General features: G+C 42.5%; 70 protein-coding genes, 1 tRNA gene, 1 other RNA gene and 3 pseudogenes (2 of these 75 running past the window's edge). 33 read left to right on the top strand and 42 right to left on the bottom strand.

The window, feature by feature from the left end; genetic code table 11:
- Positions 1-79, bottom strand: the beginning of a protein-coding gene (locus F973_RS02080) for a M48 family metallopeptidase (protein WP_004759706.1). Its footprint begins 698 nt before the window's first position; the window shows 79 of its 777 coding nt (coding positions 1-79); its start codon is at positions 77-79; its stop codon lies beyond the left edge, outside the window.
- Between the two features lie 217 nt (positions 80-296).
- Positions 297-1,004 carry a cAMP-activated global transcriptional regulator CRP gene (gene crp / locus F973_RS02085; protein WP_004759707.1) on the bottom strand — a complete coding sequence of 236 codons (708 nt, stop codon included), beginning with the start codon at positions 1,002-1,004 and terminating at the stop codon, positions 297-299.
- A gap of 147 nt (positions 1,005-1,151) precedes the next feature.
- Here crp and F973_RS02090 point away from each other — a divergent pair, with 147 nt between their 5' ends.
- Positions 1,152-1,574 carry an OsmC family protein gene (locus F973_RS02090; RefSeq protein WP_004759709.1) on the top strand — a complete coding sequence of 141 codons (423 nt, stop codon included), beginning with the start codon at positions 1,152-1,154 and terminating at the stop codon, positions 1,572-1,574.
- Between the two features lie 69 nt (positions 1,575-1,643).
- Here the strand turns inward: F973_RS02090 and F973_RS02095 are convergent.
- Positions 1,644-2,081, bottom strand: a pseudogene (locus tag F973_RS02095) (M23 family metallopeptidase); the annotation flags it as partial.
- Positions 2,082-2,470: 389 nt separating this feature from the next.
- Here F973_RS02095 and clpB point away from each other — a divergent pair.
- Complete coding sequence (clpB, locus tag F973_RS02100) at positions 2,471-5,050, top strand: ATP-dependent chaperone ClpB (protein WP_004759713.1); 2,580 nt, start codon at positions 2,471-2,473, stop codon at positions 5,048-5,050.
- A gap of 171 nt (positions 5,051-5,221) precedes the next feature.
- On the top strand, positions 5,222-5,710 hold the full coding sequence (locus tag F973_RS02105) for a hypothetical protein (protein ID WP_004681042.1): 489 nt from the start codon (positions 5,222-5,224) through the stop codon (positions 5,708-5,710).
- A gap of 113 nt (positions 5,711-5,823) precedes the next feature.
- Here F973_RS02105 and rlmKL read toward each other — a convergent pair whose 3' ends face one another.
- A complete protein-coding gene (rlmKL, locus tag F973_RS02110) occupies positions 5,824-8,028 on the bottom strand; it encodes a bifunctional 23S rRNA (guanine(2069)-N(7))-methyltransferase RlmK/23S rRNA (guanine(2445)-N(2))-methyltransferase RlmL (protein ID WP_004759714.1) in 2,205 nt (734 codons plus the stop codon).
- A 248-nt stretch (positions 8,029-8,276) separates the two neighbouring features.
- On the opposite strand from rlmKL, the gene F973_RS02115 reads away from it, so the two are divergent.
- The 9 genes and pseudogenes from F973_RS02115 to F973_RS02150 all read left to right on the top strand — a co-directional run bounded on the left by F973_RS02115 (position 8,277) and on the right by F973_RS02150 (position 16,978).
- Positions 8,277-8,651, top strand: coding sequence for a hypothetical protein (locus tag F973_RS02115; RefSeq protein WP_004759716.1), 375 nt, complete (start codon positions 8,277-8,279; stop codon positions 8,649-8,651).
- A 119-nt stretch (positions 8,652-8,770) separates the two neighbouring features.
- Positions 8,771-9,787 carry an aspartate carbamoyltransferase catalytic subunit gene (locus tag F973_RS02120; RefSeq protein ID WP_004759718.1) on the top strand — a complete coding sequence of 339 codons (1,017 nt, stop codon included), beginning with the start codon at positions 8,771-8,773 and terminating at the stop codon, positions 9,785-9,787.
- 12 nt (positions 9,788-9,799) lie between these two features.
- Positions 9,800-11,032, top strand: a complete 1,233-nt coding sequence (locus tag F973_RS02125) for a dihydroorotase (protein WP_004759719.1) — start codon at positions 9,800-9,802, stop codon at positions 11,030-11,032.
- Between the two features lie 184 nt (positions 11,033-11,216).
- On the top strand, positions 11,217-11,789 hold the full coding sequence (locus F973_RS02130) for a hypothetical protein (RefSeq protein ID WP_004759721.1): 573 nt from the start codon (positions 11,217-11,219) through the stop codon (positions 11,787-11,789).
- Positions 11,790-12,044: 255 nt separating this feature from the next.
- A complete protein-coding gene (locus F973_RS02135) occupies positions 12,045-13,463 on the top strand; it encodes an OmpA family protein (protein ID WP_004759722.1) in 1,419 nt (472 codons plus the stop codon).
- Positions 13,464-13,646: 183 nt separating this feature from the next.
- Positions 13,647-14,699 (top strand): hypothetical protein, encoded by a 1,053-nt coding sequence (locus tag F973_RS02140; protein ID WP_004759724.1) that lies wholly within the window; start codon positions 13,647-13,649, stop codon positions 14,697-14,699.
- Between the two features lie 128 nt (positions 14,700-14,827).
- Complete coding sequence (locus F973_RS02145) at positions 14,828-15,610, top strand: Rossmann-like and DUF2520 domain-containing protein (protein WP_004759725.1); 783 nt, start codon at positions 14,828-14,830, stop codon at positions 15,608-15,610.
- A gap of 223 nt (positions 15,611-15,833) precedes the next feature.
- Positions 15,834-15,949 (top strand): annotated as a pseudogene (locus F973_RS14965) (formate dehydrogenase accessory sulfurtransferase FdhD); the annotation flags it as partial.
- An 87-nt stretch (positions 15,950-16,036) separates the two neighbouring features.
- The gene (locus F973_RS02150; RefSeq protein WP_004759726.1) at positions 16,037-16,978 is read left to right on the top strand and encodes a Dyp-type peroxidase; all 942 of its coding nucleotides are present in this window, start codon (positions 16,037-16,039) and stop codon (positions 16,976-16,978) included.
- 110 nt (positions 16,979-17,088) lie between these two features.
- On the opposite strand, the gene trmB is transcribed toward F973_RS02150, so the two are convergent.
- Entirely contained in the window at positions 17,089-17,805 is a 717-nt protein-coding gene (gene trmB / locus F973_RS02155; RefSeq protein WP_004758278.1) for a tRNA (guanosine(46)-N7)-methyltransferase TrmB, read from the bottom strand.
- 260 nt (positions 17,806-18,065) lie between these two features.
- Here trmB and F973_RS02160 point away from each other — a divergent pair, with 260 nt between their 5' ends.
- Complete coding sequence (locus F973_RS02160) at positions 18,066-18,677, top strand: glutathione binding-like protein (RefSeq protein ID WP_004759728.1); 612 nt, start codon at positions 18,066-18,068, stop codon at positions 18,675-18,677.
- A gap of 58 nt (positions 18,678-18,735) precedes the next feature.
- On the opposite strand, the gene F973_RS02165 is transcribed toward F973_RS02160, so the two are convergent.
- Together F973_RS02165 and ahpF are read right to left on the bottom strand one after the other, a co-directional pair.
- Complete coding sequence (locus F973_RS02165; protein WP_004677925.1) at positions 18,736-19,080, bottom strand: hypothetical protein; 345 nt, start codon at positions 19,078-19,080, stop codon at positions 18,736-18,738.
- A gap of 158 nt (positions 19,081-19,238) precedes the next feature.
- On the bottom strand, positions 19,239-20,804 hold the full coding sequence (ahpF, locus tag F973_RS02170) for an alkyl hydroperoxide reductase subunit F (protein WP_004759729.1): 1,566 nt from the start codon (positions 20,802-20,804) through the stop codon (positions 19,239-19,241).
- A gap of 230 nt (positions 20,805-21,034) precedes the next feature.
- On the opposite strand from ahpF, the gene F973_RS02175 reads away from it, so the two are divergent.
- Positions 21,035-21,253, top strand: coding sequence for a DUF1653 domain-containing protein (locus F973_RS02175; protein WP_004759731.1), 219 nt, complete (start codon positions 21,035-21,037; stop codon positions 21,251-21,253).
- Here the strand turns inward: F973_RS02175 and F973_RS02180 are convergent.
- Entirely contained in the window at positions 21,250-22,284 is a 1,035-nt protein-coding gene (locus F973_RS02180) for a helix-turn-helix domain-containing protein (RefSeq protein WP_004759732.1), read from the bottom strand. The two genes, F973_RS02175 and F973_RS02180, sit on opposite strands and share 4 nt — an antisense overlap.
- Before the next feature lie 122 nt (positions 22,285-22,406).
- Here F973_RS02180 and F973_RS02185 point away from each other — a divergent pair, with 122 nt between their 5' ends.
- Entirely contained in the window at positions 22,407-23,606 is a 1,200-nt protein-coding gene (locus F973_RS02185; RefSeq protein WP_004759734.1) for an alkane 1-monooxygenase, read from the top strand.
- A 47-nt stretch (positions 23,607-23,653) separates the two neighbouring features.
- On the opposite strand, the pseudogene F973_RS14970 reads toward F973_RS02185, so the two are convergent.
- The 23 genes and pseudogenes from F973_RS14970 to F973_RS02295 form a co-directional block, all read right to left on the bottom strand.
- A pseudogene (locus F973_RS14970) lies at positions 23,654-23,737 on the bottom strand (KTSC domain-containing protein); the annotation flags it as partial.
- 124 nt (positions 23,738-23,861) lie between these two features.
- On the bottom strand, positions 23,862-24,047 hold the full coding sequence (locus F973_RS02190) for a hypothetical protein (protein WP_004759736.1): 186 nt from the start codon (positions 24,045-24,047) through the stop codon (positions 23,862-23,864).
- A 2-nt stretch (positions 24,048-24,049) separates the two neighbouring features.
- Positions 24,050-24,796 carry a gp53-like domain-containing protein gene (locus F973_RS15385; protein WP_004759737.1) on the bottom strand — a complete coding sequence of 249 codons (747 nt, stop codon included), beginning with the start codon at positions 24,794-24,796 and terminating at the stop codon, positions 24,050-24,052.
- Positions 24,796-25,326, bottom strand: a complete 531-nt coding sequence (locus F973_RS02200; protein WP_034432190.1) for a DUF2313 domain-containing protein — start codon at positions 25,324-25,326, stop codon at positions 24,796-24,798. The genes F973_RS15385 and F973_RS02200 overlap by 1 nt, the downstream gene beginning before the upstream one ends.
- On the bottom strand, positions 25,326-26,372 hold the full coding sequence (locus F973_RS02205; RefSeq protein ID WP_004759740.1) for a baseplate J/gp47 family protein: 1,047 nt from the start codon (positions 26,370-26,372) through the stop codon (positions 25,326-25,328). Before F973_RS02205 ends, F973_RS02200 begins: the two co-directional genes overlap by 1 nt.
- Before the next feature lies 1 nt (position 26,373).
- Positions 26,374-26,736 (bottom strand): phage GP46 family protein, encoded by a 363-nt coding sequence (locus F973_RS02210; RefSeq protein WP_004759742.1) that lies wholly within the window; start codon positions 26,734-26,736, stop codon positions 26,374-26,376.
- A 3-nt stretch (positions 26,737-26,739) separates the two neighbouring features.
- On the bottom strand, positions 26,740-27,237 hold the full coding sequence (locus F973_RS02215) for a phage baseplate assembly protein domain-containing protein (RefSeq protein ID WP_004759744.1): 498 nt from the start codon (positions 27,235-27,237) through the stop codon (positions 26,740-26,742).
- Positions 27,234-28,337, bottom strand: coding sequence for a phage baseplate assembly protein (locus F973_RS02220; RefSeq protein ID WP_004759746.1), 1,104 nt, complete (start codon positions 28,335-28,337; stop codon positions 27,234-27,236). The genes F973_RS02215 and F973_RS02220 overlap by 4 nt, the downstream gene beginning before the upstream one ends.
- Positions 28,327-29,574, bottom strand: coding sequence for a DNA circularization N-terminal domain-containing protein (locus tag F973_RS02225; protein WP_004759749.1), 1,248 nt, complete (start codon positions 29,572-29,574; stop codon positions 28,327-28,329). The genes F973_RS02220 and F973_RS02225 overlap by 11 nt, the downstream gene beginning before the upstream one ends.
- A gap of 73 nt (positions 29,575-29,647) precedes the next feature.
- Complete coding sequence (locus F973_RS02230; protein ID WP_004759750.1) at positions 29,648-31,855, bottom strand: phage tail tape measure protein; 2,208 nt, start codon at positions 31,853-31,855, stop codon at positions 29,648-29,650.
- Positions 31,852-32,028 (bottom strand): hypothetical protein, encoded by a 177-nt coding sequence (locus tag F973_RS02235; protein WP_155756448.1) that lies wholly within the window; start codon positions 32,026-32,028, stop codon positions 31,852-31,854. The genes F973_RS02230 and F973_RS02235 overlap by 4 nt, the downstream gene beginning before the upstream one ends.
- A 29-nt stretch (positions 32,029-32,057) precedes the next feature.
- Complete coding sequence (locus F973_RS02240) at positions 32,058-32,384, bottom strand: hypothetical protein (protein ID WP_004759752.1); 327 nt, start codon at positions 32,382-32,384, stop codon at positions 32,058-32,060.
- A 3-nt stretch (positions 32,385-32,387) separates the two neighbouring features.
- Positions 32,388-32,765 (bottom strand): hypothetical protein, encoded by a 378-nt coding sequence (locus F973_RS02245; RefSeq protein ID WP_004759755.1) that lies wholly within the window; start codon positions 32,763-32,765, stop codon positions 32,388-32,390.
- Positions 32,766-32,895: 130 nt separating this feature from the next.
- On the bottom strand, positions 32,896-33,150 hold the full coding sequence (locus F973_RS02250) for a hypothetical protein (protein WP_004759756.1): 255 nt from the start codon (positions 33,148-33,150) through the stop codon (positions 32,896-32,898).
- 18 nt (positions 33,151-33,168) lie between these two features.
- On the bottom strand, positions 33,169-33,969 hold the full coding sequence (locus tag F973_RS02255; protein ID WP_004759759.1) for a phage tail sheath C-terminal domain-containing protein: 801 nt from the start codon (positions 33,967-33,969) through the stop codon (positions 33,169-33,171).
- A 7-nt stretch (positions 33,970-33,976) separates the two neighbouring features.
- Positions 33,977-34,447, bottom strand: a complete 471-nt coding sequence (locus F973_RS02260; protein ID WP_081399892.1) for a leucine-rich repeat domain-containing protein — start codon at positions 34,445-34,447, stop codon at positions 33,977-33,979.
- Between the two features lie 23 nt (positions 34,448-34,470).
- Positions 34,471-34,755, bottom strand: a complete 285-nt coding sequence (locus F973_RS02265; protein WP_004759761.1) for a hypothetical protein — start codon at positions 34,753-34,755, stop codon at positions 34,471-34,473.
- A gap of 3 nt (positions 34,756-34,758) precedes the next feature.
- Complete coding sequence (locus tag F973_RS02270; protein ID WP_004759762.1) at positions 34,759-35,370, bottom strand: phage protein Gp37; 612 nt, start codon at positions 35,368-35,370, stop codon at positions 34,759-34,761.
- Positions 35,364-35,792 carry a gp436 family protein gene (locus F973_RS02275; RefSeq protein WP_004759763.1) on the bottom strand — a complete coding sequence of 143 codons (429 nt, stop codon included), beginning with the start codon at positions 35,790-35,792 and terminating at the stop codon, positions 35,364-35,366. The genes F973_RS02270 and F973_RS02275 overlap by 7 nt, the downstream gene beginning before the upstream one ends.
- 3 nt (positions 35,793-35,795) lie before the next feature.
- Positions 35,796-36,722: a Mu-like prophage major head subunit gpT family protein gene (locus F973_RS02280; RefSeq protein WP_004759766.1), complete on the bottom strand. Its 927-nt coding sequence runs from the start codon at positions 36,720-36,722 to the stop codon at positions 35,796-35,798.
- Between the two features lie 3 nt (positions 36,723-36,725).
- Positions 36,726-37,145, bottom strand: coding sequence for a hypothetical protein (locus tag F973_RS02285; protein WP_004759767.1), 420 nt, complete (start codon positions 37,143-37,145; stop codon positions 36,726-36,728).
- Positions 37,146-37,155: 10 nt separating this feature from the next.
- On the bottom strand, positions 37,156-38,220 hold the full coding sequence (locus tag F973_RS02290) for a phage protease (protein ID WP_004759768.1): 1,065 nt from the start codon (positions 38,218-38,220) through the stop codon (positions 37,156-37,158).
- A 98-nt stretch (positions 38,221-38,318) separates the two neighbouring features.
- Positions 38,319-38,801: a phage virion morphogenesis protein gene (locus tag F973_RS02295; protein WP_004759771.1), complete on the bottom strand. Its 483-nt coding sequence runs from the start codon at positions 38,799-38,801 to the stop codon at positions 38,319-38,321.
- 42 nt (positions 38,802-38,843) lie between these two features.
- Here F973_RS02295 and F973_RS14975 point away from each other — a divergent pair.
- Positions 38,844-38,917: transfer RNA gene (locus tag F973_RS14975), tRNA-Ile, on the top strand.
- Here the strand turns inward: F973_RS14975 and F973_RS02300 are convergent.
- The 11 genes from F973_RS02300 to F973_RS02350 all read right to left on the bottom strand — a co-directional run bounded on the left by F973_RS02300 (position 38,915) and on the right by F973_RS02350 (position 47,465).
- Complete coding sequence (locus tag F973_RS02300) at positions 38,915-40,222, bottom strand: phage head morphogenesis protein (RefSeq protein ID WP_004759773.1); 1,308 nt, start codon at positions 40,220-40,222, stop codon at positions 38,915-38,917. The two genes, F973_RS14975 and F973_RS02300, sit on opposite strands and share 3 nt — an antisense overlap.
- Entirely contained in the window at positions 40,215-41,828 is a 1,614-nt protein-coding gene (locus F973_RS02305) for a DUF935 domain-containing protein (protein WP_004759774.1), read from the bottom strand. Before F973_RS02305 ends, F973_RS02300 begins: the two co-directional genes overlap by 8 nt.
- A gap of 206 nt (positions 41,829-42,034) precedes the next feature.
- The gene (locus F973_RS02310) at positions 42,035-43,591 is read right to left on the bottom strand and encodes a hypothetical protein (protein WP_004759775.1); all 1,557 of its coding nucleotides are present in this window, start codon (positions 43,589-43,591) and stop codon (positions 42,035-42,037) included.
- Entirely contained in the window at positions 43,588-44,136 is a 549-nt protein-coding gene (locus F973_RS02315; protein WP_004759777.1) for a DUF3486 family protein, read from the bottom strand. The genes F973_RS02310 and F973_RS02315 overlap by 4 nt, the downstream gene beginning before the upstream one ends.
- An 8-nt stretch (positions 44,137-44,144) precedes the next feature.
- Complete coding sequence (locus F973_RS02320; protein WP_004759778.1) at positions 44,145-44,456, bottom strand: hypothetical protein; 312 nt, start codon at positions 44,454-44,456, stop codon at positions 44,145-44,147.
- Complete coding sequence (locus F973_RS02325; protein WP_004759780.1) at positions 44,453-44,797, bottom strand: hypothetical protein; 345 nt, start codon at positions 44,795-44,797, stop codon at positions 44,453-44,455. The genes F973_RS02320 and F973_RS02325 overlap by 4 nt, the downstream gene beginning before the upstream one ends.
- A complete protein-coding gene (locus F973_RS02330; protein ID WP_004759781.1) occupies positions 44,794-45,339 on the bottom strand; it encodes a DUF7940 domain-containing protein in 546 nt (181 codons plus the stop codon). The genes F973_RS02325 and F973_RS02330 overlap by 4 nt, the downstream gene beginning before the upstream one ends.
- Positions 45,336-45,836: a glycoside hydrolase family 108 protein gene (locus F973_RS02335; protein WP_004759782.1), complete on the bottom strand. Its 501-nt coding sequence runs from the start codon at positions 45,834-45,836 to the stop codon at positions 45,336-45,338. The genes F973_RS02330 and F973_RS02335 overlap by 4 nt, the downstream gene beginning before the upstream one ends.
- 81 nt (positions 45,837-45,917) lie before the next feature.
- A complete protein-coding gene (locus F973_RS02340; protein ID WP_004759785.1) occupies positions 45,918-46,538 on the bottom strand; it encodes a hypothetical protein in 621 nt (206 codons plus the stop codon).
- 20 nt (positions 46,539-46,558) lie between these two features.
- Positions 46,559-46,978 carry a hypothetical protein gene (locus F973_RS02345; protein WP_004759786.1) on the bottom strand — a complete coding sequence of 140 codons (420 nt, stop codon included), beginning with the start codon at positions 46,976-46,978 and terminating at the stop codon, positions 46,559-46,561.
- Between the two features lie 19 nt (positions 46,979-46,997).
- On the bottom strand, positions 46,998-47,465 hold the full coding sequence (locus F973_RS02350) for a helix-turn-helix domain-containing protein (RefSeq protein ID WP_004759789.1): 468 nt from the start codon (positions 47,463-47,465) through the stop codon (positions 46,998-47,000).
- Positions 47,466-47,579: 114 nt separating this feature from the next.
- Between F973_RS02350 and F973_RS02355 the strand changes: the two genes are divergently transcribed.
- The 17 genes from F973_RS02355 to F973_RS02425 form a co-directional block, all read left to right on the top strand.
- Entirely contained in the window at positions 47,580-47,813 is a 234-nt protein-coding gene (locus F973_RS02355) for a helix-turn-helix domain-containing protein (protein ID WP_004759791.1), read from the top strand.
- Positions 47,814-47,832: 19 nt separating this feature from the next.
- The gene (locus F973_RS15195; RefSeq protein ID WP_004759793.1) at positions 47,833-47,991 is read left to right on the top strand and encodes a hypothetical protein; all 159 of its coding nucleotides are present in this window, start codon (positions 47,833-47,835) and stop codon (positions 47,989-47,991) included.
- On the top strand, positions 47,988-48,182 hold the full coding sequence (locus F973_RS02360) for a hypothetical protein (RefSeq protein ID WP_004759794.1): 195 nt from the start codon (positions 47,988-47,990) through the stop codon (positions 48,180-48,182). Before F973_RS15195 ends, F973_RS02360 begins: the two co-directional genes overlap by 4 nt.
- Positions 48,169-48,453: a hypothetical protein gene (locus tag F973_RS02365; protein ID WP_004759795.1), complete on the top strand. Its 285-nt coding sequence runs from the start codon at positions 48,169-48,171 to the stop codon at positions 48,451-48,453. Before F973_RS02360 ends, F973_RS02365 begins: the two co-directional genes overlap by 14 nt.
- Before the next feature lie 3 nt (positions 48,454-48,456).
- Positions 48,457-48,747, top strand: coding sequence for a helix-turn-helix domain-containing protein (locus F973_RS02370; protein ID WP_004759796.1), 291 nt, complete (start codon positions 48,457-48,459; stop codon positions 48,745-48,747).
- A gap of 11 nt (positions 48,748-48,758) precedes the next feature.
- Complete coding sequence (locus F973_RS02375; protein WP_004759797.1) at positions 48,759-49,625, top strand: DUF3102 domain-containing protein; 867 nt, start codon at positions 48,759-48,761, stop codon at positions 49,623-49,625.
- 3 nt (positions 49,626-49,628) lie between these two features.
- Positions 49,629-51,368, top strand: a complete 1,740-nt coding sequence (locus F973_RS02380; RefSeq protein WP_004759798.1) for a DDE-type integrase/transposase/recombinase — start codon at positions 49,629-49,631, stop codon at positions 51,366-51,368.
- Between the two features lie 2 nt (positions 51,369-51,370).
- On the top strand, positions 51,371-52,552 hold the full coding sequence (locus F973_RS02385) for an ExeA family protein (protein WP_004759799.1): 1,182 nt from the start codon (positions 51,371-51,373) through the stop codon (positions 52,550-52,552).
- 3 nt (positions 52,553-52,555) lie between these two features.
- On the top strand, positions 52,556-52,774 hold the full coding sequence (locus F973_RS02390) for a TraR/DksA C4-type zinc finger protein (protein ID WP_004674817.1): 219 nt from the start codon (positions 52,556-52,558) through the stop codon (positions 52,772-52,774).
- A 77-nt stretch (positions 52,775-52,851) separates the two neighbouring features.
- Positions 52,852-53,034 (top strand): hypothetical protein, encoded by a 183-nt coding sequence (locus tag F973_RS02395; protein ID WP_171062060.1) that lies wholly within the window; start codon positions 52,852-52,854, stop codon positions 53,032-53,034.
- Positions 53,031-53,744 carry a hypothetical protein gene (locus tag F973_RS02400; RefSeq protein WP_004759800.1) on the top strand — a complete coding sequence of 238 codons (714 nt, stop codon included), beginning with the start codon at positions 53,031-53,033 and terminating at the stop codon, positions 53,742-53,744. The genes F973_RS02395 and F973_RS02400 overlap by 4 nt, the downstream gene beginning before the upstream one ends.
- Entirely contained in the window at positions 53,741-54,358 is a 618-nt protein-coding gene (locus F973_RS02405) for a DUF3164 family protein (RefSeq protein WP_004759801.1), read from the top strand. Before F973_RS02400 ends, F973_RS02405 begins: the two co-directional genes overlap by 4 nt.
- A gap of 18 nt (positions 54,359-54,376) precedes the next feature.
- A complete protein-coding gene (locus tag F973_RS02410) occupies positions 54,377-54,649 on the top strand; it encodes an HU family DNA-binding protein (RefSeq protein ID WP_004759802.1) in 273 nt (90 codons plus the stop codon).
- Positions 54,649-54,831, top strand: coding sequence for a hypothetical protein (locus tag F973_RS15650; RefSeq protein ID WP_004759803.1), 183 nt, complete (start codon positions 54,649-54,651; stop codon positions 54,829-54,831). Before F973_RS02410 ends, F973_RS15650 begins: the two co-directional genes overlap by 1 nt.
- Before the next feature lie 29 nt (positions 54,832-54,860).
- Positions 54,861-55,160: an Acb2/Tad1 domain-containing protein gene (locus tag F973_RS02420; RefSeq protein ID WP_004759804.1), complete on the top strand. Its 300-nt coding sequence runs from the start codon at positions 54,861-54,863 to the stop codon at positions 55,158-55,160.
- Positions 55,159-55,227, top strand: an RNA gene (locus F973_RS14370) — hammerhead ribozyme type II. Before F973_RS02420 ends, F973_RS14370 begins: the two co-directional genes overlap by 2 nt.
- A gap of 185 nt (positions 55,228-55,412) precedes the next feature.
- Positions 55,413-56,069: the 5' portion of a DUF2786 domain-containing protein gene (locus F973_RS02425; protein ID WP_004759805.1), read on the top strand. It continues 57 nt past the right edge of the window; the window shows 657 of its 714 coding nt (coding positions 1-657); it begins with the start codon at positions 55,413-55,415; the stop codon falls past the right edge of the window.

Consider the following 56,069-nt stretch of genomic DNA (forward strand, 5'->3'; position numbering starts at 1 on the left):
CTGCCATATCTGCAAATGAGGCACAGCCTGAAATGGTCATTACAGTGGTTGCACAAAGGGTTAGAGCTAACTTTTTCATACTTATTCTCTCCAAATCAGTATCTTATGAATATCATCATGATTAAGGAGGATTATAAAAAATGTTTATAACGCTTTACATTCCAAATGGCTCTATAATCATTGTAATTATGTAATCACTAATTTTTCATGTTACATGGATTTTTCACGTAAATTGATAAAATTAAAGCCAGTGTTTTTGCACTGGCTTTGATCGATGAGACAGAAGTCTGATGAAATCACTCTTCTTCATCAAACTCCTCTTCAGAAAAAGCATTTTCTTCTAAAGATGTATCAAAAATTAAAATTGCCTTACCGTCTGTCTGGATCATGCCCTGATCTTCAAGGGTTTTAAGCACACGGCCCACCATTTCACGTGAACAGCCCACGATACGGCCAATTTCCTGACGGGTAATACGAATCTGACGACCATTTGGTAAAATCATTGCCTCAGGTTGAGCAGATAAATCAATTAAGCAACGAGCAATACGGCCAGATACATCAATGAACGCAAGGTCAGTCATTTTACGTGTGGTGTTCTTGAGACGGCGTACCAACTGGGCAAATACCGCATAGCTGAGGTCTGGATATTGCTTGCTTAACTCATGGAAATTTTCATAAGAAATTTCAGCAATCTCACATACATCACGAGTACGTACTTCTGCGGTACGTTGAGGATTTTTTTCAAAGAGACCCATTTCACCGAAGAAATCGCCTGGGTTTAGGTAGGCGACAACAATTTCGCGTTCATCATCTTCACGTAAGATAATTGACACTGAACCTTTTAAGATTAAATACAGCGATTTTGATTCCGTTCCAGCGTCAACAATCGTGGTGCGTTTAGGGTATCTGTTAATATGAGCACGTTTTAGCAAAGCCTTTACTGACTCAGGCAATTGACCTGGAGACAACGCATCAGTACTAAGTTGTGAAAAATTTGAAGTCATGCTTAAAATTTCCGAATTTGGATGAAACCGATCGCACAGGCTCTATGAGAGCCTTTTCTACACAGAAGAGATGAAATTCCTTATCAACTCATTTTATGTTAATGTACAAGAACTAGGTAAATTTATAACGTTTTTTGGGTAGTTGCAATGCAAACAAGTGTACATTGGTTAGAGAATGTTGCTTTTGAAGCAAAATCAGACAGTGGTCACACTGTGGTGATGGATGGTTCTGCTGAATACGGTGGTGAAAACCGCGGCCCACGTCCTATGGAGCTCATCTTAATGGGACTTGGTGGTTGTGCTTCGTTTGATATTGTGACCATTTTAAAGAAATCCCGTCAAGATGTGACCGATGTCGTGTGTCAGTTAAAAGCTGAACGGGCAGATGCAATCCCAGCCGTGTTTACAAAAATCCATCTACACTTCATTGTGACAGGTAAAGCGGTAAAAGCCAAGCAGGTTGAAAAGGCAGTTGAACTGTCAGCGGAAAAATACTGTTCAGCAAGTAAAATGCTTTCGGATGGTGGGGTGGAAATTACCCATGATTTTGAAATTATTGAAGTGGAATAATGCCTGATTGTTAAATATTTCTAAAAAGTGATCTATTGCCATAGATCACTTTTTTATAAGTTTATCTTTTTATTTTATGAACAGTTGTGGGTCTACCCGAGCATTATTCAGGCTCATCCCCCAATGCAGATGTGCGCCCGTCACACGCCCAGTTTTCCCCACCAGCCCAAGTTGTTCGCCCTGACGAATATGCTGCCCTTTTTCAACATGAATCTTGCTGAGATGGCAGAACATACTGATCAGGCCCTGACCATGATCAACCAGCACAGTATTGCCATTAAAAAAGTAGTTTCCAGTTTGCACCACAATGCCATCCGCAGGGGAAATTACCTTTTGCACAACGGGTGCTGGAATGTCCTGACCAGAGTGGGGTGCACGTTCTTCTCCATTAAATAAACGCTTTTTTCCAAATGAGTTACTGAATTTTCCTGCTGTAGGTCGAATAAATTCTGGAAATGTTGTCCATGTGCTGGGGTTAAATGAACTGTAGATGTCATTCTGCTCCTGCCGTTAAGGGAATGACTGCGATTCCACCTGCGCGCCGTGAATCTTAGCGGAGTTGGGCAAAAGCACTATGCAGTGGGATGAGGCAAGATACCAAAAGGCATATTCTTTTGAGATATATGGTCGTCATATTACATATTGATCGAAACAAAAAGCTAAGCTAAAGCGTTCTATATAAAAGTACAATTAAGGGTTGTGTGCAAATTGGAAAAGACCGAAAATTTATACAAAATATACTTGAAATATATTATTTATAGACCCATATTATTACTGAGTGTTATCCATATTTTGTTTTATAAGATTTTGGAAAAACATATAAATTTTATTTGAAATTCTAAAAACTGTTCCCATCTTAGTGATAAGTTAAAAATTTGTTGTGAGGAATAATAAGAATGCGCTTTGAAAAATTTACAAACCGTCTACAGCAAGCACTCTCAGATGCACAGTCACTGGCAATGGGCAAGGACCATACCGCAATTGCAGGGATTCATATCCTTATGACATTGCTGGAAGAACCTGCTAACCAGAGTCTGTTGCAGCAAGCAGGGGCTGTTTTACCCACCTTAATGCAAAAACTGAATCAGGCATTAAATGATGCCGCAACAATTAGTAACCCAACGGGAGATGTCAACTTAAATCCAGAAGCGGTACGCATTTTAAATTTGGCTGATAGTTATGCCCAAAAGGCAGGGGATGAATTTTTATCCACTGACTGGGTACTGTTGGCATTGGCTGAACAGGGTGAAACTAAAAAAATTATCGAAAGTTCTGGTGCAACTGCACAGAAATTACGAGCAGTCATTGAAAAAATTAGAGGAACAGAAAAAGTGACCACCAATAACCATGAAGATCAACGTGACTCACTCAGTAAATATACCATTGATTTAACCGAGCGTGCTCTGGCAGGCAAGTTAGACCCTGTGATTGGACGTGATGATGAAATTCGCCGTACCATTCAGGTGTTGTCACGCCGTACCAAAAACAATCCTGTGCTGATTGGTGAGCCTGGGGTCGGTAAAACTGCGATTGTAGAAGGTTTGGCACAACGTATTGTCAATGGTGAAGTGCCTGAAAGCTTAAAGAATAAACGTGTGCTTTCACTAGATTTAGGTTCATTGCTGGCAGGTGCAAAATATCGTGGTGAGTTTGAGGAACGCTTAAAAGCGGTGCTGAAAGACCTTGCCAAACATGAAGGCGAAATCATCCTGTTTATTGATGAGCTGCATACCCTTGTAGGCGCGGGTAAGGGCGATGGCGCAATGGACGCAGGTAACATGCTTAAACCTGCGTTGGCGCGTGGTGAATTGCGCTGTGTCGGCGCAACTACGCTGGATGAGTATCGCCAGTACATTGAAAAAGATGCTGCACTTGAACGCCGTTTCCAGAAAGTGTTGGTGGATGAGCCAAGTGTGGAAGATACCATTGCGATTTTGCGTGGTCTTAAAGAGAAATATGCAACCCATCACGGTGTACAAATTTTGGATTCCGCGATTATTGCGGCGGCGAAAATGTCACATCGTTACATCACTGACCGTCAGTTGCCAGATAAAGCGATTGACCTGATTGATGAGGCGGCTTCACGGATTAAGATGGAGATTGATTCCAAACCTGAAGCATTGGATAAGCTTGATCGCCGTCTCATCCAGTTGAAAATGCAGTTGGAGGCGGTGAAGAAAGATGAGGATGCAGGCAGTAAGGCTGAAGTCAATCATCTTGAGCAGCAAATTGCTGAAAAGCAAAAAGAATATAATGATCTAGAGGAAATTTGGAAAGCCGAGAAAACACTGGTTGAAGGTGATAAGAAAGCTCAAGTTGAATTGGATCAAGCACGTGTTGCTTTGGAAAAAGCCAAACGTGAGGGTGATTTGGCGGAAGCAGCACGCCTACAATATGGTGTGATTCCAGAGTTACAAAAGCGTCTGGAACAGGCGGAAGTTGCTGAGGAAAATGAGGAACCTAAACTCATTCGTACCAAAGTGACCGAGAATGAAATTGCTGAGGTGGTGAGTGCAGCAACAGGCATTCCTGTAACCAAAATGTTGCAGGGTGAACGTGAAAAACTGCTCCAGATGGAAGAATTTCTGCATAACCGTGTGGTGGGTCAGGATGAGGCGGTGGTGGCGGTTTCCAATGCGGTACGCCGTTCACGCGCAGGCTTGTCTGACCCGAACCGCCCAAGTGGATCATTCCTGTTCCTTGGCCCGACAGGTGTGGGTAAAACTGAATTGACCAAGGCATTGGCCAACTTCCTGTTTGACAGTGATGATGCCATGATTCGGATTGATATGTCTGAGTTTATGGAAAAGCACTCGGTGAGCCGTTTAGTTGGTGCGCCTCCAGGCTATGTGGGCTATGAAGAGGGTGGTGTTTTAACCGAAGCGGTACGCCGTAAACCATACAGCGTGGTGTTGTTTGACGAGGTGGAGAAAGCGCATCCAGATGTGTTCAATATCTTGCTACAGGTGTTGGATGATGGTCGCTTGACGGATTCACAAGGCCGCGTGGTGGACTTTAAAAACACGGTCATCGTGATGACCTCGAACTTGGGTTCACAAGATGTACGAGAACTGGGTGAGGGGGCCACTGATGATGAGATTCGGGCAGTGGTGATGAATGCGGTTAGCCAGCATTTCCGTCCAGAGTTTATCAACCGTATTGATGAGGTGGTGATTTTCCATCCACTGCAAAAAGACCAGATTCGTGCTATTGCGGATATTCAACTGGAACGTTTACGTTCCCGCCTCAATGAGCGTGATATAGGCTTGACTGTGGATGACACGGCATTTGATCTATTGATTGAGGCTGGCTTTGACCCTGTGTATGGTGCACGTCCGTTAAAACGTGCAATTCAGCAACAGGTGGAAAATACTCTGGCGCAGAAGATTTTATCTGGTGAGTTTCAGCCAGGAGATAATATCCTGATTAAAGGTGAGGATGGTCATCTGGTGTTTGATAAGCTCAAATTGAGTTAAGCAAAAAATTTAACGGCCAATGTGTAAAAAGATGGTGATGCCAATCACCATCTTTTTTTATATGAGTGCAACTGGTCAGATTTTTTGGGGAAAAGTACCAATAACATTGCGGCTTGATGAAAAACTTGATAGTTTCAGAACAAATAAGAAAAAAATTCAGGATGAATTGCAATGGAAAATAAGCAACATCATTACACGGACCGCTGTGTAATTTTGTTTATGATCGCTTTATCTTCAATGGGGCATGCTGCACAACCATTGAATGAAGTAAATCTGGCACTACAAACAGGCGTGCTGAATAACGCATTGCCGAGCATCATTGTAAAAGCCCAGCAGGATGTATTAAAGCCAGAGGAAGAACGCTGGCGTGCACAACGTGTACTAAGCGATCAAAATCTCCGTGATGTACGGATTAAAATTCTATCAGAAAGCGTTTTATCACCTTATCAAGAGCAGAAAAGAAACACTGTTTCGGATGGGCGAGATAAAAAAGCTGCAACCATTAAACCTCATGCAGTCGCTCCAGATCGTTTGATGATTTATGAGTTTAATTCAGATAATGTACACACCTATGAGTTTTCTGATACCTATAATACTGCTGGCAATCAGGTAGATATTGAGGGGCGTGTTACAGGTACCGTGACTTTAAATAAGAAATAATACAATTTATTCGAGAATTTATTTTTTCTGTACATGATATAATACTCAAAATTTTAAACTGATAAGTGAAGCCACCATTCGAGTTAAGACAAAATGGTGGCTTGTTTTCAGTTTCAAAGTTGTTGGTGTTTTATTTTCCAGGCACGATGAATTTTTTGATTACGTTTGAAATCTAGTCCAATGGTTTCAGAGGTAATTTCTTCAACATCGTATAGGGCTTCAAGTTCCTCATCCAATTCGAAACCTCTATAGTTATTTGAAAAATATAGTGTTCCCTCACTGTTTAGACGGTTCATTGCCCGTTTAAGCAGTGAAACATGGTCACGCTGTACATCAAATGTTCCATAGAATTTCTTTGAGTTTGAGAAAGTCGGTGGATCAATAAAGATCAGGTCATATTGCTCATGACCCTCTTTTAACCATTCAAAACAGTCACTGGAAAAAAACATATGCTGTTCATCTGCATGGTCTACCGTTAAGCCATTCAGTACAAAGTTTTCTTTAGACCAACTCAGATAGGTGTTGGATAAGTCAACACTGGTGGTACTGGCTGCGCCACCCAATGCGGCATGCAAGCTTGCAGTTGATGTATAGCTATACAGGTTCAGGAAATGCTTGCCACGCGCTTCCTTGGCGATTCGAAGACGAATCTGGCGATGGTCCAAAAATAGGCCTGTATCTAGGTAATCGGTTAAGTTGACTAAAATTTTGGCATCACCTTCCTGAACGATAAAGCGTTTAGAGGCGGTACTTTGTTTGGTGTATTGATTGGTACCTGTCTGTTTTGCACGGGTTTTAATAAATATGGCATCACGTTGTAAGCCAGTCACAGCACGGATTGCGGCAAGTGCAAGGTTAAAACGTTTTTTGGCTTTTTCAGGATCAATGGTTTTAGGTGGCGCATATTCCTGAACATGCAATCTATCCCCATATAAATCAACGGCAACGTTGAAGTCAGGCAAGTCGGCATCATACAGACGTAGACAGTAGATATTTTCTTTAACTGCCCATTTCTTTAAGGCCTGCATGTTTTTTTGCAAACGGTTGGTAAAGTCCTCAGCACCCTCGATTTTTTCAAATTGTTGTGGTTGCCATGTTGCCAAAAAGGGTTGGGTGACAGTTGCTGGCTTGATGGTGCCAAAACGCACGTAGATTGGTAATTTACCATTCATTAAACGTAAGGTTTGCGGGTCGTTAAATGCCAGTACATCTGCCTGCTCAACCTGTGCGGCAATAATTGCGGCACGCTGGTTTGGAAAATTCTTCTGTAATAAAGCCGATAAACCCAGATATAAAGAACGGTTTGATGCTTTATCTCCCAAACGTTCCCCATAAGGAGGGTTGGTCACAATAAAGGCTTTCTTGCCCTCGGTATGGAAGTCATCCCAGTCCGCTAAGGTACGTTCTTCAATCTGGATCTGGTCAAGCAGTTTTTCAAAACCTGCGGCAATGATATTTTGGCGGGTGGCCTTGACCGCTTCCCAGTCCGCATCGTAGGCATAAAATTTAGGTAAAGCCTGTTCCAAAGCTTTTTCATGGCGTTCTGCTGCTTCAGCCTTAAGTGATAACCAGAGATCACGGTCATGCCCATGCCAGCCATTAAAACCAAAACGTCGGACTAGGCCTGGCGCACGATCTGTTAAAATCATGAGGGCTTCAATAATGAATGTGCCTGAACCGCACATTGGGTCAAGAATAATATCGGGTTGATATTGTGCTAATTGAGCTTTTTGTAGAATTGCCGCTGCCAGATTTTCTTTAATTGGCGCATCGGTCATAAAACGGCGATAGCCACGCTTATGCAGAGAATCACCAGATAAATCCAGACAGTAGGTGTGTTCAGTTTTACCTGCCAACACATAAAGTGTAATTTCAGGCTGCTTGATATCAATACTTGGGCGTTTACCCACTGCTTCCATAAAGGAATCTACAACGCCATCTTTAACCCGTAAGGTGGCAAACTGAGTATTGACCTTAATTTCACGTTCAACATGCAGGCGCACTGCAAAGGTGCTTTGTGGAGCAAAAATTAAAGACCAGTCAAAACTGATTGCACCCTCATAGAGTTCTTCCGCCACATCACGGGCATCATGCGAATGTTCCAACTCATGTCTATGAATGGGCAAAACGACTCGTGAGGCAAGGCGTGACCACATACAGACCCGATACGCCTGTTCCAGTGTGCCCTTAAAAATTAAACGCCCCGCGAAACGTTGAATATCCTGAATGCCAAAGCTTTCCAATTCTTGTTGTAATAAGGTTTCCAGTCCATCCGCACAGGTCACCCAATATTCTGTTAGACGTGGTTTAGCGTTCATTCAATGTTCCAAAGCGGTTTTAGCAATCGGCTATTTTAACTGATTTTTACCTGTTCTGTCGGCGCATATTTGTGTGATCGTCAGCTTTATCATCTATTAAGAGGTTTTTTTAAAGTGATCTGATGTTTGTTTATAATTTCTGCACGTGGGGCAGGGCATTTTTTACTTCATTTTAATAATTGGTACAGATTTTGCATTTCTTTAGATAAATTATCGTTAAATACTTCTCCCAACGATGTGAGGACGTTATGAAAGAAAGCATGAATAATGAAGTGATGGTCAGTGCCGAGGCTTTTGCAACCGCAACCCAAATGTATGTCCGTTTAAGACGGGTATCCAGTCGCGTGATTGACGTGATGTACTTGGTGCATAACAAGGAATATGCACAACATATTGTGGATATTGCCCTGGCAACACAGGATGCCGAGCTGGCCCATTATGTTGAGCGCTTGCGTCCGTTAATTGACCTATATCCTGAGCCAGCTCTCGCCTTGGTTGAATCTAAGGTGGAAGCTGAGAAAGAACAGCCTGTTGAGGAAAATGACTACTATTCAATAGAAGTGACTGACGAAGAGATTTATCAGGCACAGGTTCATCATCACTATATTGGTGCGCTGCGCTAGCCGAATCTGTTGCAACTCTCTCATTTAATGCAACATAACGGTGAAAAGTTGTTCTGCGAAAATACAAGAATTGGGCTACACTATGCAGGTTTTGGTGATTCGACCCATAGGAATCCATTATGCATATTGCAGCCCTGCATCAACCGAGTCAGGTTCAACTGAATCAGCAAGGAAATTTAAAACACTTTTTAACCATTGAGGGCCTTTCAAGGGAAAGCCTGACCAAGATTTTAGATACAGCACAAAGCTTTTTAGATGACAATAATAACCTGATCAACCGTCCCTTATTAGAGGGTTTGACGGTAATGAATCTTTTCTTTGAAAACTCGACCCGTACCCGAACCACCTTTGAGGCAGCGGCGAAACGTTTATCTGCCAATGTCCTGAATATTGATATTGCACGCTCAAGTACCTCAAAAGGTGAAACGCTGCGGGATACGCTTTGGAATCTGGAGGCGATGGCGGCCGATATTTTTGTGGTACGTCACTCATCTTCAGGCGCCGCACATTTTATTGCCAAAGATATCTGCCCTAAAGTTGCCATTATTAATGCGGGTGATGGTCGCCATGCACATCCGACCCAAGCCATGCTGGACATGCTGACCATTCGCCGTGAAACCAAGAAACCATTTGAACAACTCAGTGTGGCCATTATCGGTGATATTAAACATTCACGGGTGGCACGTTCAGACGTTGCGGCATTACAAACGCTGGGCTGTAAGGATATTCGTGTGATTGCGCCGAATACCTTGCTACCTGTGGGTTTTGATGAGTATGGTGATCATGTGCGTTTATTTAACCAGATGGATGCAGGCGTGACAGACTGTGATGTGATTATTGCCTTGCGTATCCAGAACGAGCGGATTGATTCACCTGCTTTAGCGTCACAGTCTGAATTTTATAAAATGTACGGACTTAACAAAGAACGTCTGGCTTTGGCAAAACCAGATTGTATCGTGATGCACCCAGGGCCGATGAACCGTGGGGTTGAAATTGATTCCAGCATTGCCGATGGTGACCAGTCCGTGATTCTCAAGCAGGTCACCAACGGGATTGCGGTTCGTATGGCGGTATTGGCACTTGCAATGCAAGGACAATTACAGGAACAGGGTTTAATTGATGCGATTGCACTGTAAGGGATAGCTCACATGAGTATTGTAAAAATTGAAAATGTCCGTGTGCTCGATCCAATTCAAAAAACTGATCTGGTTAAAACAGTTTTTATTGAAAACGGAAAGTTGATTGAAGCCGCTGAACAGGTGGATGAAAGCATTGATGGGCAGGGTAAATGGTTGATGCCAACCATGGTGGACTTGTGTGCGCGTTTGCGTGAACCAGGTCAGCAGCAGCATGGCACCTTGAAGTCGGAAGGCAAGGCAGCCCGTGCCAATGGGATTCTGCATGTGATTACCCCACCAGACTCAAAACCAATTGTGCAGGACAATGGTGCCTTGATTCATGGGCTCATTGAGAAAGCCAAACTGGATGGCGGTATCTATTTGCAGATCATTGGCGCACAGACCCAGGGTTTAAATGGAAAACAGCCAGCCAATATGGCGGGTTTAAAAAAAGGTGGTTGTACAGCCGTTTCCAATGCCAATGCAGCCTTTGAAAATGATGATGTGGTGATTCGTACCCTTGAGTATGCTGCTGGTTTGGGGCTGACGGTGGTGTTCTATGCGGAAGAACCGCAAATTGCCAAAGATGGTTGTGCGCATGAGGGCTTTATTGCCTCACGTCAGGGCCTGCCAATGATTCCTGCGATTGCAGAAACAGTGGCGATTGCCAAGTATCTACTGATGATTGAAGCGACAGGTGTTAGGGCTCATTTTGGCCTGTTGTCCTGTGGCGCGTCTGTGGAGTTGATCCGAGCTGCCAAGGCCAAAGGATTGCCTGTGACTGCCGATGTCGCCATGCATCAGTTACATTTAACTGAACAACTAACAGATGGTTTTAATGCACTTGCGCATGTGCGTCCACCGCTGCGTTCCGAACAGGACAAGGCATTATTGCGTCAGGGTGTGAAAGAGGGCGTGATTGATGCGATCTGTACCCATCATGAACCATTAAGCAGTTCTGCGAAAATGGCACCTTTTGCCGAAACACAGTCTGGAATCACCGCTTTTGATACTTATGTGGCACTGGGTGTGCAACTGGTAAACGAGGGTGTATTTGAGCCACTGGAATGGGTGGAAAAAGTCACTTCGATTCCTGCACAGGTGGCGAATATGTCACAGCGCTGGCAACAGGAGGCAGGTTGGGTGCTGGTTGATCCATCATTGCAATGGGTAGTTTCCAAAGCCTCAATTCTTTCCCAAGGGAAAAACACCCCATTGATTGGACAGCAATTGACAGGTAAGGTGATTGGTGTATTTGCCTGATAATTATCATAAAAGGCAGAATAAGTTGACTACACCTTATTCTGCTTTGTAAAATGTGATGTAAGTGTTGTATTGAAAGTTTATAGAACAAATTAAAAATAAGAAAAATTCATTAAAGTAATAACAAATAGCTAAGGCTCGGCTAATACGATAAAGCGTTTGAATGGAAATTGGAGTAAAATATATGTCTATAAATCCAATCGAGTTACTTAAACAGAAAGTTTCATCGGTCATCGTTAATGACCAAACTTGCCTGATCAATGAAAAAAATGCCATCTTATCAAGATTCTACCCAATTCTCTTAAGTCGTTTTTTAGCAAATCCAGAACTGATTGATCAACTTAAGGAAAAGCTAAGGCCTTGTCTATCTGATTTACTGGAAAATAATAATCAGGTGATCAATTCATTGCTTATACATCTTGCCGCTGGAAAACTTTCAGTTACAGAAGTAGAGACCACCTTAAATCGAGCAATTCCTAAAAGCTTGGCTGTGCTTTCAGCTGAGGTTGGCCATGAGGCCATCTATATTATTCATTATCTTAAGGAGCATAGTGTGTCGATTCAGGCACTGTTGCCTGTTTGGAGTGCCGAGGTGCTTTTACCTTTAAATCAGCTTGAATTAAACGAGCCTGAACAGCCAGAAGAACCCTTGCCAGAAATGCCACCTGAGCCTCATAGGCATCATCGAATTTTCCCATTTTTTGCCCTGTTTGTTGCCAGTTTTTCACTTATTTGGTTATACCAGTTAGGTAAATAAATTGTTGAATGGTTTTTGAGTAAGTATATGTTTTAGAATTAAAATCTCATAATAAGAAAACGATTGATAAGATATTTTAATTGTATTTTTTATCACTTATTTGTAAATTGTGATGTGAGTCTTGTATTTAAATTATGTAAAAATGATCAAAAACAATATAAATGCTTAGAATGAAAAACATCAGTTTGTATGTAATAGAACAATTTCCCTAAACAATCTGAACATTATAAATTTAATTTGTTGGAGTAAATAGCAATGTCAATAAATCCAGTCGAACTGTTAAAGCAAAAAGTCACCCCTGTATTCCTGAATGACCAAGATGGTTTGACCAGCCCAAAAAATGCACTTTTATCCAGGTTCTATCCAATTTTTCTTTCCATTTTGATGGCAAAACCTGAACTGATCCAGAAACTAAAAGACTCCATCTCTCCCTCATTAGCCGTTTTATTTGGTCAGGATGAGCAGTTTAAAGATACATTTTTGTCCAAGCTTACGGATGGGCAGCTTTCCAATATAGAGGCTGAGCAGACATTGACACAGGCGATTCCTAAAAGCATGGCCGCTTTGGCCAGCAAGGCTGGCAATGATACACAGAGTATCCTGCATTATTTGCAGCACCATGCTGATTCAATCCGTTCACTGTTGCCAGTCTGGGCCGTGGGGTTGCTTGCACCTTTAGGGCTTATCTCCAGTACTTCTGCCACAACATCAAATTTGGCAAATCCTGCTGTGAATGGTTCAGACAAATCACGGGTTTGGTTGCCGATTGTGGCCCTCATTATTCTGGCTTTATTGGTTGCGTGGCTATGGAAATCCTGCCAACAGCAACAGGTGGCTGTGCCTATAGACAATCGTTCTGATTCTTCAGCATCTGAAGTGGCTGCAAATGTAACTCCTACAACATTCTCATTGCGTACCGATAACAAGGGCGGTGTTTCTCACTGCCATGCAGGAATTGGAGATCAAGGATTGTTTGCAGCCATGCAGGCAAAAGTTAAAGAGGTTTTCTCTTCGGCTCAAGATTGTACACTTGATACTGCTAAAAACTATGCAGCGTCATTTACCGATCAGGCTGGGCTTGCTGGTGTGCTGGGTTTGCTGAAAGGTATACCCAATGTATCTCTGGATTGGGTTGGGGATAAACTGACATTAAAGGGTGGCGATTCCGCCAAACTCAATGAATTGGCTGGGCAGATAAAAGCTGTTCTACCCAATACCGAAGTTGTGGTGGAAACTGAGGATAATACCGCTCAAGCCGTAACGAATAGCCTGAACGCGGCTCAGGACGCTTTGGCAAATATTGATAGCAATCAGGTTGATATCAACGCAGTCATTAAAGCCTTAAATCTACAGATTATTAACTTCGCAACAGCTTCGTATCAAATTCCAGAGGAAAATAAAGCCATTCTGGATAAGGCCGCCACATTAATGAAAAATGTCAAGGATGCAAAATTAACAGTGGCAGGTTATACCGATTCAACTGGTAATGCTACTAGCAACAAGGCTTTATCGCTGAAACGTGCTCAGGCTGTGGTGGATTATTTAGTGAGTCAGGGTGTGGATGCTGCGCAACTTAGCGCCGTAGGTCATGGTGCTGATCATCCAGTGGCAGATAATGCAACAGAAGAGGGACGTTTTAAAAACCGCCGTATTGAATTTTCAGTAAGCCCTTAACCAGTTATTTAAGCAATGTTTGAAAGGAGTTATGGCGACATAACTCCTTTTGTTTTGACCATTTGCTTTAGCTATTTAATTATAAATAGGACTGTTTAAAGCAAAATAAAGAAAAAACTCAAAATAGGCTTTTAAATTGGGTAGAATACGCCAGAAAAAAACAAGACAAGAGGGTGATTCAAAATGAACAAGTTTTTTATATTTACAACTTTGACAACGACAATGTTATTGGTGGGTTGTAATAAATTAAAGCCAACTGAGAAAGCCGAAGACACCGCAACGGCTGTTTCCGAGTGGAGTTGTACCAATCAGGAAAATCTCAACCATATTCAGGCGGCGTTGAAAAAAGAATATTTAAAACAGATTGACCGTAGTTTAAGACAAAGTGACTACCAGTCTGACTATGACATTCTTGATAAAATCAACAAGGGACTCAAGTTTGAAATTACCAATGTGCGTACTTTAGAGGCTGAGAGTGGGGAAGCATCAACAACCAAATTAAACTGCGAAAGCCAGTTGGTGATTTCTTTCCCGAAAGGCTTACAGAAACGTGCAGAAAATGCCTATCTTGAAGAACAAAAATATCAGGGTGATGGCGAGTGTGAAGAGAGTTGTAAGCCATATACCCTGAATGATCATTTTTCTGATAACGAATATCCGCTCAGTCTTGAAGATGACCAATTAAAAGGCGAGTTCTTGTATGACCTCACCAAAACGGATAAAGATGGTTTGGTCTTTAATATCCCAAGTCAGAACTCTGTGATTGAGGGTGTGGTGTTTATGGCCACAAGGGCGGTGCAGTATGTTGCTTATTTAAAGGAAAATCAGCGGATTGAAAAAGAAGGGGCAGCATATCAACAAGAGTATGATGCCAATGAGTCTGCTCAAACTGACTTGGCACAAAAAGCTATGGATGTGCGTAAAAAAGAGTTAGATGCTGAAAAAGCCAAACAGGTTGAGCGTTTAAATCAAGCTTGGGATCAATTTACGCCTGAGCAAAAAGCACAGTTGCAGCAAGACCAGTCCGACTGGTTTGAAAAACGGGATGTGGACTGTAAAGTCTTATCGCAAAAGAGTGTCCATGATATTGCTGAAAAAGATATGGAAACCTATCAAAAGCAGGCACGGTACTGGAATGATGCAATGCGTCAGCAGAATCAGGATATGCAATATACGCAATGTTTCACCAAGCGTACGGTTGAGCGTGTGGTTTACTTGAATAATGTGTTTAATTAACAGGTCTTTTTTAACTTTTAAACGGGTTGATTGAGATTTCTGCATAAAATCGAGCTATCCATAGCTCGATTTTATTTCTTGTATTTCATTTTGCTATGCTTGAGCAAATTTCCTGATAGAGAACTGCTATGAAAATCACCCTCATTGGTTCTGGGCGTGTGGCAACCCATTTGGCTTTGGCATTACAGAACCAACATCAGATTGTGCAGGTCTTTAGCCGTCAGTTGGCCCATGCAGAAAAGCTGGCGCAGCAGCTTGATGCACAGGCAATCAGCAGTCCAGCCCAGCTTGATCCACAGGTTGATCTGGTGATTGTTACAGTGAGTGATCAGGCCATTTCTGAGGTCGTTCAGGCAATTACTGGATATTTACCACAAAATTTGATCGTTCATACCTCTGGCAGTACCAGTCTAGCAGTCATTGAGCACACACATTCGCGGGCAGGTGTATTTTATCCACTGCAAACCTTTAGCTTTGAGCGTGAAGTGAACTGGCTGGAAACGCCATTGTTTGTGGAAGCAACTGAGCAGCAAGACTTGGAAGCTTTAACACAATTGGCAAATAGCCTAAGTAGCCAAGTTTATCAATACAGTTCCAAGCAGCGTCAGACCCTGCATCTGGCGGCAGTGTTTGCATGTAATTTCAGTAATTATTGTTATGACATGGCCCAGCAGATTGTTGAGGCTGAACAAGTTGATTTTAGCCTGCTTTATCCCCTGATTCTGGAAACTGCCGACAAGGCCACAAAGCATGATCCGAAAACCATGCAAACTGGGCCTGCCATGCGGGGTGACCAGAATATTCTAAAGATGCATGGTCAGTTGCTGGCTGAGGCAGATCGTAAGGATTTACAGAACATCTATGTATTGCTGAGTGAGGGGATTTTTAAACACCACCAAATCAATGGATGAGTTAAGCTTTATGAATAAGCCTGTCATCTAGGCTGAGGCGTTTGGATATTCCAGAATGCATTAATGCAATCGAACATATTCAGCATAGTAAATGTTGCCTTTTCATGTTCAATCTAAAGCGAATTTTAGATAAAAATAGCTCAGATGAGGACGGTCGCATGGACAATTCAGAGCAAAAAAAGCATAAACAAGAGAATAATGGCTACGCTCAGCAGTGTTGTATGCATTATTGGCAACGATTTCTGCACCAACCAGTATGACAATTGAGATGGCAAAAAGGTCAATCTCACTTTGGCAAGTTTCTGCCGTGGCAATGGTTTTGTTTTATATACTGAATAAATCTTAAACATTTGTTTTTGAGCTGATACCTAAAACAAAATGATATGTGTAGGATAAGCGAACTGAACTCATCCATTCCGAAAAATTATGAATATATCTTTAAGACCACAACCCGTGATCAATAATCTTTCAGGCGAGAATGCCCTGTTTATTGTGTTGGGCATCAATACCAATCCTGACCATTCTGGAATCATTGACTTTCTGGCCAATTTCTCCGCTTTGGTGCGTAGCCTGACCAACCGTTTTCCGCATGGGAACTTCAGTGCTTCGGTGGGGATTGGTTCTCATGCCTGGGACCTTTTATTTCCAGAAATGAATAAGCCTAAGGAGCTTGTGCCGTTTCAGGAACTCAAGGGACCTCGACATACAGCGGTTGCAACCGCAGGGGACCTGTTTTTTCATATCCGTGCCAACCAGATGGCGATTTGCTATGAACTGGCTTCCATTCTGCATGAGCAGTTAAAGGAACATACCTATCCAATCAGCGAGACCAAGGGCTTTAGATACTTTGATGGTCGTGCCATTCTTGGTTTTGTGGATGGTACGGAAAACCCTGAACATGAAATTGCCAAGGACATTGCCTATGTCGGACAGGAAGATGCAGAGTTTCTTGGTGGTAGTTATGTCTTTATCCAGAAATATCTGCATAACATGGAGATGTGGAAAAGCCTGACCACTGAAGAGCAGGAAAAAGTGATTGGTCGAAAGAAATATGATGATGTTGAACTGGGTGATGATGTGAAGCCTCAAAATGCACATAATGTGGTGAGTAAGGCACATGATGCAGAGGGCAACGAGTTAAAAATTCTAAGGGCCAATATGCCATTCTCTAACCCAACCGAAGGGGAATATGGCACATTCTTTATCGGTTATTCACGTTCGTTCAACATTACCAAAACCATGCTGGAAAATATGTTTCTTGGCAAAGAAAATGGCCACATTGATCGTTTACTCGATTTTAGTACTGCGGTTTCAGGTAGTCTGTTCTTTGTTCCTACCTTTGATTTTCTAGATGATTTGGGTGAGTAAAACGTATTTTGGCTTTATAAAAGGGTGTGGTGATTATCACACCCTAGATATCTCAGCATTTTAGGTATAAGGACAGATAGCAATCTGTCGGATGTAAATGTAATACTGGTTTAATTGATTTTCTTAAACAGGAAATCATTAATTTTATGACCCGATTCAATACCACGGCGCTCGAACTTGGTAACTGGTCGCCATTCAGGGCGAGGGTAGCTTTGACCTTTACCTGCCACATTTTCCAGATTCGGGCGATTATCCAGAACGTCCAGCATCCATTCCGCATAGGGTTCCCAATCGGTTGCCGCGTGGAATGTACCACCCAGCTCCAGCTTTTGTTCAACCAACTGCATGCGTTCATGAATTACAAAACGGCGTTTAAAGTGACGTTTTTTCTGCCACGGATCAGGGAAATACAGTTGTACACAGTTAATGCTATTGTCAGGCATTTCACGAAGCACCTGAATGGCATCTGCATCCAGTACCCGTAAATTCTTTAACCCAGCCATACCAGCTTCATAAACGCATTGTGCGATACCAGGAACGTGGACTTCAATACCGACAAAATTACGTTCAGGATTGGCCTTTGCCATAAGCACCAGTGAACGCCCCATACCAAAACCAATTTCCACAGTCAGTGGGCGTTCTGGCTGTTCAAAGTGCTGACGCAGGTCGCCAACAGGATATTCCAGAATTAAGCCACGATAATCTTCGAGCGCAGTGCGTTGAGATGTGTTGAGTGGAGCTGAACGACGCATAAACGTCACAATTTCACGGTGCTCAGGTAAATTGTCGAGTTCCGTAATTTGCGTTTCTAACTGATCGTTTGACATGATTCTGGAGATATAAATATAGAAATGCCGTATTGTAAGTGTTCAGTTGATCAAGTCAAATTTTTAGTGAGATTTTGACATGGTATCGTCATGTTTAGCACTTAACATCGGGATAGAATTTTTATCAACAGCACATCAATGGCAACTTAAAATGCTTAAAAAGTGCAAAAACATACTTTTTTGCAAATCAGTAACAAACAAAGCTTGAAAGTTTGGATGAAGCATTTTAAAACATTAATGTTAGATAACAAGGATCAAACATGAAGTTGTATTATTCACCAGGTGCCTGCTCATTGGCGGCCCATATTATTTTAAATGAAATAAATGTAGATTTTGATTTAGAACGGGTCGATTTAAAAACACATAAAACTTCAAAAGGTGCAGACTATTACGAAATTAATCCAAAAGGTTATGTTCCTGCATTGGAAATCAACCCAGGTTTGATCTTAACTGAAAATGTAGCCATTTTACCGTTTCTGGCACAGCACGATCCAAAACAGGACTTGATCCCTCCATCAGGCATGGGGCGTGCAAAGGTACTTGAATGGCTGGGCTACCTTAATTCAGAACTGCATGATGCCTATGCGGTATTTTTCACGGGCAAATTGACCGATGATGAGAAAAACAGGGCGTATGCGGAAGTTGATCGTTTATTGAAATATATTGACAACTATCTGGCTGAATCAGAGTGTGATTATCTGGTGGATGATAATTTTGGCCCAGCAGATGCGTATTTGTTTGTACTTACAAACTGGTCAAATCATATTGAACATGATTTAACGCCATATCCAAATATTGTTGCCTTGCGCAACAAGGTCGCTGAGCGTCAGTCTGTACAAATTGCCATGCGTGATGAGGGCTTATTGGCTTAATTCCAGTATACGCATAAAAAAGCCTCTGTGACCAGAGGCTTTTTTACATCAACAAATCTTATTGTTGAGCTTTTTCTTTCACATCAGCAGCGCCTGACTCTACCGCACCAGCAACTTTTGCGGTTGCATCACGGGCAGCAGCCTCAGTTTTTGCAGCAGCTTCCGCAGTCGCATTCGCAGTATGATCGGCAGCAGCATCAACTTGATCACCCGCATTATCAACTGCGGTCGCAACATTGTCAGTTGCTGTTGCTGTTGCGTCTTTGATGTCAGCACCAGCCTGTTCAGCTGCATTCTCAAGATGTTCACCCGTAGTTGCACCTGTTTCAGGCGCTTTATCTTTATTACAGCCTACAAGTGCAACAGTAGCAGCGAGACCTAATGTAACAAGTAATTTATTCATTTTTCGTTCCTTTTCGTTGTGGCATCCAATAGGATATGGATAGCCAAAATATAAACATAAAAACGTTGACGAATAAAGTTGAAAATTTGTTGATAACTTGTAAAAACACGCACTTACATTTGAAAAATGTAAGTGCGCGCACAAGTTTTATGTTGGATTTACACCCCAGAGCGAATCATGTAGTCAAAAGCAGACAATGAAGCCTTGGCTCCCTCACCAGTCGCGATGATGATTTGCTTATAAGGCACGGTGGTACAGTCGCCCGCAGCAAATACACCTTTGACATTGGTTTCGTTACGGTCATTGATCACAATCTCACCACGATTGCTGAGTTCAACCGCACTGTTCTTCAGGAAATCGGTGTTTGGCAACAAGCCAATCTGTACGAAGATTCCTGCAAGCTCAACTGTATGCTCAACATCAGTCGCGCGATCTTTGTATTTTAATGCCGTCACTTGTGAACCATCACCAACGACTTCGGTACTGAGTGCATTCAAGATCACGGTGGTATTTGGCAAGCTGTTTAATTTGTCTTGCAATACTTGATCTGCACGAAGTTTAGTATCAAACTCAACCAACGTCACATGCTCAACAATCCCTGCAAGGTCAATCGCTGCTTCTACACCTGAGTTACCCCCACCAATCACCGCAACACGTTTGCCTTTGAATAAGGGGCCATCACAGTGTGGGCAGTAAGCCACACCACGGGTACGGTATTCTGCTTCACCTGGTACATTCATTTCTCTCCAACGAGCACCAGTTGAAAGAATAATGGTTTTAGATTCAAGCTTAGCGCCATTTTCCAATTCAACTTCAACCAGACCATTGGCGGTTTGATCTGCGCCTGTGATCTTACTGACACGTTGCAAATTCATGATGTCCACACCGTACTCACGTACATGCGCTTCCATATCTTGAGCAAACTTTGGACCTACGGTTTTTTGAACCGTGGTGAAGTTCTCAATGTCCATGGTATCCATGACCTGACCACCAAAGCGTTCAGCCACGATACCTGTTTTAATGCCTTTACGTGCTGCATAGATCGCTGCTGTACTACCTGCAGGGCCACCACCAATCACCAATACATCAAAAGCATCTTTAGCATTGAGGGCTGCGGCATCTTTCTCGGCTGAGTTGGTATCTAACTTGGCAACGATTTCTTCCAAAGTCATACGACCTTGTCCAATATGTTCATTGTCTTGAAACACCATCGGTACGGCCAAGATTTTGCGTTCTTCAACTTCTTCCTGGAAGAAACCACCATCAATCATGGTCGCAGTTGCATTCGGATTATAGATTGCAATCAAGTTCAAGGCTTGAACCACATCTGGACAGTTATGGCAGCTTAATGAAACAAACACGTCAAAGTTTGCTTTTAAGTTTAAGCCTTTGATCTGGTTCAAGACTTCATCAGATACTTTAGGGGCATAGCCAGATACCTGCAACAATGCCAGGATCAAAGAAGTAAACTCATGTCCCATTGGTAAGCCAGCAAAGAACACACGTGGTTGTTCGCCTGCTTTAGCTACACCGAAACTAGGACGGCGAGCGTTTGAACCGTCAAAACGCGCCGTAACCTGGTCAGAAAGTTCTGCAATTTCAGTCACGAGTTCTTTGATTTTTGCAGCTTTATCAGAATCATCTAAGGTAGCGACCAACTCGATTGGACTTTCCAAACGTTCTAAATAGGCTTTTAACTGGGTTTTAATATTTTGGTCTAACATGTAAATCTCCAAATTCTTAGCAGTTCAAGTCAGCTAAATTTATTCAATGAAGCCATAGTACGAAAAAATAATGAATAGGTAAAACAGTATGTTCTTATAGATTTGATCGGATTTTTGAATTTAAGATAAAATATCAATATTTTGAAGATTTTTCTATCTAAAAATTTGAATATATTAAAAATTGTTATATAACTGCAATCATTTCATGGCATAACCTAAAGGAAAATAGCATGACATTACAGCGCGGCATATACCAACACTATAAGGGACAACTCTATCAGGTATTCAATGTAGCCCGCCATAGTGAAACTGAAGAAGAACTGGTGGTGTATCAATGCTTATATGGAGATTACTCGATGTGGGTACGTCCACTCGGCATGTTTACTGAAACAGTTGAGCTTGAGAATGGACAGGTGGTTCCACGTTTTAAATTAATCCAAGAGACTTAATCTGCCTGTTGGGTGTTCGCTCGGGACAGGCGATAGTGCTGTGGACTACATCCCATTACCTTATTAAATGCACGAGTAAAGTTGGCAGGGTTAGAATAGCCTAATTCGTAAGCAATATGGGTGATGGTAAAATTTGAATTTTCTAATAAATCAATTGCTCGCTCAGTACTAATTTTTTGTTTCAAAGCTTGAAATTCAACTCCTTGTTGCTGCAAATAACGTTGTAAAGTTTTAGTGGAAATATTTAGAACTTTAGCGCATTCGGTTAATGTTGGAATCTGATTGGCCTGTCGCAGCATCATGCTGACCCATTCAGCAATTTCACCTTGATGATAAATCTTCTGGATTTGTTCCTGACAGCGCTGCTCAACCACCTTTAAGCTATGAGCATCCGCCAAAGGTAAGGGTAGTGCCAGTTGTTGCTGATCAATCACAACGCGTATACCTGATATCCATGTGTAATTAAAATAAAAATTTGCTTTAACGAGATGTATATAGCGTTCAGCATAAACAGGCTCGGGTATACTTAAATAAATTTGGTAACGTTGTAATTGTTGTCCTGCAAGTTCTAATAAGCTGTAATAAAATCCAACGGCAATTGCTTCAATATGAAATGCTAAACATTGCTTATTCATTTGCAAGATGGGTTCAAGTAATAACTCAACCTTATGTTGATGAGTTGGAAATTGAATCGATAGCTTAAAGCTAGGCATAATTAGCCGAAAATATTGTGCGATTAATCTCAAAGCATGTTCTAAATTTGGACTGGTCATTAACGCATATCCAACCAAGCTATGCGAACTGAGTTTTAAATTTTTACCGAGTTCAAAAGCCAAATCTTCTGTATTTGGTAGGCTCAGGCCAAGTGCAATAAATTGTTCAATTTGTTGAATTGATAAAAGCTCAGTTTTAGAAAGTTCGTTATGAAATGCGTTTAATACCTCATTATCATATTGATGAGTACCAATCATAATTTCGATCAACCGCAAATAATAACGAGACGGAATAACAGGGATTTGCTGTCTTTGCACAATAAAAATCCAGTAAAGTCTTAAAATGATAATATCAAGTCTTAAAATGATAATATAGAGTGACTGTAAAAGAACACAATCAATTCAAGCAAAACATTTTGTGTTTGATTGAGGAATTTCTAATGAATATGCATACTCAACTGGATGTAGAGCAAGCAACAACAACTTTTAAAGATAAAAAACGTCATTTGTGGTTATTGGGTTTGGCAGTACCGACTATTGCAATGAGTGGTTTAGCGGGTTATCAATTTGGACCGAAAAAAACCAAAAAATTCTTTGCCTCTTTTGGCCCACTATTTATTCATGGTGTTATTCCTGCATTGGATAAGCTAATTGGTGAGGACACAGAAAATCCACCACTTGATGCGATTGCAGATTTAGAAGCAGATCCATATTACGCACGAATTGTTAAACTTTTTATTCCATTGCAATATGCGACCAATATTTACGGCACTTATTTGGCAAGTCGTAAAGATACATCACTTGCAGATCAAGCGTTATTGGGTACGTTGGTGGGAATGGTGAATGGTATTGCCATCAATACGGCGCATGAATTGAGCCATAAAAGTGGTCGTCTCGAACATTATTTATCACATTTGGCATTAGCTCCATCGGGCTATAATCATTTCCGTATTGAGCATCCATATGGTCATCACCGCCGTGTTGCAACGCCAGAAGATCCAGCATCATCTCGACTTGGTGAAACTTTCTGGAAATTTTTACCGCGTACAGTGATTGGTAGTTTCAAATCGGCGATCGAAATTGAGAAAAACCGTTTAGAGCGTAAAAAATTACCATTCTTCTGTAAAGAGAATGAATTGATTCATGGTTGGGCGATGTCTGCTGTGTACCATGCCGCTATGTTTAGCAAATTTGGAGTGCGTTCAGTACCGTTCCAAGTGACACAGGCTGCTTATGCGATTACTTTGTTTGAATCAGTAAATTATATTGAGCATTATGGTTTAAAACGTGAAAAGAAAGCGAATGGTCAATATGAGCGTACTTTACCTGAGCATAGTTGGAACAATAATAATGTAGTGACGAACTTGTTCTTGTATCAATTACAGCGTCATTCAGATCATCATGCAAATCCAACACGTAGCTTTCAAACGCTACGTCATTTTGAAGATGCGCCACAGTTACCAGGGGGCTATGGAGCGTTGATTTTACCAGCCTTTATTCCCTCATGGTGGTCAAAAATTATGGATGATCGAGTTGTAGAGCATTACAAAGGCAATATGGAGAAAATTAATATTCATCCAGACGCAAAAGAAAAAATATTAGAGAAGTATGCTGAACAAGTTGAAGTCGAAGCTGCTTAATAAATTTAAATAAAAAAACCAGCCTTAACATAGGCTGGTTTTTTTATTTATGAGGCTAAAAGATAAAGTCGTTTAAAATGAAGATCAAACTCAAGGTATTTATGGACAAAAGCAGTCTTATCGGTGATGCGCGCCGAGATAAATCGGCTAAAATTTCGAGATAATTGACTCATTCCCAAGTTTCACTATTTGAAAAGCTATTTCAATTTAATAACTAACTAACCAACCTTCCGATACACATTGTTTTAAATACAACTAAAAAAACACCAGAATTTGTTGAAACGCTGGAATAACAGGTGTAGCAATCACTTGATTCTGTGAATTGATGATCTGGGCAGAAATAAGCATGTCATTAGTGATTGCCATGCCAAGCTTGGTATCAGTGTCATAGAACTGAATCGGCAGCGCAAAGCTGTCACCGATTTTGATAGTCTGATTCATCTTCAAACTCCAATAGCAAACCAATAGAACTTAGTTCCAGCTGTTGCATCACTGCCTTCAAAAACCTTGAATTGTGATTTACTTATAATCTCAACATAGACTTTACTTGAACCTCCACCACTAATTTGCTGACCGATTAACGCAAAAGCAGCATTAGGAAACTCAATAGGAAAATTATATATTGCAAAGTCATCACTTACTTTTCCCCATTGAAGAATTAGCCCGTTTGGTAAAGGAGTATAACCATTCTGAGCTGCCAAAAATGAACCGAGCAATAATGATGTTTGTACAGTCAGACCACCTGTAATCAGTGCATCACCAGCAACAGTTCCACCAGCCTTGTCAAATTTTCTGTTTTCTAAATCAGCATCGGCATTTTCACGCCATGTCTGCTCTTGAGAAATTGCATTAATACGGGCAGTTTGCTCATTATTAATTTGCTGTTGTAGCCAGTTGTCCGCATCAGTACGCCATGTTTGCTCTTGATCAAGTTTTACTTGGGTGGCGGCAGCAAGAGCATTAATATCGTCGTTTGTTGCAAGCAACTGATAAAGCTGATCACGTACACCTGAGTTAAGTGCAATTCCATTCATTTCTAATAAATTGCACAATTCTTCCTGAACTTGATTTAACCAACTCGGTGTGAGATAAGTTGCATCCTGACCGCTTAAATCAGCATTGTCATGAAAGCCTGTTTTTCCAGCTCCGTTGGCATTCGGACGAGCATTAATACTATCAATTCGCTTCATTAAATTGTCTCCAAATCATAGCGAATGAACGCTGGTAAATAGTTATAGATAATGCAGTCAAGGTCAGCATTGACGGGACTTTGCAGCTTCAGCTTGACTTTGTACCTGAGCTGCTCTGTATTGACTGGTGAAGTGCAAGGCGCAGTGCACTGCATCGGCTTATATGTCACAAGCTCAAAATCGAGGCCAAAAATCGCCAACAGTTGCTCGATATAAGCTCTATTGAGAACGTTTTTGGTGTTTCTGATCCAGTTGACAATTTGCAGACGTTCCTCAACCGTCTGAGCGACGTTGGTCTGACACTTGAGTGGCAAACCATATTCATTTTCATACTCAGCAAGTAATTCAGGCGGAATAGATTCCAGCACGCTCAAAAGCCGCTTTGCATCAAGATCGGCTTGGGCCAGTGCTTTTGCATGTGCATAAACATCAGCGGCAATCACCGTGTTTTGTGCCGTGTCATAACCACCCGCAGGCAACAACTGGCGCAATACTGAAGCGTAGATTTTGGTGGTTTCTTCCAATGTCATCATGCTGCACTCACTGATAATGTGCCAATGCGCAACCAGTAGGTATGCATCCAGTCTACGGTGGGCACAATGTTTGAGGATGGTGTCAGTGTCACGTCTGTGACATTTGGCAATGCGATGATGCGAGCAACCAGAACTGATGCCTGATATGACTCAGCTGGAGCAAGCTCAGCAAAGTAGTCACGAATGACTTGCTCAACCTGATTGAGATTGACACCGACACCAGCAACAATCGCAGATACTGGTACAAGCTGTTCAGTCGGCGAATAGACTTTGCAATCGGCCCAAAAGCCTGCATATTCATCAAGGGCTGTTTGAGCGGCATCCAACAATGCCTGACTTGGCAACGTAGGTGGACTGCCAACGGCAGTGATTGCAACATCTACAGAACCGAGTCCTCGGCGTTTTGGATAGACATAAACATCCTGCACACCTGTAACCGCTTTCATGAAGTTGACCAGATCAGCTTGACGGTCACGCGACAGGCCAAGCTGCTTACGCTCCAAAAGCCTTGCACGCCAGTCTTCAAGCTCTTCTTGATCAGAACCACCACCAATGCTCACATCAGTGACAGTCACGTTTAGGCCAGCGGCTGGACTAATCCAGATCAGCGAACTGATTGTATTCCAGCTCGCACCAACCTGATCCGCCACAACATTGATTGTCGCAGGCACATTTGCAGTCAAGACAACATCAGTCACAACGCTCCAGTAATGACCTTTGCCATCCGTGACCTTGCTACCAGCAACAATGGTTAAATCGACATTGGAAATTGCCGTGACCGTACCTGAAGCCTGAGTACCACCTAATCTTGGTAAACCTAGCTCTTCAGCGTGTATATAAAGGTAAGGCTCGTCAGCAGTGGCTATAAATAGCTGTTTTTGAATATAGGCCTGATGGTGATACAAGCCCTCTACAACAGAGGCTGTACCATCTGCACGGATGCTGGCATCTGAGTCAAATGGAATAGTTAAGCCTGTTGAGTTTCTGATTTCCTGAACAATCAGTTCATGAATTTCATAAAACGTTTTGATCGAGTACGCCATATCAACCACCAATCGGTACAAAGTATTGAATGGTCTGCCTCTCACCAGTCAGTCGAGTGATTTCAATACTCAGGTCAATACGGCTTTTAATGGTCTGAGTCGTTGAAACGATGAGAGACTGCAAGCGTGCAGGCACTAAATCAGCCAAGGCTTCTTCAGCATACTGCTTGACGATCTGGAGCATACGTGGCACATCCTTTGAACGTCGCAACGTGTAGAAACGACTGCCAAGATCAGGATCAGCCCAATAGCGGTAACGATGGATGTTCAGGCGTAGGCATGCAGATTGAACAACATCATCATTAAATGCGCTATCCAAGCTCATGAGCACATAGTCTTTTGTTTCTAAATTAATATTTCCCATTGTTTACTCCATTTGAACCGATGGCGGTGGACTGCTGCCGTGTAAGTGAATGTTGTAAGTAACCCTCATTTGTTGCATTGAGCCTGTTTTGTCAGAGACTTCACCCTCTGACTCGATATTTTCTAAAACCTTTAATCCGCCAATGATTTCAACGTTTCCAGTCATTTTTATGCCGTTTTCGTGTAGCAGTACTTGATGCCCAAACTGGTCATAAATGCATGTTTCACCATCAGCCACATTGACAAGAATCGCGCCTCCAGTGGTGGCGATCACAACGGATTTGGCTGTTTTGCCCTGACTTGGAATGACGACGACCTTTGCACCTTTGGGTATGTATGAGCTAAAACCGACTTGCTGGATCAGTTCGACTTCTTGAAGCGTTTCATCCTGTAAACCTTGAACTTGCAATGATTTGGAGCTACCACGCGCAATGATGCCCAGCATTGGAAAACGTAGTTGCTTAATCGCTTTATTGATCTGGGCAGCAGCTGATCGGATCATTTCGGTGCTCCCTGAGATTTGGCTTTTTTGGTTTTCTTCTTGGTTTTGGCTTCAGGGTCTTTGTAAATCAAAGGCTGCGCCCAGTCGCCCTGACGCTTTAGATTCAGCTTTGTAGTTTTGCCTTTCTCACGGGACAAGGAGAAAGTACGGCCTAAAACCGCCCATTTCCCAGTTGCCCTGCTTAGGGCATTGGTCTCGACATTGACATAGAAACCAGCACGCCAGAGCCTGCCGTCGATTGTCCAATCGTCAACAGTTGCAGTCAGCCCAAAAGCTGCCAGATTGTTGTCCTTAATGATTTTATTAAGCGCTGCGTCCGCTTCGGCCTTGGTCTCAACATCACCAAGCGTCACGATTTTCAGGCGATTAAAGCTGTACTGAGTCTGTGCTGTCGCTTCAGATAAAATTGACTGTGCTTCGCCATCCTGACTAAGCACCTTGATCTGCGTGAATACACCCGACACGTCATTGCTATAGCTCAAATCGAGTACATTGTTTGAGTTATCAAGAGGGTTGATCAGGCGCAGCGCTTCCTGCACCTGATATGGATTGGCAAATGGATCGCCGATACTGAGTGTACCGTCAGACTCAAGCCAAACATGCTGACCCGTCACCTGAGCAGCCTTTGCAATTGCATCCCACAATGACTCACTCGGTTCAACAGAGACTTTATTTTTTAGCCAAGAATTATTTTGAATATTTACACCACGAATAACTCCAGCTAAATCACCAGCCTTCACAAAACGATTCAGTAACTCTTCAAGCGTAATCTGACGACCATTAAAAATAGGCACAGAGCAGTCGATCAGTTGACCAGCAAGATCACGACCAGAAATCTCCAAACCATAACCCTGACGACTGACCGCTTCATCAACATTGTCTGCAATCGAGGTCAGAATCACTTCATTGTTATAGAACAACTGAATTTTGGCAGCGCCATGAACGCTCTCTGGCAAAGGCTGACCGTCTTCCCTGAAAAGGCTTAAACTCCAGTTATCCGCTGGCGTATCAATCTGGCTGTCAGCCGTGACGTTGTCCCAGCCGCTGATTTCCACATCACCAATGACTAAACGGATTTCATTGTTTGAGTTATCGCGCATAGACGGTCAACTCCATGCCAGTCCGCAAAACAGCAGGGTTTTGCAAGTCAGGATTCAAACGACGGATTTCATCAGCACGATCCATGTCGCCATAAAGCGAATGCGCCAGCCAATGCAGGGTGCAAGGCACTAAAACTTTGGTTGTGGTGATTGGTGGACGTACTTCAATCAATTCCTGAATCTGTAGATGGATTTGGTCAGCAAGCTGCTTGTAGACCTGAATCTGTGTCATTGCGATAAAGATCAGTTCGCTGGCTGGAGCATCATCCTCAACAGTGATGCCTGCATTATTATTTTGTGCAGCAGTGGCAGCAGCGATCAGCGCACGTTCGCTGTTGATGGCCTGTTGAATCAGTTTGCGATTGGCCTGACGAATCACAGCAAGCTCAACAGGCGTAAAACTGACGGTTTTATTTTCAGCCATTTCCTTGCGTACAGTCGCAACAACTTGCTGAGTCACAGCAACAGCAGTGGCAACCTGAACCGCCCGCCATGTCTGTTGCATGACTTTTGGCGTATCGTCATCATTCTGAAAAAGCTTTTCAAAACGCTGTACACGCTTAAATACATCACGCCACTTTGAAATCGCGGAAATGTTGGTATCGAAAGTTGCCAGCCGTGTTGCATCGTCTATAAGACCGACAATCCAGTCTGGTGACAGGACATTTTCTATTGCACCTTTTACCGTGCCAAGGAACTGACGGGCTGCACTGATGCCATCACGGATTTTATTGACGAAAGAAAAAAACTTGTTTGGATTAAACTGCTGTAGTTTTTTCAGCACTGACTGAAGTGCAGTGACTGGTGAATCAGGAATGCTGTATAAAGGAATTGAAACAGGAACAGCTATAGGAATAAATAGCGGACGTTCTTTGTCTTCAGCCTGCAAAAACTCGATTGAGATTTTGCATGCATCAACTTCTTCAGCAACGTGACCGATCTGATAGCTTTCAGCATAGACTTGCATGACCCCATGAACTGGATGAATCAGTTCACCCGATCCAGTGGCAACCAGAGCAGCCCACAGGGCATCCATTTCGATTTTATAGTTTTCGCCAGAAAAGATAGCTTCGATGCTGATCTTGAGCGGGTTGTTGCCGAGGTCCTCGACATTAGCTTTATTTGAATACGGGGCTTGTTTGACTGCTAAAGATTTAGAGCCAGATTCATTTGTAGACGTGCATTCAAACTGCACACCACGAAAGCTCGCATCCTGTAAATCATCTTTCCAGCCCATAACAAAAACCTCACTTTAGTGAGGTTTATTGTGCGAAAAACTAAACTTTTATATTAGGCGGAAAGGCTTCCATTTATTTTTGACCATATGAGAGCAAATCAACTCCGTGACGCTTTTCCTCTTTTGCAGCATGCTGTGAAATCTGGTCAACCAGTGAACCACCATTGATATTTACCACAGGTTTATTCTGCTGGGTAACAGTAATCAAGGTACTCAGTTTATTTGACAGGTCTTTGCTGAGTTGGGTTTGTTCTTCAATTTTCTGATTCTGTGATTCCTGCTGGGCTATCATTTCATCATATTTTGCCTGTGATTCTAGAGCAGCCTGAGCGTTATCATTACCAAATAATGCAAGGGTTTGAGTTATTTTTTCACCAAGAAAATCATCAAATTTCTGGCCTGTTTCTGTTGTCATATACATATTGCGTGCAAACGTACCAATGCCATAGCCTAAACCGCCTGCAAGAGCGAATTGACCAGCAGTTGCCAATGTTCCCCCTGTAGCCACTGCACCAGCACCACCTAACAGCCCACCAGCACCCATTCTGCCCATTGCAAGACTTGCAATACCAGCCGATGCAGCCAAAGCAGCTAATCCTGTACTAGATAAAAATAAACCTTGGGAAAATGCTGGAAACTTTTGCGTTAATTCCGAAAACTTATCAAGAACAGTACCATAACCCTCTGCAATACGATCAAAAGAATCTTGGCGAACAATCTGTGCATTGGTTTTTGCTGTACCTTCTTTTCCAAAAGCCTGATCATTAAGAAAACCAGCGGTAGGCTTGATAACTTGATTATATTCAGCTTTTAAAGTCTCATTCTTTAAACCATCAATCCGATTAACACCAGTTTCATCAACATTTTGTCTAGCTAGCGTCTGTCCAAGCGCCGCCATTAAAAACTGGCGATCAGCAATGATCTGACCAATCTCTCCACCTAACACAATATTAGTCATGTCTTCCATGAGTTTCTTGCGCTCATCACCCTGGGCAGTTGCAAGCTGTTTTTTAAGTTGTTGGTAATCAGGACTATTCGTCAACTGATGGTCAATTACATCACCTAGGACTTCAGCACCAAAACGTCCTTGCTCACGCCCAACCTGTAGCTGTTTATTCCAATCAAATTCTTCTCCAAGATATTTACCTTTCTTATTATAAGTGGGGCGTGTTGCTAACCCCTCTGTATTAACAACAGCTTTGGCCATACTATCGCTCAACTCTCTCGAACCAAGTTTTTGCAATAGATTGACTACATTATTACCAGCTTCTCCAGCGTTACCAGCAACATCCATTGACACCTGATTTAGAGCCAGCAAGCTTGCCAAACCTGCCTCGCCACTATATCCAGCAGTGGTTGCCAGTGCTAGTTGCCGTGCAAGATCAGATTGCATGTCCTTTAATTCAAACCCACCCAGTTCGCCTGAACGTAGTGCCATCGCAAAACCTTTTTCAAGATTTTGCTGTCCTTTCATACCATAAGTCGCGAGCGCATCTGCGAGCGTTGCCATACCAACAGCAGAGGTATTACCTGCATAAGCAGCTTCTGAGATTGTTGGTAAAATGGCCTTTGATCCCTCATAACCATATTTTCCCCTAGCCAATAATGAGTCTAAAGCTGCTGCCGTATCCTGTAGTGTTGAACCGCCAGACAAAGCAGATGAGTCAATAGTCTGTCGCAGATCAGGCTTTAAACGCCGCATTTCTTCAATGCCTTTGCCATCTGCTGCAATCACGGCCATTCGACTTAATTGTTCATCATAGGTCATGGCTGGACGAAATGCAGTATTAAGAACCATACCACCAGCAATACCGCCAGCCACAGCACCAGCAGCCCCAGAAACCAAGCCCTGACCACCAAAGCCACCTTGCGCTTGACGATTCATATCACGTTGTGCATTACCAGCCTGTTGTAACTGCTGGCGCAACCGTTCAGCTTCACGTACCTGCTGACGCAAAGCATTTACCTGTACTTGGTAAGAACGTTCTTGTTGCCGTAATTGTTGGCTGATTAAACTAGATGAACGTTGCTGTTGTTGCAAAATCTGTGCAAGCAGACGATTGGTTTGCACCATACTTTGCCCAGTACGCAACTGCTGCTGACCATAGCGTCCGTTTTGCTGTGTAGAGCTATTTATCCGTTGCTGGATATTTAAAATCTGATTTAGATTTTGCCGTTGTTGTTGCTGACCTTGATTGATGTTCAGGTTCAGACGTTGCATTTGTTGCTGAGCTTGCTGACCTACAATCTGCAAACGCAGTTGAACTGTACTGGTACTCATTTGCATACTCGCTTAGTTGAAGCATAGGTTTTTGTCGTTGTATTTGATGGTGCTGCATGAGTATTCTGTGGCCGCTCATGCTCAAGTTTAGCTTTTGCTTTCAGCAGTAAATCTGCTTTCTCAGACAAAAATGCCAACGCATAGTGCATTGGCATTTGTTCAGCATCTTTCAAGTCAATGCCAGCCTGATGCAATAATGCAATTAACTGGATGGGTTCTCTAAACTCTCGGCTTTGAGCTTTAGTTGTAACTGATAGTCCAGTTCTTCAAGCATTTTGAAATTGGTCGATGAGGTATCACGCAACATTTCATAGGTCACAGTATGTTTACGGCCTTGATCATCCACAAGTTGGGTTTTTGCTGCCAACTCATGCACTGCCCAAAATTCACCATCTTTTGCACGTTGCCGAGTCGCAAACATTTCACCTGTGGTCAAATCACTCAGCTCAACACTTTTACATTTAACAGCTTCATCTTTTACCAGCACAGTCATTGCTACAACTAAACTACCAACAATACTTAATCTCATTTTTTACATACTCTCTTTTAAGAAATCTAAACACAACAAACTCAAATCACGAGTTGTTTCACCATTGACATCATAGGCATCACTAACTTCAGTGACATAACAGTCAATATAGGTTTCACGAAAACCGCCCTCTGGTGACTCGACTGAGATTCGCGCTTCTTCAACGGTCATCCAATCAACAGCGTCACGACCTTCAGGGATCACAACTGATGCTGTAAGCTCATGTGAAACAATGCCTTTTGAGACAAATTTCACCTTACGCAAACGATTCATTGTTGGGAGAGGTTTTACACCAGTTGATTTTTTTGCACCAAATTTTGAACAGTCATATTCTTGACCATCCACACTTAAAACAATTGTTCCTACTGAATATTCAGCCATTTTGAGAGACCTCATAAAAACATGAGGCTATTGTGCAAAAACTATTTCTTAATTATTAGGCGGAAAGGCTTCCATAAAAATAAAGCACCACAAAATGTGATGCTTTTATTTTTAAACAGCTCAGAACTAATTATTTGAATAAAACCTTTACAGCATTATAGGCAGCCTTTAACTGATCAATAAAAATAGAAACCAGAGGCTTCCATTCATCCCAATTCTCAACAAAACCTTTCACGAAAGCAATAACAGCTTCTTTCTTCTGGTTGCCTGTCAAAACTCCTTGATTTTCGACTGCATCCATTGCATTCGCAACAGTTGCATACACATTAAAACCAGTACCTATTGCAACAATTACACCTTGAGCTACGGTTGATATTTGATTCATTTTCTATACCTCAACAAATTAATATACGTCAATCGTTCCAGCAATGACGTGCATACCTCTAACCCAATCAGCAGGAATCTTTGCATTGACACGATAGCGATCCGTCTGATCAGCAGTGACTGTCAGTTGATCAGCATTGTCACGAACATCCTGCAAGATTTCTGCATCATCCAACTGCGTCAAACGCTTCAAGATGATTGAACGCACATTACGACGCTGTGCGGCTGTATTTTTGCGACGACGCTCTTTTGCCAGATCAGCTCGAATCACTTTGCGTGTATAGTCAATCACCAGCGCACCGTTGATGTCGAGCATCAGATCATCCTCAATACCAGAATCAGGATTGATGCGGTATGTAGACACAGCGCGAACAATCTCTGGCTTGCCATCTGCACCCGTGTCGATCATACAGACACCATGATTCAGTGCTGCTTCAATACGTTCAAAAGTCAGTTTGTACTGATCTTCAACCGCATTGATACCACCGAGATTCACACCATTGAAAGGTAAAGCTGGATCATTAGAGTCAGCTAGAGCTGCCGCCATTGCTGCCGCAAGTTCTGGTTCCTGACCATACGCACCATGATAGCAAACACATACCACACGGTATGAAGTTTCGACTGACGCTTGTGCAGCAAACTCTTCAGCGTCTTCAACATCGGCAAAGGGAATGACCAAAATAGCTGGCTTCTGGTTGATCGCATCACTCACAGAGTTTAAGTGATCAATCCAAGTTGTTGTTGCTGTCAAGTCAACTGGTGGAGCTGACAAGGCAATGATTGTATGGCCCAATGGGGCGATTGTTTCTTGAATAGACATAAATAATTTAAACCTCTGATATCTCGTATATCAGTTCAGAATAAACTGACCAATATTGATTGGATTTATATGCTGCTACTGATTGAGCAGGTACATAAATCGCTGTAAGTGGATTATTGTCAAATGGCAAATATGATAGTGAAAAGAAGTCAGGCGGATTAACCGCATGGATCGTTACTGATTCAAGCTGGTTGTCTTTAAATGCATAGTTGCCAAGTAAAGTGACACCTGAGCCGATTTCAAGATATGTCAATGCATTAGAAAAAAAAGCATTTTGCCCAAATCTTTGAACAGAATCTGGTAAAACCAAGCTGGCAATCTGATTGTTTAAAAAGCTCTGATCACCAAGCGATAAAACTCCGTCCAGCACAATCAATTCATTGATATTTAGATTTTGCTTAAAGCCCCATTCAACATTTTGTCCAGCCCATTCGTACCAAGTCGGATCACCTTGAACACGCCATCTAATTCCGCCGATTTCTTCAGGATCAGGATCGGGGTTTACACCTCCGCTTGTGGCTTTCCCAACATTTGCACATCCACAACACGGTTAGTCTTAATTGCAGCAGTGATCATTCGACCAACTTCACTATCTGCTCCATAGATTTGATCGGCTTTTGCTTTGTCATAAATCGAAATGGGCATCGCATTACCATTCTCTGGTTCTGGTTGATCATCATTGGTGACGAATAAAACCTTGTGAATATTAGCTGGCAAACCCGTGCGCTGTGTGTTGATATTTACATCCAGATAAGTACCTGGCGTTTTCAATTGAGGAATAGGCATAGCTTAGTTTTCCTGTAATTCAATTAAGTCAGACTCGTCTTTGAAACCGTCATTTGGCTCAAAGTAGTAGTCAATGTTAATACGGTGGATATATGCATCAGTCGCTTCCTCTTCACGGTCACGGTCTGAAGCAGTGATGGTGTATTGAGTCGTGAACTCTTGAGAAAGAACGTTGATTGACTGGTTACGAGTTTTAGTATTGAAAATGGTTTTAGTGCGACCCAGTTCCAGCGGATCAAGACCAACCACACCGACTGAAGACAGGTCATTACCGATTAGCAGTTTTTTAACATGCTTGAGCATTAAAAAAGTACCAATATCACGACCAGCACCATGCCGCTGCGCCTCTTCATTTCGCATGGAACGAGCACCGACTAAAACAACAAAGGTCACTGGATACTCAGTCTTGTTATGGCTGGTTTTCTTGGGTGTGCCAGAACCCTGAAAAGTTACCCATATCGCTGGAAATGTATCAACCCAAGCCAGAGTGTCATCATCAAACTCACCGCCATAGGTCTTGATTTCACGTATCCACGTCCAGATTTTTTGCTGAATCTGTCGAGCCAAGACATCTTTAATGCCTTGCTCAACAATTGCGAGGTCTAGGTCTACCATGAACGACCTCCAAAATCACGACGGCCAACAACAAGGACCACATTGTTCGATGATGACTCTGTTGGAACAGACTCACCAGCTGGCGTACCGCCCAAACCCATTTCACCCTTTGAAATTGATTTAAGTTTTTTACAGGCATCGTCATAGCGAATCCTGATTGGACTATTTTCAGCAATAGCCTGAGTGCAGGCATGATAACGAGCCATGTGACAAGCAATATTGACCAAAAATGGAGGGATGTCATGTAACGGCAACTTATAGCGACCTTGCAACCAACCATCAATTTCACTGTTTGCCTCTTCAATGGCCGCATTCAGCTTGTCATGGTTAATTACATCCTGATAAGGCGCTTCATTATCAGTGAGTTGAATAAGTTCACGCTCACCGAATTTCCTGATCATCGCAGCTGCCGTTACATACATGACCTATGCTCCCGTAGAACCTACAGCCATTTGCCACAGGCCATAACCTGCTGCACCACGCGCTTCAGCACCGTATTTAAACTTTTTACGCATAAATACAGAATCGCTGGAAGTATCAGTTTGCTGTACAAAAACTGGCTTCTTACGAGGCTGAAAAATAATGGCTTTCACTGGTTTGGATGCATCATGCAAATGCCATTCGGTATCGGTTTTTAACCAACCAACAACCAGAACTTTTGCCGTACCCTTATATGGATTTGGCTTTCCATCTTCCAGACGATCCACTGTCATCAGCGCATTCGCGGTGTCTTCCAGTGCAGGGGGAACGATGAGCAAATTCGGATTCAGGTTCAGTGGGCGACCTTCTTCATCACGCATACTACGCAGCATGGTACGCGCAGCGCCATAACTTGCTTTGGCGGCAGCCAATGTATCGGCGCTTAAAGGTACATTCAGGCGGTTTGAAACCAGCTTTTTATTTTTACCCTCACCAACCTCATGATTAGTCGCATAGAACGTTTTACCGTCATAGCACTTTTCATCAAAACCATTGGTCAAGGTAGTGAAAACAAGGTCATCCGCCCATTGTTTTGAAGATTCACCAGCCATCTGTGTTTGTGGCTTGTAGATGCCTAAATTGTCGTCTTCAATATCGTTACGGTCAATTTCGACAGTTGCCTCAAAATCGTCATTGTTGATGGTGTAGGCATGTGCTGACAGTTGTTTGACAACCTTGTCTCCAACCCATTTCCGTAACTTTGGAAACTTGTCAATCCATGCGTAGGTATTGGATGCACCGCTACTCGGCACCTCCATAGCAACCTGATCCCACTGGCTCGGCGCTGCCTCAAATGCAGCATCGAACACTTTCTTGAGACTGGTTTTAAGGTTGTTCAGCACACGCTGTGCTGTTTGTTCATTAAAAAGCATTGCTTAAATCTCCACCCAGACGCAATCATCAAATTGCGTATCAAAACCCATAAAACGACCAGCGAGCGAACGAGTACCCGCACCATCCGTTTTTGCAATGGTTTGGTTATCCTCGACATAAACCTGAATGCCAAAATCCGCCTGAGTGACTGGATCGGCTGTAGAGTTGCGCACCAAAAACTGCTTGTTGCGACGCACCAAACCCAATAGATCACCATTTGCACCCGTATTCTCAGCACTTTGATCCCAAATGCCTAAACAGATTTGGTCTGCACCACCAACATCATCCGATGCGATGCCATGTCCAGTGCCATCAACCACTGCAAACGTGCCTTGTAAAATGACTGCTGCCGCCAACAACGGGATGGGCATCAGTTCTCCGTCACGAATCTCCGTGACGATTGCAATTTCAGTTTTAGCCATTGGCTGCTCCTTAAATTCCTAGTTGCGCGTCAATTGAGACCGCAATGTCATCGGGCTGGCTTTGTTGGTACTGTTGACCACCAGAAAGATTTACTGTGCTCGTCTGGCGTTGGGACAAGGCGGCGATTTTTGGCAAGCTTTCAATATGGGTTTTAATAAAATCAGGATTGGTTTTTGCCTGATCCTTTGCCCAGTTGATGGTTGCCTCACCAGTCAAGCGCCCATCACTACAAGCCGCCAGAATGAGATCATCAATCTCTTTGGCCTTGGCCTGAGCTGCTGATGTACTGGCCTGATTTACCGCTTCCTGATAGACAGCCATCGGTACATACTGTGTGAGATCAGGTGTGGCCTGACTGTTTGCCGCCAGCTTAAGCTGTTCAATTGCAGCAATTGCGTCAAAAAGGTTTTGGCTGTTTGCTGCGAGAGCCACACCTGTTTTTTCTTTAATTTGCTGCTGAAGCTTGCCAAGCTCTGCCAAGATGTCTTCCGCAGTTGCGGATAAAGGCAGGTTCAGCATCCAGCGCAATTGTTCTAATAACTCATCCATTTTGGAATCCTGTGGTAAATTTTGGGCAAAAAACTCCTGTGCTGCCGCAGCAAGCTTGGCTTCGGGCAACTGGTCTAATGCAGGGGTATTGGTTAGGGCGACATTAATCAGAGTGGTGATTTCACCGACACTGTTATAAAGAAATACTGGTGAGATATATTTATATTCTTTGGCTTCAATATGGGCCTTGGCTTTATCAAGCCATTCAAAGTTAGTACTACATAATCCAACTCCTTCAATGTAGGTGAAACCAGCAGATTTTAACCATCCAGCAGCAGGCGCAGGTTCACCAGTCGTTTTAGACTTCAATGTTGCGTGCTCATAATCGATAACCATGTCGATTTGACGCTGATTTAAAGCAGCAACAATCTGGCGACCACGCTCTGGAGTCAATTTCCAGTGTGGCGCGTCATAAGGGCGACCATCAATCTCACTACGAAAGACACCTTCAGGAATCAATACAAAGTGATCTGATAATGCGGATAAGTCGAATGAGCACGAAGCTGCGAGTAAGGTCTTTTTCATGCTGGCAATATCGCATCACCAGCTTTTTATTATTAGGCGGAAAGACTTCCGTTTAATTTAAGAAGTCTCCACCCGATAAGGGGGAGATTTAGAGGGGGTTAGGGATTAAATATTTTTTGCCAGTAATGACCAGCCACCATTCCCACAGCATTTTCAGCTTCGGGTTGTAGAAAACCATTTCCATCAATTGGCAAATACGGTCGAGCAGGAATTTTGACTTTACGTCCACGACCAGCCATGCCACCAAACTGATGAATCGCTGCATAGTTCTTACTCTGACCAGAACCAGCCATGACTGTTGCCGAATCCCGATCATGATCACCCTGAATACTGGCTTTCAATCCAGCAGGTGAACGCTGCAAAATACCTTGAGGTGTAATGCCTTGCTTGCGATAAATTTCAAGAGTTACGGGTGACAATTCATCCCAAGCAGGACGACCATTGGCATGAAAATTCTGCAACGTTTGACTGACGAGCACCCGTTCAAGTGTAGAGGTCAACTCAAGCGGATTTTGCAGCCGAGATGCAACAAGCTGTAGCCTTTTCCGCAGCTCCTCATCATTTAAGAAAATACCTGACATATTGCACCTGTTTAAAATTCAAACTAAACTAAAACAAAGAGTGGGCTGAAGTAGCTGATGGGAAAGCATCGGAGTTTATACTTCGTCTATTTGGGTTCGAGTCCCAAACCAGCTCACTTTTTACTTCCAAGAAATTCATAACGCTTACCATTGGTCAAATTGACCAGCTCCTCAATCACAATCGTCCGTATCAAATTTCCTGTGATTTTCTGCTTGCTGCCAGTCTGATCCCTGGCATTGAGTGCCTTGTTGATCTGAAGTACAAGCTTGTAGACATGACCATCACGCTCTACATCAAATACCAGCAAAGGCGTATTGGTTTCTACATCCAGATACAAATCATGCCGACCATTCAAGTGATCAACAATATTTTCCACCCATTCACGGTCATGCTTTTTACGCTCCTTATCAAGATGACCCAGCGTGTACTTGTCATGCACAACCAGAGCAGCACTATCCAGCGCAATATTTCGACTAGATAGAACCTTTACAAACTCAGGATCAAGTGTCCCAACAATACGCATTTCATTATTGGCACGCTTTGGATCGACACCCTGAATCCATTGCTTGACCTCATCATTGTATTGACTTGCTACAGGCTTATTCTGAAGAACCTGCTTAACCACATTAGATGCTAAACGTGGTTCAGCAGCCGCAGCCTTATCCATAAGCTGTCTTGTCGGTAGCAACTGAGGGCGACCAACCCAGCCAGCATCAGTTTGAAACGATGGTCGATCTGGAAAGTCCAGTCTTGCAACTTTAGCCACACCGCCATGACCCACATCAACATCATAGACTTGCAGGTATTTACCACTGTCGTAAACCCTGATTTCTTTCCCATCCACTTCGCCATACATCAGCTCAATGATGGTGCAACGGCAGTTATAACCATTTTTGGGTGCTATCGCAGCCCATGCAGGATCAGACTTACGCATGACAACGCCATGCAAGGCTCGATGCCGTGGACGGGTTTTATTGTCCAGAATCGCGCTGTACATCACATACGGAAACAGCTCATTGTCATCCCACATGACCGACTGACGACCAGCCTCATACGCCTGAGCCATATTGGTCTGGTAAATGGTTTTAAGCCGATATGGACTGCCAAGCTGAACCTCACGGGTACCAGCTTCAGTGGTGATTTCTTTTTTCCCCCACCAGCCCTTGGCTTTCATCTTGGGTTCAATATGGGCAGCCCACTGCTTTAAATCCCAGCCATTCTTTTGGGCCTCAATCAGTGATTTACGCACATCTTCAAGCAGGTCAAGCTGGGTCATGTGGGCTACAACAAAGGCATGGTTATGGGCATTGCCTTGTACACGCCACCAATCCTCAGATGGCATGAGCTGTTTTTGCTGCAAATATTCAATGGCACGCTGGGGCGGTTGCCCAAACAGCATATTCAGTAAGGGTTTATCCACGCTTGCGCCCCTCATGGGTAGACAAACGCCCCAATACATCACTGGCAAAAATCAAGGTTTCCAGATCATCCTGTAGACTTTGCAGGTCACGATCAGGGAATGCCTCTGTCAGCATTGCCAAGGCACCCTCAATGTCATCTGCCTGTCCTAGACGTTCAATTAACTGGGGTAACAATGTCTCAGCCTGCTGTTGCACATGCTGGTTATCCAGTCTTTGCTGCACTTGCTCATCCAACAGATTCTGAAAATAGATGGCAGACAATTCGGCTGGATGTGCTGAGCTGACAGGATTCTGATTCAATGCTGCAAGATACTGGGCAGGCAGTGCCATGCGATTAACTGCAAGCTGGGCTTGTTGCACAACTGCAAGCACAGGTTCCTTATCATCCGCAGGCTCAGGAATGCCCAGCTTTTTATGTCCCCAAGCACGCGGAATTTGAAAGCCGATTTCAACCAGCTTTGGCAATGCCTCACTAAAGACTTCCATATCTTCAGTATCAGTCGTGTCAAAATAAAATGACGGATAACGATCAGGGGCAATCTCTGGATAATTGATCCGCATCAAATGACTGATTAAAGAATCATTGATCGAACGTGCAAGCTGTTTCGCATCAGATTTGACCAGTTTCTCAAACTGAATTTCATGTGTTTGGCTCTGGGCATTGGTACTGGTCTTGCCATCAGCCTGAGATAACAACGTTCCACCGACAATGACTTTGGACTCGGTTTGCTCACACCATTTCACAAGGTCAAAATGATTTTTGGTATCACCATCGGTTGCCGCTTCAAAATCAATCGCCATGCCATGCGGGATAATGCCACCCGCATTACGCCCAATGCTCATCACAGCACGGAGCAAGGTCATTTTTTCTTTTTCTGTTGCACCACTTGGATATTTACCGATTTTACTTGGCAGGCCGTATGTCTCCAGAAACTCCATGACATCACGGATGCCATAATTTTTAAACAGGAACGGCCACGCCAGCACACGGTGCAGGCCTGATCGGGCAATATAGCCAGATTTCGCTTTATGTTTATGGATAAACCAGCCGAAATCCAGAAATTCAAGCCCATCAGGTGAACCATCATTGAGACGCAGTTCATTCGGTTGATTCTGTGGAGTCATAAAATGACGTGGATTGGTATACTCAAAACTCTTCGGCAGCCATAGAACACCTACTTGATGCCATTCAATTTCTTGGCAAGAATAACCATGACCAACTGCATCCATTGCATCAAACAAAAATGTTTCAAAGTTGGTGATGTCATCAATCCATTCAGCAACTTCTTCAGCAATTTTGCGTTCAGCTTCGCTGGCATTCTTTGGTGGATTGACTCCCCACGCTAGACCATTGATGCCTTTCTTACGCTTGTCCATTTCACTAAAGATGTGACCATCACGCTCTTCCATATCACAGAAGAGGTCGGCCTGTGCCTGTAAATTACCCTGTTCGGCATTGGTCAGGAGCTGGTGAAGCCGTTGTGGAGTCAGGCCAACAACGGGATGCTCTTGCCACTGGTTCGCCAGCCATGCCACATCAGCAGTCTGGTTCTGCTCAAGTGCTGAACGATCCTGAGTTTTGGATTTAGGTTTTTTCTTAGCCATAGCGCAAATACAGTTTGAGGATTTTGCACCATTATTGTTTTTTGACTTATTTAAAATTAGGCGGAAAGACTTCCATTTATTTTTAGAATTTTTAAATCGCTCAGAAAGCGCGATTTTAGCGACTTAAAATCAAATACGACTCATTGTTGCTGAAATGGCTTTAAATCGCTAAAAACCGTTTTATAAAACAAACTAGGGCTATTAAATTACATGCACCCAACATCACTGTACCAACTATCATAATCATCTGGATTCATTTCAATTTCAGCACGTGTTGGCAATGCTGTAAATTCAATAGGCGCACTTGGATTTTTAGCAGCATAATCCGCAAGTAAATGTGCTATCGCACTGTCACCATGTCGATCTTTATTGTTTGAGTTAGATTTCCCCATTGCTGGAATACGAGCAACACCATTGATTAAGACAAATGCTCGGTGATCTTCCATGACGTCCTGATCAGCTGGCATATTCTCAATATCACCATCTTCCAAAGATGCTTTGAAATGTGGTGTATGTTCTCGATACCATGCTTCAGTCAGCATAACTGCTTCAATTCGATCACCATACAGCACTTGCATTGCTTCAGCTAAGAAACCACCGTTACCACCAGCATCGTGCGCACCTTTACTGAAGTTAGGAAGCTTGGCAACAATGAGTCGTAAAAATTCCTCTTGTTGCTTGTAGGGGACTTTAAACATCTCAAAAAGAAATGGGATTTTCTTCTTGGTATTTTGCTGTTCAATCAACGGCCAGAAAGAACATGCGTTTTTCTTACGTGCGAAATCTAGTCCATAAAAACTGTTTGCTTTGGCTGGAAACTTTTCCAATACTGGCAATAAATTTTCCTCAAAGAACTCTTTAACCTCAGCATTCCGAGTCTCTTCACTGACACTATTAAAGTCATCCCAACCTTTTGGGGCATCAAACCGAATGACTGGAACAGAAGAATCCTTTTTGCCCTCAAGTAAAGACAATGGCAACCAGCGTCCACCACCTTTACTTGGAATAACATCCAGTTCTTCATCAGCTGCATCACCATAGAACTTGTAAGTATCTTCAACCCAAAGTTGTTCTTCAGATTTTTTATATTTAATTTTCTTACGCAAGCAAACACGCTTATATAGACCTTGTTCAACAGCCTCACGGAAAGTTGTGCGATGTACTGTACCTTTACGCTTTCCAGAACGAATTTCTTTAATCAGGTCATTAAACTCATTGTCTTCGCCATCATGTGTACTGATCACACGAACACATCCACCCCAGATCAGTAGTGCTATAGCTGCCTTCAAAAGCTCAGATTTCTTTTCATGGAAACCATACTCATCGAGAATCACACGACCTTGGCGACCACGTAAGTTGGATGGACGTGAAGTTAAAGCTTCAATTCGACGACCAGACTTTGGAAAGCGAATCGTATAAGTCTGGATATGCTTATCACCATCCTCCCAAAGACCTTCTTCAACATCACTGCAAGCCGCATCAAATGCTTTTGCCCACATCGCACAAGCCTGAATAAATTCGACGGTCATGTCCTTGTTATAACCAAGGTAATAACAATTCTGCCCAGCATCACTTGCAGCATCTAATACCGAATCCGCAGCTTCAGCCCAAGTCAAACCAATACGCCGAGATTTTTCAGCCACTTTCAATGGACTCTTATCAGCAATCCATTCTTGTTGATATGGCAACAAAACAGCAGGCACATCTTCATAGCCAGCTGAGTTAAGAATCTCTCTTGGATCAATGACAGCTTGTTCACTCATAATCCAATAATTCCTAAAATTTCTTTTTTCACTTCGTCAACTGTATCTTTAGACATGCCGCCTTTTTTAACGATTTTTTCAACCGCTTTGGCAGCAGCTTGAACACGCTCTTTAACTTCAGACTCCCATTTTTTCTGATTGACTGAAGCTTTGGCAATTTCTGCAATTCCTTTGCCTGCTTTAGCCATGAGCATGATTCGATCTGCTGGGTCTGCATCTTCATTATCAGCTTCTTGCAAGGCAACCAATGCATTGAACAACTCGGTCTGTACTAATGACAAAACAGCAGAGCTTCGCATATCACTATCATCTGGAGCAGCATCTGCAATCATCATTGCAGCCTGTGTACTGGCTTGAACCGCAGCAAGCTTTTGTTCAACTTTTTGACCATAGCGGTGCACACTGGACTTGCTGACGTTATAACCACGCTCTTGCAGAATTGCGGCGATTTCCTCATAGCCACAAAAACCCTTATCAATAAAGCGTTTATCTAGCCAAGTTTTATCATCATTACTTAACTGGTCAATTGAGGATTCACGTGCCATGATTCACCTCAGTTCCAATACTTTTGTGGACGCGCAATACCAGCTTGGCAATCAATGGTGTATTCGACCATATCAATTCCTAACCGATCAAGTTTGCTATGCCAGTGACCATCTGGTTGTTTTGTAATTTCAACCAGTTTTCGTTCTTCTAAATAGTCCAACTGAACATGTAATTCTTGTGGTGTTGTATCAGGGTACAAAGCACGCATTACGTCTAGCAGCAATGTATCCATCGCACCTAGTGGACGAGCTTTATCTAAAGCATTAAGTAAGTGCCAACGCATACCTTCACGACGGATTTTTTGAACATCGAAACTCATGGTTTAATTCCTTGCTTAATCTGAACTTTCTCAAGCTTTTCAGCCAAGGCATCAAGCTTTGCTTCAATAACGGTTTGACCACGAATATAGTCATCACGGGCAATGTAACGAAAAGGCATATCAGCTTTAAATTCCAGAAATTTACGTTCCAGTTCACGGACTTCTTCTTGCCCCTTAACCGCTTGACGAGAAACTTCTTCAATTTTTTGATTGGTAGATTCAAAGTTTTGTTGAATGTTTTTATTAATCTGACTACCCATCATTTTGATCATGCCAGCGACTGCGCTAAGCACAGCCGACAGAATGAGAAATACTTGATAGGCTTCAAGCTGGATGGTCATGTGTGCTCCTTAATTTCATCAGAAGCAGGTGGCAACGGCTTAGGTTTACTTTGATTAATAAAGCGACCCACAAAGCCGAGCAGTGCCAGAGCAGCGGTGACTTTTGATTGGGATGCTTCAGGAACTAATGCAAGAACTTCTGGGGGGATACCGTAGAGGGAAACATAGCCAATAGCTGCAAACGCCCAAGTGGATAACCACTTCCATGCTGTATGCCAGTTTTGGACAATCAGACCTGTGTGTACCGTTTCATCAAAAAAACCTGTCACATAATCAGGAATAATTGGAACCTGAGCTTTTAGCTCATCCACACGCTTCTGATGACGTTTGGCTTGATCCAGCAGCTGAGCTTTTTGCTCTTCGATTTTTGGTTTGCAAACTGCATTTGTGTCACGAACACCAGTTTCATAACCATCTTTCCATGTGTAATCCAACTTATCGTTAAAATCATCATGAGCGCGTTCCAAGAAGTGGGAAATTTGCTCATTCTTGGCAATACATTTTTCAGCTTTAACTAGCTGACTTAAAGAACTCTTTTTCATCGCATATCATCCGCAGCATATTTAAGGTTGCCAGAGACACGACTCATCCAGCCTTTACCAAAAGTGTTAAAGGTTGAGATACGTGTATAAAACTGGATACGCTCAGCATTGAATAAATTGATCAGAGCAAACTGGGGCTGCTTGCGAATCTCATTGAGTGTGATTGCACCAATAATGCCGTCATCCTTAACGCCTACGGCTCGCTGTAGAATTTTTCGGGCATTGGGCAAGCCATGATTGACTGCTGCATCAAACAACTGAAATGCGACAGCAAAGGGAAAGTTGTCACAGCTCATTGCATCCCAGTATTGGTTCTTATAGATTTTTTCGACCACATCAGCAGGGATATTCCGCATTGAACCGCTATAGCCATAATTTCTGGCAACGGCTTTGGTGATCCCAAAATTGGTTTCACCACCTGGGTCTGATGGATGGTCTACATAACCACCCTCATGTTGAAGTACTCGTTTTAGAGCATCCTGAAAAGTTTTAGCCACAACAAAAAAACCTCATCGAATGATGAGGTCATAATGCTGATTAAACTATTTTTATATTAGGCGGAAAGACTTCCGTTTAATTTATTTATTTTCAGGTAAGTCAAACATTCCAACTAAATAAGGAGCATTGGTTGTACCACCAACGGCATTATTAAAACCAATTTTACCAATTACAACACCACAAAAAGTTGCACTGGAATTTGCAACCAATTCCCCAGTAGAACCAACAGCTAATACTCGTGTGAAATCTGTATAATTACTTGCAAGACCAGCATGATATGCTGGAAAACCACCAGAGCGATCCACCTGAATCTCAACAATAGTCCCACTTACACATAAACGTTTACCACGTTCATTAAATGAGTCTTTTAAAATCTTACCACGCGTACTGGTTGGAATATTTTTAATATCACTAATTTTAGTATGTTTATTTTCCATCCAGAAAGCTACAACACCAGCTGCTGCTGGAAAAGCATTAAACTCATCTGACATAGTAGGTTTTATCATTTCAATTGCTTCAGGTAACGTATTTTTCGATAATAATTGTTCAGCACCTTTTTCAGTATCAGTTTTTTCATCAGCAGCAGGTTGAGCTACAACTGGTTGAGTCATTTTTTCATTATTAGTTTCAGTATTTGGCTGTTTAGAACACCCAACTAAAACTGTTGCAGTTAATGCAACAACTAATAAAACCTTTTTCATTAATTATTCCTTAAAAGAGACTAGCCTTCAAACTTGGCACTATTTGCTACTGCTACAGCCAGCATGCCTATAATAAATAACATTCCGACAAATATTGACGAGGTAAATTGAAGCAAAACAAAAGCGAAAGCCAAACATCCCAAACCAATAAACCAAACTTGGCTTACCCGTTTATCAAAAAAAGCTTTCCGTCTATCTCTATCCATTCTGTACCAGTAATCTGCCAAATCGAACTTACAATATTCGCATTCTTTATTATCTTTATAGATCCATTTTCTACAACTTTGACGAGGACATTGTATTGCTTCCGCACTGTAGGGTTCTGGAGGAATAAAGGTAGAATAATTTATTAAAGTATTTTCGACACCCGTCATCTTACCGCCTATGAGTTGTCCAACACTCATATCAACGGATTGGTAAACTGTTTTTCTTTCATTCATGGTACACCACCTGAGAGTCTTATTTATTCTTTATCCCCACAATTGATCCACCATGTTGATTTTCAATATTAATCGAACTATTTTGTTGTGATGCAAAGTGGTTATGCTGCTGATTATTATCACCAATTTGCTGACCTTTTACACTATTTTTGTGGTTTTTTACGACATCACCTGTCGTTTCACTTTCAAGCCTAAATAATGCAGCAAGTATTTTATCTTTAACGTCTGTAGTTGCTTGACGATATTTAATAATCAGCAGTTCTTCTTCATGAGAATATGTTTGTTCTGTTTCACCAAATAATACATAAGAAATATCAAAACCAAGATTTTTCATAAGAATTAATTTGTCACTTGGTATAGCTGTAGCACCAGTCTCCCAACGCTTAATCGTCATATCACTAACATCAAGCAATAGAGCCAATTTTTGTTGAGTTAGCTTTAATTTTTTTCGCTCATTTTTTAATCTATCAGAACATAAATGTAACATTTAAAGGTAAATCCACATTGAAAATAGAACATATATGTTCTATTGTCTCGTTAATAGGTGAAGATTCTCACCAATATTGCCAGAAAATCACGATTTAAAAACAGGGCTTAAACCATGACTCAACTTAAAACAGGCGAACAAGTCAAAAAAGACTTTATTGCATGTGGTGACACTGTTCACGCTTGGTCAGTTCGTAACAACTTTGATCCAAGCGAGGTTTACCGTGTCATCAATGGCTATAACAAAGCTACCAAAGGCAAAGGCTTTCAGATTGCTGTTGCACTTGGCATGAAAGCCAAACCCACCATTAACGCTAAAAATAGCACAATTTACCCAAACTTTGCATAACAACAATAAGGAAAAGGTCATGACAAAAAAAGATCACGCCCTAACGTTTATTTTCATTTTCGTTGTAACGCTGGGCTATTTCGGCTGGTTCATGGCAGAGCTAGATAACGAATTGCTACAGCAAGAACTCGCTTCTCTCAAATACAACAGCAGTGAAATTCGAGGGCCACACAAATGAAAAACATTTCTGAAATACAGGAACTACTTGAAGAAATAAAAGATCGTATGGCGTGGGCTAACGAGGAATCAACCAGAGCTGGCAATGGCCCAGACAGCCACCCATACATGCGTGGGTACTATCAGGGAACCTTGAAATCCATTGAGGAACGAGTAACCGAAATCGAGGAGCTGATCAATGAGCACAGTTAAATCCGCAGAAATTGGCGAAGAGCGAATTACCCAACTTATAGCCTCAATTTCAAGTAGCACCAATGTTTCCATGCTTGATTTTTTTGAACAGCAGGCAACCTCTTATGTTTTTGCTTTATATGACATTCAGGCAATCCCACAAGAACATGCCAAAAAATTAGCACAGAGAATCCTAAGAGCAAAAAAAAATCGTCAAGAGGAAATGCAGCGACTTGCCGATCAAGCCATGACTCGACTTGCGTCTAATACCTACAAAAAATGGGGACTGTAAATCATGAGCACAGTTAAATCAGCCGAAAAAGTTCTCAACGTGCTTAAAGCATTAAGCGGACATAGTTTGCAAGGTGTGAGTAACCAAGACCTTGCAGAAAAATTAGGAGAATCACCAGCACAGATTCATCGTCAACTTCAAACCTTAATTGCCGCAGGACTTGCAAAACAAGAAGAAAACGGACTTTTTACGCTCGGCACAGCGATGGTCAAGATAGCCAAAAGCCATCTCACCGAAATTGAGAGAGCTAAGGCACGAATTGCCGAAATTGAACAACGTACATCTACTTATTAACGGTGAAACGCATGGATTTAGAACATACAACAGAAGTTACCATTTCAGGTCACGCCCAGAAACTTGGAACTTTAGCAGCCCAACTTGGTTATGAGGGGTCTTTAGCTCTAGGTTCACTAGAAGATGAAGTTCGGTTTTATCAACAGCGTACTGTTGAGTCCTGCATGGAAATTGGAAAACGATTACTTCTTATTAAAGAACAGACTCCACATGGTGAATTTAACAAACGTATTGAAATGTTAAATTTCACACCAAGAATGGCACAGAAATTTATGTCAGCCGTTCTTAAATTCTCAAAAACGAATTCGAATTCGCTTTTGCAGAAAGCTGGAAATCAAACCAAGCTTTTAGAACTTGTCATGCTTGATGATGATGAAATAGAGCTTATAGAACAAGGTGGCAGCATTGGCGACGTATCACTTGACACCATCGAAACCATGTCTGTACGTGAGCTTAAAAAAGCTCTGCGTGATGCCAAAGCCGATATTGATGCTAAAGAACAGGTCATCAAAACCAAAGACCAAAAAGCCAATGAGTTACTTGCTGAAAATGCAAAGCTAAAAAGCCCTGCACAGATTAAAGAACGTGCTGAGTCTGAACAGCAACAGTTTGAACAGGCAGCCATAGCAAAATTGAATGCTGCAAAAGATGCTTTCTTACCTGCATTTACGAAGTTCACCAATGATATAGGCGGTGTAATTGACACGGCAGACGCAAAAGACCTCCCACAGCTTTATGAAAACATTGATGAATTGCTCATTTATGCCTGTCAACGTATCGCTGGATATGTACAAAGCTTAGGTACACAGGTCAATTTTGAAGAAATAGTTAAACCGTCATGGATAACTGACGAACCAACTGATCCAGTTGAGGAATAAGCCATGACCACCCCAAACCTAGCCGAAATCGACTATTTGCGCCAAATTGCCGCAGAGCTTACCGAAGCAGGTCATGGTAAGAAAGGGGCAATCGCCAAACGTGCCTGTACTCATTTAAACATCAGCAATGCAGAACTCTATCGCAGACTTGAAACCGTTGGTTTTAGCACTGGACGTAAGCAGCGCAGCGACAAGGGTAAAACCATTGTAAGTGTGGAAGCAGCTGAATTTGTGGGAGGCTTTGTTGCAGACCGTACTCGTGCCAACGGTAAACAAACCACACCAATTACCGTTGCTTTAGAAGTAGCCAAAGCAAATGGTCTGGTTGGTGACATTTCAGCAGCAACGATTTCACGAGTGATGAAACAGAACCATTGCCACCCAAAACAGCTTGCACTGCCAACACCACATACACGTCAACGTTCTCTACACCCAAACCATGTTTGGCAGATTGATGCCTCCGTCTGTGTCGTGTTTTACCTGCCAAAGTCTGGCATGTGTGTCATGGATGAGAAAAAGTTCTACAAGAACAAACCTGAAAATATCAAAAAAATTGAGAAAGAACGTGTGATCCGCTATGTCGTAACAGACCACACCTCTGGATCAATCTATTTTGAATATGTAGGTGGTAGTGAAAACAGCGAAAACCTGACCAACGTCTTTTTAAATACGATTCAAAAACGCAGCCTAAAAGAACCAATGCACGGGGTTCCATTCATCCTCTATGCAGATAAAGGTTCAGCCAACACCAGTGGCCTGTTTAAGAATTTACTGATCCGCTTAGGCGTGGAATTTATTGCCCACGAAGCAGGCAATCCACGAGCCAAGGGACAAGTCGAACAAGCCAATAACCTGATTGAAACCCAGTATGAGGGTTTGCTACGTGGCAAAAACATCCAAAGCATTGAGGAACTGAATCAAGATTCTGAAAAATGGCGCATCTATTGGAATGATAAACACATTCACAGTCGCACCAAACGCACCCGTAACGCAGTATGGCAAATGATCAAGCCTGAACAGTTGCGCATTGCACCGTCAATGGAGCTTTGCCGAGAACTTGTCACGACTGAACCGAAACAGCGCACAGTGAAAGGTGATCTTACCATACAGCACTCCATCAAAGGGTTTGGTGAAAACTTCTATAACGTTCGTCATATCGACGGCTTATACGTTGGTGCAAAAGTTGATGTTGTAGTCAACCCATACCGTGCGCCTGACATTGATATTTTGATGACCAATGAGCAAGGACAGCAAGTCATCTATACCGTTGAGCCTGATCAATACGACATATTCGGGCAAAACATAGAGTCGCCAACCATTGGTAAGGACATTAAGTCTGTTGTTGATACACCTGTTGACCAAGCACGAAAACGATTGACCAAACAGGCATATAACGCTGACACCTTGGAAGCCGCCGAAAAAGCCAAAGCCAAAAACAGCACCAGTTATCAACACATTGACCACGATGCCCATATCAATAAGCACCATATCAATGACTTTATTCCACGCGCTGGTGAGCAGATGACAACACCAGAGCAACGTCGTCAAGTTGCGCCACTCAATCTTATTCAGGCAGCCAGAGCCATTCGCGGTCATGTTGGTGAACTTTGGAATGCTGAATGGATGAACAAGCTCAAAACGACCTATTCAGATGGCAATTTCCCGCAAGAAGACATCATGTTTTGGGTGGAACGCGTCAACTCAAGCAACAAACCAACAAAACTTAAAGTGGTTGGAGAGTAATCATGAGCGCATTAAAACAACTACTTAAAGACCACAACGTAAACCAGAACACGCTCAGCAAACCGATGTGTGTGAGTGTTTCGGCTGTCAATCTTTTCGTAAATCACGGTCAACGACCAAAGAAAAACCCTGAGCAATTCCAAGCCAAATTTATTGAGCTTCTGGAAGCCAAAGGAATTGCAACAGATCAAATCCAACAAGCAATAGACGCTGCCAATGCCATTGCCGCAAACGACCAAGCCGCAAGCAATGACAAGGCAGACGACACTCAACAGGAGCAGCTTATGCTACTACGCAAACAAACCCTAACGCCAGCGGCCAAGAAACATTTCAGGCTGTTTAAGAACATTTTTGATGAGCCGATCCGCAGTGCTGCTGAGCTTTTTAACAATGGCGACATCAACTATGTGCGCGAATCCATGTGGCAGGCTGCCAAGGGAAACTCTTCCTTTATTGCAGTGGTCGGACAGTCGGGTGCAGGCAAAACCACACTACATCGTGAATTGAATGACCGCATCGAACGTGAACGTGAACCAACCATTGTCATTGAACCATATCCAACTGGTATGGAAGATAACGACCTAAAAGGCAAAACCCTAAAAGCTTCACACATTGCCGAGTCAATTTTGGCAACCCTTGCACCAAGTACCAATGCTAAACGCTCGCCTGAAGCTCGTTTTCGCCAAATTCATAACTTGCTCAAAGAGTCGAGCCGAGCTGGGCATCACCATCTGCTGATTATTGAAGAAGCACATAGTTTGCCGATTCCAACACTCAAGCACCTAAAGCGATTCCTTGAGCTTGAGAACGGATTCACGCCTTTATTAAGCATTATCTTGATTGGTCAGGACGAACTCAAAATCAAGCTTGCTGAGAACAATCCAGAAGTACGTGAAGTCGTACAACGTTGTGAAATCGTCACGCTTGAGCCTTTCACACAAACCACTTTGGTTGACTATTTACAGCATCGTTGCAAAGCAGCAGATCGCAAACTTGAAGAATTTATTGACGAGTCAGGTCTTGATGCGATTTGCACAAAACTGACTCGCAACGTTGGACGCAAGAACCAGCACGAAAGCCTTCTATATCCACTTGCCGTTGGCAACCTGATCACGGGTGCGATGAACGTGGCAGCTGACCTTGGCGCACCAGTGATTACTGGTGACTTAGTGATGGAAGTTTGATTTATGGCTGATTTCGCAGATGTAGCAGCAGACATTGCTCAAACCGATCTTGAACACACTTTACAGAACGCTCGACGCATCGAATTTCCAAGTCACTTTTACTGTGAGGAATGCGGTGCAGAGATTCCTGAACAGCGTCGCAAACTTGGTAGCGTGACTTTATGTATTGGTTGCCAAACCGTGCTTGAAGCAAAACAAAAACATATTCGAGGTGTTCTATGAAAACACAATTGAAAGGAATTGCAGAAAAAAGCCTACAAGTTGCACCAGCAAATAAACGTGCTCAATTTGCGAAGGACTTGGACAAGCTCATCAGCGGTGACTATGTACTTGTGCCTAAAGAGCCGACTCAAAAAATGTTGAATGCAGGTCATATCATTATGAACAGCGTCAAAGGTTCAGATGTTCATTCAGCAACTAATGCCAAGCGTCGTGAATGCTACAAGGCGATGATAGAAGCCGCTCAAGAGGCATCACTATGAAAACTAGATGTCCAGCCTGTGGAGCGACAACATCACTTGATGCTTTGCTTGGTCATAGCGATGCAAGCCAAGCCTTTGTTGCATCACTCAATTTGACTGGTGAATTGGCAAATCCATTAGTCAAGTATCTCTCTATGTTCAGATCGGACAGCCGTGATCTAACGTTTGAACGTGTCGCAAAATTGCTAAATGAAATTGCACCAGACATCGTTGCAAAAAAGATCAAGCGTGGTCATCACACCTATCCAGCACCAATTGGCGCATGGATATGGGCGATCAACACGATCCTTGAGCGTCGAGACCAAGGCAAACTGCAATTACCGTTCAAAAATCACGGCTATTTATATGAAGTCATCACTTCATATAAACCTGAATATGAGCAAGGAACAGCAAAGCATCGCTTTGCCCTTGCGCAAGAGTCGAACTATGTTCGACTGGGATCTCAGCTAAAAACTGATGCAGAACGGGCAATTGCTCAGGCTGAACATGAACGCCAGAAACATGAACGTCCAGCAGTCCCATTTTCAGAATTACTTAAAAAAGCCAATGAAGAGCGAAAAGCTATAGAGCAAAGCTCTCTTAATGGCATTCCACAAGAACAACTTTTCGCATACGTCGCAAAGAACAAGCGTGATGGTGAATCCCACAAACAATGCTTTGACCGTTTAAAAACAGCGGAATTAGAGCAAGAACAAGGAGCAACACAATGACTATTAATACTATTCCAGAAGGCTATTGGGAGAATGCATCAGGCTCTTTAGTACCTGAAGCAAATGTCAAAGCGATTGACAAATTACGTGATCAAACTGTTCGTCAGCTTCATGAAAAAGCAAAAGAAATCCACGAGCTTTTAAAAAAATTCAAAGTGGATGGCTTTGCTGATATTGCCAGCTTTATCCAAATTTCAACCGATCAATATGGTGCAAAAGTTGGTGGCACAAAAGGCAATGTTTCTCTCATGAGCTTTGATGGACGCTTAAAAATTCAACGCAATATTGCAGAAACCATCAATTTTGATGAACGCCTGCAAGCAGCTAAACAACTCATTGATGAATGCCTTGAAGAATGGACTGAAGGCAGCCGTGATGAGATCAAAGTCATTATCAATGCCGCATTTAATGTGGACAAAAAAGGAGAAATCAGCACAGCAAAAGTACTTGGTTTAAAACGACACGACATCGATCACCCGAAATGGCAGCAAGCCATGCAAGCGATCTCGGACAGCATCAACATTATCGGCAGCAAAGCTTACCTACGTTTTTACACTCGCGATGACTCAACAGGTGGCTACTTGCCACTTTCACTCGACATTGCATCTATTTAATAACAGGAATTTTTAAACATGAATAAGTCAGAACTAATTAAACACATTGCTTCTCAAGCTGGTCTTACACAAGCACAAGCAACAGCTGCTCTTCAGGCAGTTGAAACGGGTGTGATTGAAACACTTACCAATGGTGGTGAGGTCGCTTTAGTTGGCTTCGGTACTTTCAAAGTGACTGATCGTGCAGCTCGGACAGGTCGCAACCCAAAAACTGGTGAAGAACTGCAAATTGCAGCTTCAAAAGTACCAACGTTCAAAGCTGGTAAAGCATTCAAAGAGGCATTGAATTAATGGCAACAGAAGCGAATCACTTGATTGAACTACTAGAAAACAAAGGTTTGAGATTAGTCCGAAAATTCAATATTTGCGGATATTTCGAGTACCACGTAGTCAATCAAGCTGATCAAACAATTGCTAAAGATACCGTTGCTCACCAAGCAATTAACCGAGCGATAAATACGCTCCAAGCTTAAACGAAACATATATCAAAGGTACTTAAAAGATGGAAAACCAACATAAACAAATCAAAGGCTATCGTGATCTTTCAAAAGAAGAAATCGATTTGATGAATGAAATTAAAGCCAAAGGCGCAGAGCTAGGCGCTTTAGTAGAAAAGCTATTTGACCACACACGTCAACAAATTGATAAAGCTAATGCACATGGTATTGCTACAGGTGATTTTTCAGAGTTCCAGCGTTTGACAGATGCTGAGCCACATCACTGGGTGGCGACTGGATCAACAAATTTACAGCAAGGCTTAATGGCTTTAACTCGTGCTGTTGCCCAACCAACAACATTCTAAGCGAAACATAGGCAAGGATGCCTGTGTCTGCTGGATGTCGTGATCCAGTACTGACGAGCAGCGAGGATATTAGATGATCAGCATTGAAGACCTAGAGAATTTACCTGAAGAAATTAAAGAAAGCTTAGGTGAAATTCCATGAAAGAAAGACCAATCAGCAGGCGCAGAAAACGCAAGTTAAGCAAAAAAGGTAAATGCGTTTTCTGGTCAAAACTTCTTGAAAGTTATGTATATGTTATGGAGCAAAAATAAATGGGTATGTCACGCGAAGAAGCAATTCTAAAAATCAAAAAATGTTTAGCACTAGCCAAATCAGCCAATGAAAACGAAGCTGCAATTGCATTGCGTCAAGCGCAATCATTGATGCGTGAGTTTCAAATCGATCCTGATCTGCTAGATATTGTTGAGGCTAGATGTGAAAGTAAAGCAACAAAGATACCGCAAGCTTGGGAAGCAAGTTTGGTTTTGACAATTGCGAGAGCTATGCAATGTAAGCCAATTTTTAGCTCTGGCAGCAGTACTTGGGGCATCAAAGCATCATGGACATTTATTGGTGTTGATCCAGCACCAGAAGTTGCCTCTTATACATTCGATGTCTTATATCGTCAGGTTACCCGTTCAAGAAAAAGCTTTATTGAAACAGCATTAAAACGTGTCACTGTCAAAAAAAATAAGGTGGCTCGTGCAGATTTATTTTGTGAAGGCTGGGTGGATTCTGTCAAACGCTTAATAACAGACTTAAATATTGAAGTACCAGCAAATACTAGTCAGCGCATAGAAAAACATATGGGTCAGTCTCGTGGAAAACTGGATTCATTTACACCAAAAGACCGAAACAAAGGTAAAGCATTTAATGACCGTGCTGCCAATGATTATCATGCTGGCAAACAGTCAGGAAAATCAGCAAAA

The organism is Acinetobacter sp. CIP 102129, from assembly GCF_000368305.1.
GTDB classification, from domain to species: domain Bacteria; phylum Pseudomonadota; class Gammaproteobacteria; order Pseudomonadales; family Moraxellaceae; genus Acinetobacter; species Acinetobacter parvus.

Coding starts and splice junctions, on each gene's coding strand:
- F973_RS02345 (WP_004759786.1), bottom strand. CDS start 46,978: ATGAATGAAAGAAAAACAGTTTACCAATCCGTTGATATGAGTGTTGGA.
- F973_RS02215 (WP_004759744.1), bottom strand. CDS start 27,237: ATGATCCGATCAGCTGCTGCCCAGATCAATAAAGCGATTAAGCAACTA.
- F973_RS02205 (WP_004759740.1), bottom strand. CDS start 26,372: ATGGCGTACTCGATCAAAACGTTTTATGAAATTCATGAACTGATTGTT.
- clpB (WP_004759713.1), top strand. CDS start 2,471: ATGCGCTTTGAAAAATTTACAAACCGTCTACAGCAAGCACTCTCAGAT.
- F973_RS02295 (WP_004759771.1), bottom strand. CDS start 38,801: ATGTCAGGTATTTTCTTAAATGATGAGGAGCTGCGGAAAAGGCTACAG.
- F973_RS02310 (WP_004759775.1), bottom strand. CDS start 43,591: ATGAGTGAACAAGCTGTCATTGATCCAAGAGAGATTCTTAACTCAGCT.
- rlmKL (WP_004759714.1), bottom strand. CDS start 8,028: ATGAACGCTAAACCACGTCTAACAGAATATTGGGTGACCTGTGCGGAT.
- F973_RS02390 (WP_004674817.1), top strand. CDS start 52,556: ATGGCTGATTTCGCAGATGTAGCAGCAGACATTGCTCAAACCGATCTT.
- F973_RS02230 (WP_004759750.1), bottom strand. CDS start 31,855: ATGAGTACCAGTACAGTTCAACTGCGTTTGCAGATTGTAGGTCAGCAA.
- F973_RS02320 (WP_004759778.1), bottom strand. CDS start 44,456: ATGAGTTTCGATGTTCAAAAAATCCGTCGTGAAGGTATGCGTTGGCAC.
- F973_RS02355 (WP_004759791.1), top strand. CDS start 47,580: ATGACTCAACTTAAAACAGGCGAACAAGTCAAAAAAGACTTTATTGCA.
- F973_RS02190 (WP_004759736.1), bottom strand. CDS start 24,047: ATGAATCAGACTATCAAAATCGGTGACAGCTTTGCGCTGCCGATTCAG.
- F973_RS02340 (WP_004759785.1), bottom strand. CDS start 46,538: ATGAAAAAGGTTTTATTAGTTGTTGCATTAACTGCAACAGTTTTAGTT.
- F973_RS02255 (WP_004759759.1), bottom strand. CDS start 33,969: ATGTCTATTCAAGAAACAATCGCCCCATTGGGCCATACAATCATTGCC.
- F973_RS02275 (WP_004759763.1), bottom strand. CDS start 35,792: ATGTATGTAACGGCAGCTGCGATGATCAGGAAATTCGGTGAGCGTGAA.
- F973_RS02140 (WP_004759724.1), top strand. CDS start 13,647: ATGAACAAGTTTTTTATATTTACAACTTTGACAACGACAATGTTATTG.
- F973_RS02400 (WP_004759800.1), top strand. CDS start 53,031: ATGAAAACTAGATGTCCAGCCTGTGGAGCGACAACATCACTTGATGCT.
- F973_RS15650 (WP_004759803.1), top strand. CDS start 54,649: ATGGCAACAGAAGCGAATCACTTGATTGAACTACTAGAAAACAAAGGT.
- F973_RS02120 (WP_004759718.1), top strand. CDS start 8,771: ATGCATATTGCAGCCCTGCATCAACCGAGTCAGGTTCAACTGAATCAG.
- trmB (WP_004758278.1), bottom strand. CDS start 17,805: ATGTCAAACGATCAGTTAGAAACGCAAATTACGGAACTCGACAATTTA.
- ahpF (WP_004759729.1), bottom strand. CDS start 20,804: ATGTTAGACCAAAATATTAAAACCCAGTTAAAAGCCTATTTAGAACGT.
- F973_RS02270 (WP_004759762.1), bottom strand. CDS start 35,370: ATGGTAGACCTAGACCTCGCAATTGTTGAGCAAGGCATTAAAGATGTC.
- F973_RS02090 (WP_004759709.1), top strand. CDS start 1,152: ATGCAAACAAGTGTACATTGGTTAGAGAATGTTGCTTTTGAAGCAAAA.
- F973_RS02145 (WP_004759725.1), top strand. CDS start 14,828: ATGAAAATCACCCTCATTGGTTCTGGGCGTGTGGCAACCCATTTGGCT.
- F973_RS15385 (WP_004759737.1), bottom strand. CDS start 24,796: ATGAAGCGAATTGATAGTATTAATGCTCGTCCGAATGCCAACGGAGCT.
- F973_RS02135 (WP_004759722.1), top strand. CDS start 12,045: ATGTCAATAAATCCAGTCGAACTGTTAAAGCAAAAAGTCACCCCTGTA.
- F973_RS02420 (WP_004759804.1), top strand. CDS start 54,861: ATGGAAAACCAACATAAACAAATCAAAGGCTATCGTGATCTTTCAAAA.
- F973_RS02130 (WP_004759721.1), top strand. CDS start 11,217: ATGTCTATAAATCCAATCGAGTTACTTAAACAGAAAGTTTCATCGGTC.
- F973_RS02370 (WP_004759796.1), top strand. CDS start 48,457: ATGAGCACAGTTAAATCAGCCGAAAAAGTTCTCAACGTGCTTAAAGCA.
- F973_RS02290 (WP_004759768.1), bottom strand. CDS start 38,220: ATGAAAAAGACCTTACTCGCAGCTTCGTGCTCATTCGACTTATCCGCA.
- F973_RS02220 (WP_004759746.1), bottom strand. CDS start 28,337: ATGCGCGATAACTCAAACAATGAAATCCGTTTAGTCATTGGTGATGTG.
- F973_RS02285 (WP_004759767.1), bottom strand. CDS start 37,145: ATGGCTAAAACTGAAATTGCAATCGTCACGGAGATTCGTGACGGAGAA.
- crp (WP_004759707.1), bottom strand. CDS start 1,004: ATGACTTCAAATTTTTCACAACTTAGTACTGATGCGTTGTCTCCAGGT.
- F973_RS02185 (WP_004759734.1), top strand. CDS start 22,407: ATGAATATGCATACTCAACTGGATGTAGAGCAAGCAACAACAACTTTT.
- F973_RS02225 (WP_004759749.1), bottom strand. CDS start 29,574: ATGGGCTGGAAAGATGATTTACAGGATGCGAGCTTTCGTGGTGTGCAG.
- F973_RS02245 (WP_004759755.1), bottom strand. CDS start 32,765: ATGGCTGAATATTCAGTAGGAACAATTGTTTTAAGTGTGGATGGTCAA.
- F973_RS02385 (WP_004759799.1), top strand. CDS start 51,371: ATGAGCGCATTAAAACAACTACTTAAAGACCACAACGTAAACCAGAAC.
- F973_RS02305 (WP_004759774.1), bottom strand. CDS start 41,828: ATGGCTAAGAAAAAACCTAAATCCAAAACTCAGGATCGTTCAGCACTT.
- F973_RS02150 (WP_004759726.1), top strand. CDS start 16,037: ATGAATATATCTTTAAGACCACAACCCGTGATCAATAATCTTTCAGGC.
- F973_RS02280 (WP_004759766.1), bottom strand. CDS start 36,722: ATGCTTTTTAATGAACAAACAGCACAGCGTGTGCTGAACAACCTTAAA.
- F973_RS02175 (WP_004759731.1), top strand. CDS start 21,035: ATGACATTACAGCGCGGCATATACCAACACTATAAGGGACAACTCTAT.
- F973_RS02375 (WP_004759797.1), top strand. CDS start 48,759: ATGGATTTAGAACATACAACAGAAGTTACCATTTCAGGTCACGCCCAG.
- F973_RS02360 (WP_004759794.1), top strand. CDS start 47,988: ATGAAAAACATTTCTGAAATACAGGAACTACTTGAAGAAATAAAAGAT.
- F973_RS02265 (WP_004759761.1), bottom strand. CDS start 34,755: ATGCCTATTCCTCAATTGAAAACGCCAGGTACTTATCTGGATGTAAAT.
- F973_RS02325 (WP_004759780.1), bottom strand. CDS start 44,797: ATGACCATCCAGCTTGAAGCCTATCAAGTATTTCTCATTCTGTCGGCT.
- F973_RS02380 (WP_004759798.1), top strand. CDS start 49,629: ATGACCACCCCAAACCTAGCCGAAATCGACTATTTGCGCCAAATTGCC.
- F973_RS15195 (WP_004759793.1), top strand. CDS start 47,833: ATGACAAAAAAAGATCACGCCCTAACGTTTATTTTCATTTTCGTTGTA.
- F973_RS02350 (WP_004759789.1), bottom strand. CDS start 47,465: ATGTTACATTTATGTTCTGATAGATTAAAAAATGAGCGAAAAAAATTA.
- F973_RS02105 (WP_004681042.1), top strand. CDS start 5,222: ATGGAAAATAAGCAACATCATTACACGGACCGCTGTGTAATTTTGTTT.
- F973_RS02210 (WP_004759742.1), bottom strand. CDS start 26,736: ATGGGAAATATTAATTTAGAAACAAAAGACTATGTGCTCATGAGCTTG.
- F973_RS02200 (WP_034432190.1), bottom strand. CDS start 25,326: ATGACATTGGAAGAAACCACCAAAATCTACGCTTCAGTATTGCGCCAG.
- F973_RS02165 (WP_004677925.1), bottom strand. CDS start 19,080: ATGAATAAATTACTTGTTACATTAGGTCTCGCTGCTACTGTTGCACTT.
- F973_RS02160 (WP_004759728.1), top strand. CDS start 18,066: ATGAAGTTGTATTATTCACCAGGTGCCTGCTCATTGGCGGCCCATATT.
- F973_RS02115 (WP_004759716.1), top strand. CDS start 8,277: ATGAAAGAAAGCATGAATAATGAAGTGATGGTCAGTGCCGAGGCTTTT.
- F973_RS02410 (WP_004759802.1), top strand. CDS start 54,377: ATGAATAAGTCAGAACTAATTAAACACATTGCTTCTCAAGCTGGTCTT.
- F973_RS02365 (WP_004759795.1), top strand. CDS start 48,169: ATGAGCACAGTTAAATCCGCAGAAATTGGCGAAGAGCGAATTACCCAA.
- F973_RS02405 (WP_004759801.1), top strand. CDS start 53,741: ATGACTATTAATACTATTCCAGAAGGCTATTGGGAGAATGCATCAGGC.
- F973_RS02240 (WP_004759752.1), bottom strand. CDS start 32,384: ATGAGATTAAGTATTGTTGGTAGTTTAGTTGTAGCAATGACTGTGCTG.
- F973_RS02125 (WP_004759719.1), top strand. CDS start 9,800: ATGAGTATTGTAAAAATTGAAAATGTCCGTGTGCTCGATCCAATTCAA.
- F973_RS02315 (WP_004759777.1), bottom strand. CDS start 44,136: ATGGCACGTGAATCCTCAATTGACCAGTTAAGTAATGATGATAAAACT.
- F973_RS02330 (WP_004759781.1), bottom strand. CDS start 45,339: ATGAAAAAGAGTTCTTTAAGTCAGCTAGTTAAAGCTGAAAAATGTATT.
- F973_RS02250 (WP_004759756.1), bottom strand. CDS start 33,150: ATGAATCAAATATCAACCGTAGCTCAAGGTGTAATTGTTGCAATAGGT.